Origin of the sequence: Pseudoalteromonas sp. Ld20 (genome assembly GCF_045064175.1) — a bacterium.
Taxonomy (GTDB): domain Bacteria; phylum Pseudomonadota; class Gammaproteobacteria; order Enterobacterales; family Alteromonadaceae; genus Pseudoalteromonas; species Pseudoalteromonas neustonica.
Genome location: NZ_JBISHB010000041.1, coordinates 172,044 through 229,714, shown reverse-complemented (window position 1 = coordinate 229,714; position 57,671 = coordinate 172,044). Strand labels below are relative to the sequence as shown.

Annotated in this window: 49 protein-coding genes, 1 other RNA gene and 2 pseudogenes (2 of these 52 cut by a window edge); 34 read left to right on the top strand and 18 right to left on the bottom strand. The window is 39.1% G+C overall.

The annotated features are described in order from the left end of the window. Positions 1 to 292 carry the final stretch of a DUF3014 domain-containing protein gene (locus tag ACJJVX_RS16685; protein ID WP_054205983.1) on the top strand. It extends 581 nt beyond the left edge of the window, so 292 of the gene's 873 nt are visible here — the last part of the coding sequence; the start codon falls outside the window, past its left edge; its stop codon occupies positions 290 to 292. A gap of 140 nt (positions 293 to 432) precedes the next feature. Then, positions 433 to 529, top strand: an RNA gene (gene ffs / locus ACJJVX_RS16680) — signal recognition particle sRNA small type. Between the two features lie 185 nt (positions 530 to 714). On the opposite strand, the gene ACJJVX_RS16675 is transcribed toward ffs, so the two are convergent. After that, on the bottom strand, positions 715 to 1,686 hold the full coding sequence (locus ACJJVX_RS16675) for an integron integrase (protein ID WP_405632501.1): 972 nt from the start codon (positions 1,684 to 1,686) through the stop codon (positions 715 to 717). Positions 1,687 to 1,993: 307 nt separating this feature from the next. Between ACJJVX_RS16675 and ACJJVX_RS16670 the strand changes: the two genes are divergently transcribed. The 5 genes from ACJJVX_RS16670 (at position 1,994) to ACJJVX_RS16650 (ending at position 4,479) form a co-directional block, all read left to right on the top strand. After that, positions 1,994 to 2,881: a tyrosine-type recombinase/integrase gene (locus ACJJVX_RS16670; protein WP_405632499.1), complete on the top strand. Its 888-nt coding sequence runs from the start codon at positions 1,994 to 1,996 to the stop codon at positions 2,879 to 2,881. Then, positions 2,838 to 2,990: a hypothetical protein gene (locus ACJJVX_RS16665; RefSeq protein WP_405632496.1), complete on the top strand. Its 153-nt coding sequence runs from the start codon at positions 2,838 to 2,840 to the stop codon at positions 2,988 to 2,990. Before ACJJVX_RS16670 ends, ACJJVX_RS16665 begins: the two co-directional genes overlap by 44 nt. 58 nt (positions 2,991 to 3,048) lie before the next feature. Next, complete coding sequence (locus ACJJVX_RS16660) at positions 3,049 to 3,150, top strand: transposase (RefSeq protein WP_152960639.1); 102 nt, start codon at positions 3,049 to 3,051, stop codon at positions 3,148 to 3,150. Positions 3,151 to 3,517: 367 nt separating this feature from the next. Then, positions 3,518 to 4,135 carry a DUF998 domain-containing protein gene (locus tag ACJJVX_RS16655; RefSeq protein ID WP_405632493.1) on the top strand — a complete coding sequence of 206 codons (618 nt, stop codon included), beginning with the start codon at positions 3,518 to 3,520 and terminating at the stop codon, positions 4,133 to 4,135. Positions 4,136 to 4,152: 17 nt separating this feature from the next. Next, entirely contained in the window at positions 4,153 to 4,479 is a 327-nt protein-coding gene (locus ACJJVX_RS16650) for a hypothetical protein (protein ID WP_135476872.1), read from the top strand. Between the two features lie 68 nt (positions 4,480 to 4,547). Here ACJJVX_RS16650 and ACJJVX_RS16645 read toward each other — a convergent pair. After that, positions 4,548 to 4,868: pseudogene (locus ACJJVX_RS16645) on the bottom strand (group II intron maturase-specific domain-containing protein); the annotation flags it as partial. Positions 4,869 to 4,956: 88 nt separating this feature from the next. Between ACJJVX_RS16645 and ACJJVX_RS16640 the strand changes: the two are divergent. After that, on the top strand, positions 4,957 to 5,961 hold the full coding sequence (locus ACJJVX_RS16640) for a transposase (protein ID WP_244507114.1): 1,005 nt from the start codon (positions 4,957 to 4,959) through the stop codon (positions 5,959 to 5,961). Between the two features lie 250 nt (positions 5,962 to 6,211). Continuing rightward, positions 6,212 to 6,829: a transposase gene (locus ACJJVX_RS16635; RefSeq protein ID WP_244507113.1), complete on the top strand. Its 618-nt coding sequence runs from the start codon at positions 6,212 to 6,214 to the stop codon at positions 6,827 to 6,829. A gap of 1,195 nt (positions 6,830 to 8,024) precedes the next feature. Here the strand turns inward: ACJJVX_RS16635 and ACJJVX_RS16630 are convergent. Then, a pseudogene (locus ACJJVX_RS16630) lies at positions 8,025 to 8,612 on the bottom strand (transposase); the annotation flags it as partial. 265 nt (positions 8,613 to 8,877) lie between these two features. On the opposite strand from ACJJVX_RS16630, the gene ACJJVX_RS16625 reads away from it, so the two are divergent. The 4 genes from ACJJVX_RS16625 (at position 8,878) to ACJJVX_RS16610 (ending at position 12,193) form a co-directional block, all read left to right on the top strand. Continuing rightward, positions 8,878 to 9,372, top strand: coding sequence for a hypothetical protein (locus ACJJVX_RS16625; RefSeq protein ID WP_054206938.1), 495 nt, complete (start codon positions 8,878 to 8,880; stop codon positions 9,370 to 9,372). Positions 9,373 to 9,712: 340 nt separating this feature from the next. Beyond that, on the top strand, positions 9,713 to 10,747 hold the full coding sequence (locus ACJJVX_RS16620) for a GGDEF domain-containing protein (protein ID WP_405632489.1): 1,035 nt from the start codon (positions 9,713 to 9,715) through the stop codon (positions 10,745 to 10,747). A 286-nt stretch (positions 10,748 to 11,033) separates the two neighbouring features. Then, on the top strand, positions 11,034 to 11,444 hold the full coding sequence (locus tag ACJJVX_RS16615) for a DUF6559 family protein (protein WP_054454125.1): 411 nt from the start codon (positions 11,034 to 11,036) through the stop codon (positions 11,442 to 11,444). A 425-nt stretch (positions 11,445 to 11,869) separates the two neighbouring features. After that, a complete protein-coding gene (locus tag ACJJVX_RS16610; protein ID WP_054205522.1) occupies positions 11,870 to 12,193 on the top strand; it encodes a DUF2834 domain-containing protein in 324 nt (107 codons plus the stop codon). A 101-nt stretch (positions 12,194 to 12,294) separates the two neighbouring features. Here ACJJVX_RS16610 and ACJJVX_RS16605 read toward each other — a convergent pair whose 3' ends face one another. From ACJJVX_RS16605 to ACJJVX_RS16595, 3 genes are all read right to left on the bottom strand, one after another. Then, positions 12,295 to 13,032 carry a DUF3726 domain-containing protein gene (locus tag ACJJVX_RS16605; RefSeq protein ID WP_405632485.1) on the bottom strand — a complete coding sequence of 246 codons (738 nt, stop codon included), beginning with the start codon at positions 13,030 to 13,032 and terminating at the stop codon, positions 12,295 to 12,297. 10 nt (positions 13,033 to 13,042) lie between these two features. Next, the gene (locus tag ACJJVX_RS16600; protein ID WP_405632482.1) at positions 13,043 to 14,752 is read right to left on the bottom strand and encodes a hypothetical protein; all 1,710 of its coding nucleotides are present in this window, start codon (positions 14,750 to 14,752) and stop codon (positions 13,043 to 13,045) included. Between the two features lie 547 nt (positions 14,753 to 15,299). Beyond that, a complete protein-coding gene (locus tag ACJJVX_RS16595; protein ID WP_054205519.1) occupies positions 15,300 to 16,199 on the bottom strand; it encodes a LysR family transcriptional regulator in 900 nt (299 codons plus the stop codon). Between the two features lie 93 nt (positions 16,200 to 16,292). On the opposite strand from ACJJVX_RS16595, the gene ACJJVX_RS16590 reads away from it, so the two are divergent. The 7 genes from ACJJVX_RS16590 (at position 16,293) to ACJJVX_RS16560 (ending at position 23,693) form a co-directional block, all read left to right on the top strand. Further along, positions 16,293 to 17,738 (top strand): aldehyde dehydrogenase family protein, encoded by a 1,446-nt coding sequence (locus ACJJVX_RS16590; RefSeq protein ID WP_054454132.1) that lies wholly within the window; start codon positions 16,293 to 16,295, stop codon positions 17,736 to 17,738. 14 nt (positions 17,739 to 17,752) lie between these two features. Continuing rightward, positions 17,753 to 18,745: a dipeptidase gene (locus tag ACJJVX_RS16585; protein ID WP_099296473.1), complete on the top strand. Its 993-nt coding sequence runs from the start codon at positions 17,753 to 17,755 to the stop codon at positions 18,743 to 18,745. 87 nt (positions 18,746 to 18,832) lie between these two features. Next, positions 18,833 to 20,392, top strand: coding sequence for a BCCT family transporter (locus tag ACJJVX_RS16580; RefSeq protein ID WP_054205516.1), 1,560 nt, complete (start codon positions 18,833 to 18,835; stop codon positions 20,390 to 20,392). 148 nt (positions 20,393 to 20,540) lie between these two features. After that, the gene (locus ACJJVX_RS16575) at positions 20,541 to 20,915 is read left to right on the top strand and encodes a RidA family protein (RefSeq protein ID WP_054205515.1); all 375 of its coding nucleotides are present in this window, start codon (positions 20,541 to 20,543) and stop codon (positions 20,913 to 20,915) included. A gap of 104 nt (positions 20,916 to 21,019) precedes the next feature. Further along, entirely contained in the window at positions 21,020 to 21,337 is a 318-nt protein-coding gene (locus tag ACJJVX_RS16570; RefSeq protein WP_405632477.1) for a hypothetical protein, read from the top strand. Between the two features lie 318 nt (positions 21,338 to 21,655). Then, complete coding sequence (locus ACJJVX_RS16565) at positions 21,656 to 22,723, top strand: porin (protein WP_064436011.1); 1,068 nt, start codon at positions 21,656 to 21,658, stop codon at positions 22,721 to 22,723. A gap of 229 nt (positions 22,724 to 22,952) precedes the next feature. Continuing rightward, positions 22,953 to 23,693: a hypothetical protein gene (locus ACJJVX_RS16560; protein WP_064436010.1), complete on the top strand. Its 741-nt coding sequence runs from the start codon at positions 22,953 to 22,955 to the stop codon at positions 23,691 to 23,693. 344 nt (positions 23,694 to 24,037) lie between these two features. On the opposite strand, the gene ACJJVX_RS16555 is transcribed toward ACJJVX_RS16560, so the two are convergent. Next, a complete protein-coding gene (locus ACJJVX_RS16555; RefSeq protein ID WP_405632475.1) occupies positions 24,038 to 26,299 on the bottom strand; it encodes a response regulator in 2,262 nt (753 codons plus the stop codon). A gap of 9 nt (positions 26,300 to 26,308) precedes the next feature. After that, entirely contained in the window at positions 26,309 to 27,580 is a 1,272-nt protein-coding gene (locus tag ACJJVX_RS16550) for a PotD/PotF family extracellular solute-binding protein (RefSeq protein WP_054454142.1), read from the bottom strand. Between the two features lie 388 nt (positions 27,581 to 27,968). On the opposite strand from ACJJVX_RS16550, the gene ACJJVX_RS16545 reads away from it, so the two are divergent. Beyond that, the gene (locus ACJJVX_RS16545) at positions 27,969 to 28,727 is read left to right on the top strand and encodes an EAL domain-containing protein (RefSeq protein WP_064436008.1); all 759 of its coding nucleotides are present in this window, start codon (positions 27,969 to 27,971) and stop codon (positions 28,725 to 28,727) included. A 118-nt stretch (positions 28,728 to 28,845) separates the two neighbouring features. On the opposite strand, the gene ACJJVX_RS16540 is transcribed toward ACJJVX_RS16545, so the two are convergent. Further along, positions 28,846 to 29,247, bottom strand: a complete 402-nt coding sequence (locus tag ACJJVX_RS16540; protein ID WP_170173491.1) for a YkgJ family cysteine cluster protein — start codon at positions 29,245 to 29,247, stop codon at positions 28,846 to 28,848. Between the two features lie 206 nt (positions 29,248 to 29,453). On the opposite strand from ACJJVX_RS16540, the gene ACJJVX_RS16535 reads away from it, so the two are divergent. After that, positions 29,454 to 30,683: an ABC transporter substrate-binding protein gene (locus tag ACJJVX_RS16535; RefSeq protein ID WP_405632472.1), complete on the top strand. Its 1,230-nt coding sequence runs from the start codon at positions 29,454 to 29,456 to the stop codon at positions 30,681 to 30,683. Between the two features lie 9 nt (positions 30,684 to 30,692). Beyond that, a complete protein-coding gene (locus tag ACJJVX_RS16530) occupies positions 30,693 to 33,992 on the top strand; it encodes a response regulator (RefSeq protein WP_405632469.1) in 3,300 nt (1,099 codons plus the stop codon). A gap of 134 nt (positions 33,993 to 34,126) precedes the next feature. Here ACJJVX_RS16530 and ACJJVX_RS16525 read toward each other — a convergent pair whose 3' ends face one another. From ACJJVX_RS16525 to ACJJVX_RS16515, 3 genes are all read right to left on the bottom strand, one after another. Next, a complete protein-coding gene (locus tag ACJJVX_RS16525; RefSeq protein WP_054205503.1) occupies positions 34,127 to 34,606 on the bottom strand; it encodes a YchJ family protein in 480 nt (159 codons plus the stop codon). Between the two features lie 39 nt (positions 34,607 to 34,645). Next, positions 34,646 to 35,080 carry a SulA-like leucine-rich domain-containing protein gene (locus ACJJVX_RS16520; RefSeq protein ID WP_405632466.1) on the bottom strand — a complete coding sequence of 145 codons (435 nt, stop codon included), beginning with the start codon at positions 35,078 to 35,080 and terminating at the stop codon, positions 34,646 to 34,648. A 204-nt stretch (positions 35,081 to 35,284) separates the two neighbouring features. After that, positions 35,285 to 35,740, bottom strand: a complete 456-nt coding sequence (locus tag ACJJVX_RS16515) for a tetratricopeptide repeat protein (RefSeq protein ID WP_054205530.1) — start codon at positions 35,738 to 35,740, stop codon at positions 35,285 to 35,287. Between the two features lie 128 nt (positions 35,741 to 35,868). On the opposite strand from ACJJVX_RS16515, the gene ACJJVX_RS16510 reads away from it, so the two are divergent. Continuing rightward, complete coding sequence (locus ACJJVX_RS16510) at positions 35,869 to 37,161, top strand: NCS2 family permease (protein ID WP_054205501.1); 1,293 nt, start codon at positions 35,869 to 35,871, stop codon at positions 37,159 to 37,161. A 24-nt stretch (positions 37,162 to 37,185) separates the two neighbouring features. On the opposite strand, the gene ACJJVX_RS16505 is transcribed toward ACJJVX_RS16510, so the two are convergent. Then, positions 37,186 to 37,944, bottom strand: coding sequence for a hypothetical protein (locus ACJJVX_RS16505; protein ID WP_054205500.1), 759 nt, complete (start codon positions 37,942 to 37,944; stop codon positions 37,186 to 37,188). 322 nt (positions 37,945 to 38,266) lie between these two features. Here ACJJVX_RS16505 and cysB point away from each other — a divergent pair, with 322 nt between their 5' ends. Next, positions 38,267 to 39,244: an HTH-type transcriptional regulator CysB gene (gene cysB, locus ACJJVX_RS16500; RefSeq protein WP_054205499.1), complete on the top strand. Its 978-nt coding sequence runs from the start codon at positions 38,267 to 38,269 to the stop codon at positions 39,242 to 39,244. Positions 39,245 to 39,291: 47 nt separating this feature from the next. On the opposite strand, the gene ACJJVX_RS16495 is transcribed toward cysB, so the two are convergent. The 3 genes from ACJJVX_RS16495 to pabB all read right to left on the bottom strand — a co-directional run bounded on the left by ACJJVX_RS16495 (position 39,292) and on the right by pabB (position 42,711). Continuing rightward, entirely contained in the window at positions 39,292 to 40,668 is a 1,377-nt protein-coding gene (locus ACJJVX_RS16495; protein WP_054205498.1) for an L-serine ammonia-lyase, read from the bottom strand. Between the two features lie 100 nt (positions 40,669 to 40,768). After that, positions 40,769 to 41,359, bottom strand: coding sequence for an NUDIX hydrolase (locus ACJJVX_RS16490; protein WP_405632461.1), 591 nt, complete (start codon positions 41,357 to 41,359; stop codon positions 40,769 to 40,771). Between the two features lie 5 nt (positions 41,360 to 41,364). Next, positions 41,365 to 42,711 carry an aminodeoxychorismate synthase component I gene (gene pabB, locus ACJJVX_RS16485; protein WP_405632460.1) on the bottom strand — a complete coding sequence of 449 codons (1,347 nt, stop codon included), beginning with the start codon at positions 42,709 to 42,711 and terminating at the stop codon, positions 41,365 to 41,367. A 164-nt stretch (positions 42,712 to 42,875) separates the two neighbouring features. On the opposite strand from pabB, the gene ACJJVX_RS16480 reads away from it, so the two are divergent. The 7 genes from ACJJVX_RS16480 to ACJJVX_RS16450 all read left to right on the top strand — a co-directional run bounded on the left by ACJJVX_RS16480 (position 42,876) and on the right by ACJJVX_RS16450 (position 55,314). Then, on the top strand, positions 42,876 to 44,402 hold the full coding sequence (locus ACJJVX_RS16480; protein ID WP_054205495.1) for a fumarate hydratase: 1,527 nt from the start codon (positions 42,876 to 42,878) through the stop codon (positions 44,400 to 44,402). 400 nt (positions 44,403 to 44,802) lie between these two features. Continuing rightward, positions 44,803 to 45,843 (top strand): Glu/Leu/Phe/Val dehydrogenase, encoded by a 1,041-nt coding sequence (locus ACJJVX_RS16475; RefSeq protein ID WP_054205494.1) that lies wholly within the window; start codon positions 44,803 to 44,805, stop codon positions 45,841 to 45,843. A 92-nt stretch (positions 45,844 to 45,935) separates the two neighbouring features. Then, the gene (locus ACJJVX_RS16470) at positions 45,936 to 46,577 is read left to right on the top strand and encodes a CatA-like O-acetyltransferase (RefSeq protein ID WP_054454151.1); all 642 of its coding nucleotides are present in this window, start codon (positions 45,936 to 45,938) and stop codon (positions 46,575 to 46,577) included. A 162-nt stretch (positions 46,578 to 46,739) separates the two neighbouring features. Next, positions 46,740 to 49,631 carry a ligand-binding sensor domain-containing diguanylate cyclase gene (locus ACJJVX_RS16465; RefSeq protein WP_082916350.1) on the top strand — a complete coding sequence of 964 codons (2,892 nt, stop codon included), beginning with the start codon at positions 46,740 to 46,742 and terminating at the stop codon, positions 49,629 to 49,631. A 223-nt stretch (positions 49,632 to 49,854) separates the two neighbouring features. Then, positions 49,855 to 51,072 carry a M23 family metallopeptidase gene (locus ACJJVX_RS16460; RefSeq protein WP_405632457.1) on the top strand — a complete coding sequence of 406 codons (1,218 nt, stop codon included), beginning with the start codon at positions 49,855 to 49,857 and terminating at the stop codon, positions 51,070 to 51,072. 134 nt (positions 51,073 to 51,206) lie between these two features. Beyond that, a complete protein-coding gene (locus ACJJVX_RS16455) occupies positions 51,207 to 52,031 on the top strand; it encodes a M90 family metallopeptidase (protein WP_054205490.1) in 825 nt (274 codons plus the stop codon). Positions 52,032 to 52,128: 97 nt separating this feature from the next. Further along, positions 52,129 to 55,314 (top strand): amidohydrolase family protein, encoded by a 3,186-nt coding sequence (locus tag ACJJVX_RS16450; protein ID WP_405632454.1) that lies wholly within the window; start codon positions 52,129 to 52,131, stop codon positions 55,312 to 55,314. An 84-nt stretch (positions 55,315 to 55,398) separates the two neighbouring features. On the opposite strand, the gene ACJJVX_RS16445 is transcribed toward ACJJVX_RS16450, so the two are convergent. Continuing rightward, on the bottom strand, positions 55,399 to 56,016 hold the full coding sequence (locus ACJJVX_RS16445; protein ID WP_405632452.1) for a TetR/AcrR family transcriptional regulator: 618 nt from the start codon (positions 56,014 to 56,016) through the stop codon (positions 55,399 to 55,401). Positions 56,017 to 56,116: 100 nt separating this feature from the next. Here ACJJVX_RS16445 and ACJJVX_RS16440 point away from each other — a divergent pair, with 100 nt between their 5' ends. Then, complete coding sequence (locus ACJJVX_RS16440) at positions 56,117 to 56,593, top strand: HPP family protein (protein ID WP_405632450.1); 477 nt, start codon at positions 56,117 to 56,119, stop codon at positions 56,591 to 56,593. Positions 56,594 to 56,623: 30 nt separating this feature from the next. Here ACJJVX_RS16440 and ACJJVX_RS16435 read toward each other — a convergent pair whose 3' ends face one another. After that, the gene (locus tag ACJJVX_RS16435) at positions 56,624 to 56,986 is read right to left on the bottom strand and encodes a hypothetical protein (protein WP_064436001.1); all 363 of its coding nucleotides are present in this window, start codon (positions 56,984 to 56,986) and stop codon (positions 56,624 to 56,626) included. Between the two features lie 149 nt (positions 56,987 to 57,135). On the opposite strand from ACJJVX_RS16435, the gene ACJJVX_RS16430 reads away from it, so the two are divergent. Then, a protein-coding gene (locus ACJJVX_RS16430; protein ID WP_054205485.1) for a Nif3-like dinuclear metal center hexameric protein crosses the window boundary here: on the top strand, positions 57,136 to 57,671 show its 5' portion. It continues 217 nt past the right edge of the window; 536 of the gene's 753 nt are visible here — the first part of the coding sequence; the start codon lies at positions 57,136 to 57,138; its stop codon lies beyond the right edge, outside the window.

The following is a 57,671-nucleotide window of genomic DNA, read 5'->3' as shown; positions in this document are numbered from 1 at the left end:
GCGTTTGTATGATGAATATAAACCACTCATTAATGACGCGTACACCGAAATTGGCTATTCAGGTGATGCATTTAATCAAACACTTCAAGAAGCCATTGATTTATTACTAGATACACCAGAGCCAAAAGGTGACATGCCGTTACTGAGAAATTCAGTAACGTACCAGTACGCTTACTCTGAATGGGAACGTTTACCCGCAGCGCAAAAGCAATTATTGCGCATGGGCCCTGAAAACATGAAAAAGGTAAAAGCAGTATTACGTAACGTTCAAAAAGAGCTAGATAACCAGTAAGCTTGATAAAGTAGCTTAAAAAACAGTGCGATTGTATGTTTAACACGCAATCGCACTTTCTTTTTGTGTTTACCCTTGAATAACACAGCAAAAGTAGCGATAATCTCTCCCGCGCCAACCAAGGCCCTCAATGGTAGTCTTATTGGTCCTCTCGCAACACTAGCAGGCGAACCTGGTCAGGCCCGGAAGGGAGCAGCCACAGTTTGTGACGTGTGTGCCGAGATGTGGCTGGTAAGACTGCCACCCAAATTCCTCATTTGGGTGTTGTAAATTTCCTTTTTCATACTATCTAAAATTACCAATACTATTTTCTCATATTGCGCTTTTGGTAAATCCTCGTCAAAATTGTAATGGCATCATTTTTAATCAAATAGGCGTGCTTTTTCATCATACCTTTGCCGTGAAGTGAACATTGATAAAGTTTAAAATATTTTACTTAATGGACTAATTACACCGTTCGCTCCTTGCTGTAAAACATGGGTATATATTTGCGTTGTTTTGACATCTGAATAGCCAAGCTGAGCTTGAACTGTTCTGATATCGGCACCACTTTGCAATAGATGCGTTGCAAATGAATGGCGTAAGGTATGCGGTGTTATTATTTTTGTTAATCCCGATTTTTGAACGGCTTTTTTTATTTCTTTTCTTATACACGAATGATGAAAATGATGTCGTCTTATTTCACCACTTTGAGGATCTGTGCTTAATATATGTGAGGGAAATAAATACTGCCACGCAAGTGATTTTGAGGCAGAAGGATATTTTTTTGTTAAGGCATAAGGCATCCATACGCCAGTATATTCCGTATTATTTAAATCAAGTTTTAGATAGTCATCAACCTGCAGAATTTGATTTCTCAGCATAGGAATTAGCTCGGTGGCCAATGTTACAATACGGTGTTTATTACCTTTGCCATTCCATACTTGAATACACTTGTAATCAAAATCAATATCTTTCACTCTTAATTGTACCGCTTCCATTACTCTTAAACCACTCCCGTACATAAGGCTTGCAATAAGGTAATAACGCTTATTTAAATGAGTCATAAGCAGCTTAACTTCTTCTGGCGTCATAACTACAGGTAGTTTTGCTTGTTTTTTACTGCGAGCAAAATTTAAGTTTAACGACAGCTCTTTTTTTATTATGTGCTTGTATAGAAATGACAATGAATTGAGTGCCGTGGCTTGCGTTCGTGGTGCAACGTTTTGTTTTAACACTAAGTACTCTAGATAGCGCTCGACTTCATTGTCTCCCATTGAGGCGGGGTGGCGCTTATCATGAAAATGGATATAAGATGCAATCCATCTCAGGTACGTGTCCACGGTACGTAATGAATACTGACGTACCAACATATAATCAGCGATATAATTTAAAAATGGAGAGCGCGTTTTCATGTCATCACCACTAGTTGTTCTGTATATATATATACAGTGCAGTTGTTTGACTCCCATATTCAAGAAAAAGAGCGTCGAGCGTATTTTCTTTTTCTGATTATATTTAGTACCAAGAAATAATTATAGCTAGCAATGGGTTAAGTTATTTGTTAAAAAAGACTTATTAAATACATGAGCGTGACTTCGGCAGAAATATGCGCGACGCGCGCACTATAAAATTGTTGAACTAAGCCGCTACGCGGAGATCCTATTCTTATCATTTGAGCCACACTTACCTTGGGGTTATCCCATAACTTGGAGGTAAGTCATGAATACACTCATTGAACAAGTCAAAACTGAAATAGCCTACCGTGGTTATTCACAAAGTACCTGTAAAAGTTACTGCGAGCATTTACTTAAACTCAGCCATTATTTTAATAAACCACTCGATTTAATTACTGATGATGAGCTGAATATCTTTTTTAAAGATCCCGCCATTCGCAAGCTCTCCAGAGCGAGTCAAAAAATACAAATAAACAGCATTTGGTTCTTGTTTAAGAATATTTTACATCGCCCACTGAACTTAGACATAGCCTTGCCTAAAGCGAAACCTCGGGCACCTACTTATTTATCGCGTGATGATATTCGTCGACTTATAGAAAGTTGCACGGATATGCGTTTAAAAACATTGATAGTGGTGTGTTATGGATGTGGTTTGCGTATTGGCGAACTGCTGCGCATCAAAGTGCAAGACATCGATGGACAGCGTAAAACCATTTTAATTGAACATGGTAAAGGAGATAAGTCACGCTATGTTGTTGTATCAGATAGCGTGCTAAATCAATTACGTTGTTATTTGAAAATGTATCACCCAACGGGCTGGATGTTTTATTCACGATGGTTAATGGATAAACCCATGTCACCCTCAAGCTTCAGAAAGGCATTGAAAAAAAATGCACAAATGTGTGGTTTAAAGCACTGTAATCCACATGTATTACGCCATGCTTATGCAACACATCAACTTGAATCAGGTATGCCACTTCATCAACTGCAACACCAGCTTGGTCACAGTGACATTAGAACCACGCAAAGTTACTTACACTGGTTACCTGAATTAGGGCTTCTGCGGTTACTTAAAAGATTGCAAAGTATGCCCACTGCAACAGCAATGCATGCGAAAGTCACCAATAAAAACAGGGCGGCAAGTACAGTTTAAAAATGATGAATCACGTAAAAAGCTAAGCTATATCGACAAAATGAAAGTTAAAATAGACAGTCCAATGGGGCGACGGCAGCTTTTTATTGAAGGAATGGCAAACGACTAGGCTGTATAGAGCCTGCTTTCCTCTAAATAAACAGCGGAATATTACAGTCAGTAAAGGCATGAACAAATTGACCTTACGCGGACAAACGAAAGTGAATGCGCAATGGCAACTGTATTGCCTTGTTCATAATCTAGAAAAGCTGAGAAACACGATACATTAATAAGGGGAAACTCCTTATCACCTTAAATAAGCCACTTAAACACCTGCAATCCCTTCCAAAACGCCCATTAAAACAACACCAAATCCTCTTTTTATATTTTCACGTGAAAGTCAGTTGTCGATTGAATCAAAATAGGAACTCAGCTATGGTTGAAGCATCAATAAAAATAAATTAAAAACGAGTTATTCTACAGGCTCGTTGTGACTGTAGAATTACTCTTTTTTAAGAAAAACAGCCTGTTTTATGGGTTCCAAATGCATTACCTAATGCTTTAAAAGCGCTTAGAGTTAATTACAGGAGCTCGTTTTTTAATTGAATTTGGCTGTTAGAGTTATTCTACAGCCTCGTTAACTGAAAAGGAAAGTTAGTGCGAAATTTAAATTACTGGATGATTAAGCAAGCACATATAGTTTGGCTGGCTTCAATAATTAATATTGGGTTGGGTATTATCATTCCTGACTTCGATTTTTTTTCAAAAAGCATTAGCCATGTTGCGCTGGAGGCTCCAGTATTCGCTTATATTCATCGGGCAGCAGACGTCATTATTGGCTTGTCAATGTGTGGGTTTGCTTTTGGTATACATCAAACTTCTCAAAGTCGTTTTTCTGCGGCCACCTTGTCGGTTTTTTTACTTGGTATAAGTATGATAAGTGCGGGTATTTGGACACTAGAAACTCCACTTCATCTTCTTTACAACTTATCGATTTTCATGATAATTGTTCCAATAGCCTTTGCCTTAGATTTTAAGAATGTTGTGAAATCCAGCTCGTTTGAAAGCTTTTCTGTAGCGGTAACAGTGTTACACGTTTTTATGTTTTGGCTTATTTACGCAGGGTTTGTACCGCAGGAGTTTAACGGTTTAATTCAACGCTTATGGGCAGTCCCGACAATGGGTTGGTTTGGTGTTGCAGCTCACATGCTAATTTTACATCAATTTTCAGTTAACAAGTCAATCCAACCGACCGCTAACGCGTCGGCTGATTGAGGCGTTAGCAGTACAAGATGAATTTTCTCTGGAATCTGATATTTAAACGAAAAATTAGACGAGATGCTAGGGTTCCATTAACTCAAATATTGGAACAAATTTTATCGTACCTCGCAAAGTCAGAAGACTCTATATGGTCAGATATGGAAGTCGAAGAAACAGTACAAATAATAAATAAGCAATTACATTTGCTAAAGAGTTCAGGCAAAGTGAATGTGAGTAAACTCAATTACTTGTTCTTACCAACAGCACCATTACAAGAAATAGCAATGGAAAATGGCTGGGTTGATGAGTATTTAAAACTAGCAGAGCAATTTGATAGTCATATGGCAAAGTACTGCTAATCGGGTAGCCGGAGGTCTCTAACCTCCAGCCCCCACACCACCCATCATGCGGGTCCGCAATGGGCGGTTCATCTCCCGTAATGAATATTGATCCAAATATCTCTCAATGACACTAACCCTTGTGACGCTAAGTAGTTATTGCCTAGCGCAATGTTAATTCCTTTTGTTTTTGAGCTTCTACAAGGGCCTTTACTGGTGATACCACAGGCTATGGCGAGTCGCTCGCTAACACCCAATTTCATTAAACTGCGTACTTTGGTGCGAGGTTTACGCCATTGCCGCCAGTAGCACATTCTTATCCTACGACGGATCCAATGATCTAAATCCACTGTTAGTTGATAAGCGTTGGCTATTAGGTAATAGTGTCCCCAGCTGCGTAAATACTGCGTGCAATAAATAGGACAGGCACAATTTTTTTGCAAAAATCATAGTATCAACTACTGTTATTACATACAGTTCAACTAAGGTTGATATTTTATGACTCGCGCAAGAAAAAAGCTGATTGATTTAGCATCGACATCTTATTATCACTTAATCTCACGATGCGTGAGACGTGCATTCTTGTGTGGTGATGATAAATACACAGGTAAAAACTTTGATCACCGTAGGGCGTGGTTGGTAGAGCGAATTAAGTTATTAAGTAGCGTGTTCGCTATTGAAATTGCCGCCTACGCGATTATGAGCAATCACTACCACCTTGTTGTGAACGTTAATAGACGTCAAGCACTTGATTGGTCAGATGATGAAGTAATTGAACGCTGGTATCTACTTTATAATGGCCATGTTTTAGTCGACCGCCACTTAAAAGGTGAGCAGTTAGATAAGCCAAGTTTGCTCTTTTTCAATGAGATCATCGCTAAATGGCGAGAAAGATTGTATGACATCAGTTGGTATATGAAAAACCTCAATGAGTACATTGCCCGCGAAGCCAATAAAGAAGATAACTGCACGGGCAAGTACTGGGAAGGGCGCTATAAGTCACAGGCATTATTAGATCAAACCGCAGTACTCAGTTGCATGGCCTACGTTGATTTGAACCCCATAAGAGCAAATATAGCCGATACGCTTGAAGACAGTGATTTTACCTCAATTCAAGAGCGTATAGCGCATTTTAAAGCCTTTACCATAGACACGGTTAAAGCGAATAAGCCTCTCAAACAAAAAGATACTGTTCAACATGAAAGTCAACCAGCACAGCTAAAGCTATTTGGTGGTAATCATATTAAAGGCACGATCCCCTTTGCATTACTGGATTACATTGAATTAGTCGACTGGAGTGGCCGCCACATAGCTCCAAAGAAAAAAGGGCATATCAACAACGCAGTGCCAAAAGTGCTCCTGACGTTGAATATAGAAGAAGCGCAATGGCTTGAATCAATTCAACGTTTCAGGCAGCAGTACTCAAATTTTGCAGGCAGCAAACAACGGTTAAAGCGGCAAGCCGCCAGCAACGATGTAAAATGGTACAAAGGCGCAGGTTGAACAGTTGCATCTTCATTGGTTTGTTTAAAAAACACGTTATTAAACAAAGTATCGACCTCGATTTGCCTTTTATACCTAAAATTCCTGCCAAGCAACTGAATTCTAAGTGCTGTAACTAACACTAACAGTGCGCAAGAAATAATGATACGGTTACCTACGATGGTAGAGGTGCAAAATTTTCTGGCAAAATATATGCCTGTCCTTTTTTATTCTTTTTTTTTATTCTTTTTTACTTTCTCTTTTTTACTCTTTGATACCCGCAGGGGCGCTTAATAAAGCGCACTGGCATGAAATAGAAAAAGGCTATTTATACCCAGTTAAAGCGTTATCAACAGTCTTTAGAGGTAAAATGCTGGCGGCGCTCAATGAATGCGATAGTTCATTCGCGAAGATAAACACGCCAACAAAATGGTGCGTGTATAGCAAAGCCTGTTTAACATACAGTGAAAAGCTAGTTAGCTACCTTGCGCGTTATACCCGAAAAGGCGTGATGTCAGAATCGCGATTAGTGTCAGCGAATGAGCAGTCAGTGAGCTTTAAATATCGCGATTATGCAGATAACAACTGCGATAAAGTCATGACACTGAGTTGTGATGAATTTTTACGGCGTTATTTACAACATGTATTGCCGAAAGGGTTTATGCGCATTCGCCACTATGGCTTTTTAGCTAATGCGTGTCGCAAGCGAAAGTTAGGGTTAATAAAGGCTCAAGCATCAATAACCCCATTCAAAGCGGTGAAGCCGAAGGCAGAGCAAGAACGATTAATACCGCATTGGCCTTGCCAGTCATGCAAGGCGGGTATCTTACGATTTATTGGTGTGATGAATTTAGATATGGCGACAAATAAAATAGCGCGAACGAGTTAGCAGCCTTGCTTGCTGCATCAAATCAATGAGTTAACCTGCTTAACTGTTCAGGCTAGTCGCGGCTGTGCGTGAGAAAAATATCCTTGCTTAACGGTTAAACATTAGGTTTAATGAATAGATAATAAACGCTGAGCAATGCAGGGATAGCTTAGATACGATAGACACGCCAATGAAATTGGTTTGATATCGCTTAGGCCATAAAAAACCTTTCTTTATAAGTTAAGTCCATAGCATAAACAACACCAACTCTATACACCGAGCAGGTAGCGCCTCAGTCCAACAAGCGATTATGCAACACAAACTGCGTGTTGCATAAATACTAAAATGTTATATGCAACATGGAGAGTTTTGTATTGAATCATCTACCTTTAAAAGAAAAGCTAGCATTCATTTTATGTATTAGTTTTGCTACTTTAATCCTAATTACTGGTATTTACGATTTTTTGATTGTCGAATTCATAGCTAGGGATCTAGTAATGACTATTGGCGTATTTCTTATGCTGTTAAGCGCAGGCTTAATGCCGAAATTATTCTTCTCGCCATTAACTAATATTTTAAAATCAGAAAGCATCCCAACGATAGGGAATCCAAGAGTCCAACAGTGGCTTTCATTGTCAGGAGTATTTATCTGTTCACTCGGTTTGGTTTGGCGATTGTTGCTATAACACATATGAGCCTTAACTCTGTCAATAGGCAATAGTGTTCTTTTTGACCGTTTTTATAAATTGACGGTCAATTCAAAATCAATAAACAAATTCGTTTACTTCGTCTGTCGATGCGGCTGTTAAGCAAGTTGCTTACGGCAAACACATATAGAGGCTCTCTTATTGCGATCTCATCGCAGCCTACTTTTTTCCATATCCTTGTGGATTCGTAGGGGCACTACGACTAAATGGATTTAGAAGGTAGAGCGAAGCAGGATGCCAGAGCCGAGACATTCATCGGTTAACCTAATCATGGCACTATTCAAGGCGGCTGGTTTCATCATTATGATCCAGTTAGTTTCAGGCTCAAGTCCAGGTGTAAGCGACTTTGTTTATTGTATTAATGCACGCATACTGAGCGTCTAATCAAGACAAGTGGCTTAGGTCTGTAGGTATATAATCAGGTTAAACCTTGTTGGTTATTAACTCACCCAATTGATTGATGCTCAGCCTTATATCCAGTTAGATGTTCAGCTCACTCAGTACCGTGACTAACCCTTTAATAATTTTGTTTCATCGAATACCGTCTCTTTTTTAAGCATATAATAAACACAGCGACCAAGCTTATGCGCAAGCGCTGACAGTGCTTTGGCTTTACTCATTCGTTTTTGTAGTTTTTCAAGGTATTTATTGGCGTTGTGATTGTGACGCAGCAGTAATACGGCAGCTTCCGAGAAAGCCCATTTGAGATGTGCATTGCCAATTTTATTACCTTGGGTGCCGTAGGTTTTGCCGGCAGACTCTGCTTTGCATTTGACCAACCGACTATATGAAGCGAACTTTTGTACGCTTGAAAAGCGATTGATGTCACCAATTTCGTAAATAATGGTGATTGCAAGAATGCGGCCTATACCATTAATTGTTTGCAAAATATTAAGGTGAACAGGGTTGTGCTGTTTGGCCATTTGTTCAATATAATGCTCTAAAGGCTTAAGTTCCTTGTGATAGCAATCGTGTATGGCCATGTTTAAATTAATAGAGCGTTGTACAACGGGGTCAGGAAAGTAGTAGCGCATCTTTTCTCTGTCGCAGACGTTCTTTAAATTGACATTGTGGGCAGGTAAATTGTGCTGGCTGTCTAGTTTATTGTCTGTTTATTTCAATTATGAGTTTCGTACGGCTATTTACTACTAACACCTAAAAACCCAGCTCTGAGAATTATTTACACTGTTATTCGTAAAAGTTGCAATTAATTGATTTTTCTGTGCAGTTTTACATACTGATATATTAGTTTATATTTTTAAGTTGTTGATTTTATAATGTTAGTTCTGTTTTTTCATTTCTGGTTCAACATTTGCTTCTAATAAGTTCATACACAATGTTTAAACTTAAAAAGGAGTTATTATGAGTAATGTTATAACGGGTTTATTTGAGAATGCTTCAAAAGCAACATTAGCAATCTATAGATTAGAGGCGCTAGGTGTTTTAAATTCAGAAATTAGCATTGTTGCCAACGATTCTTACACAAAAGATGATTTTGCTGTTGATGAAGGCACAAAAGCTGCTGAAGGCGGCATAATTGGAGCTGCATCAGGCGGCGTATTAGCGGCAATTGTTGGTGGTTTGACTGCTGTTGGTGTTGTGGCTAGTGGCGGAACTGGATTGATCGTTACTGGTCCTGTAGTGGCGGCTCTTGCCGCTGGCGGTGCTGGTGCCGCTGCCGGTGGTACAGTAGGTGCTATCATTGGTGCTTTTATACCTGAGCATGAAATCAAATATTATGAAGATGCCATTGCCAAGGGATCAGTTCTATTAGGTGTTAAATATACCAGTGAGAACAAGAGTGATATTGAGGACGCGCTTAAAAATGCAGGTGCTGAAAACGTATCTACAGCATAAGGTAAGTACATTTTTTGCGTGCGAATAGCGTGCATATTACCTAAGGATGCGGAGGAGCTAGTTATAGCTCCTCCGCTTTTTTTATTGTTTATAAAAAATAGAGTAACGATATAAAAAGAGCATGTTGACTCTCCCATCTAATGTTACCTCACCATTGGATGATATTTACGCTTATTATTTGATTGCAAAAAAAAATTTACATAAGTTAATCTGTTAGGGTGGTTTATTTTAGATTGATTTATTTAATGCAATTATCTATATTGGTCCGGTAAGTGTTACATAAAATAATAAAAGTAAGCTAAAGCAATTTGGCATATCTAATCAATGAGTAACAAAGCCCATGGATACTAATACTTCACTTTCGCAGTCCGCCAAGCATTTGAAAAAAGTTATTCCTATGATGTCGAGCTTTAAAATACCGTTTACCCCAGTCAATTATGCGATTTGGTATTGTTATGTATTAGGCCGTAACTTAGAGTTTAACTTACGCCTTGATAATATATTAAAAAGCTACAAAACCTGCCCAGCAGATAAAGCTCGCGCATTATTTGATGAGTTTTTATCAGATAAAGATCTCGCTTTGTTTTATGAGATCTCTACGAGCTTTCAAGACACTATTGAAGATGTAAAAGAAGACATTGATAAAACACTTGCAACTTCTCAAGGGTTTTCGGCATTTCTATACCAGTGTAATTCGGGACTGCAGGGCATTAAGAATAATAGTGTTGAGTCATATGATGAAGTGCTTGGTATTGTCGATCAACTCACGGAAGAATCAGTGCTTATGCAACAAAATGCGTATTCATTTCAGAAAAAGTTAGAAAGTGCCTACGCAGAGATATCAAATTTAAAACAAACACTTTTAAGTACTCAAGAGGCTGCTAATACTGACTCGTTAACGGGGTTGTATAACCGAGGTCGATTTGACCTTGATATCGCTCATTTTTGTAATGAGGAAGCGCCATTAGGAATGAACCATGCATTGATATTTATAGATATTGATCACTTTAAAAAATTTAATGATGATTTTGGACATCAAAAAGGTGACGATGTACTCAAAGTCGTTGCTAATAAAGTACTTAATGCATGCGGTGATTCGTTTAAAGGATATCGCTATGGCGGTGAGGAATTTTGCATTTTAGGTGATTTTTCAGGTATTTCAAATGCATTAAACTTTGCGGAAAGACTTCGTAAATCAATTGCAAAGCTCTGCGTTAAAAGTAAGAAAAGTGATAAAAAACAGCGAGCTATATCAGCCAGTTTTGGCATTGCATTGTTCGAAGAAGGTAATACTACACCGGCTTTTGTTGAGCGTGCGGATAAAGCATTATATTTAGCCAAAGCATACGGAAGAAACCGTGTAGAAATAGCATAAAATAGTTGTTGCCTTAACTCAATGTGAGTCAAATACTATTACACAAGCAAGATTTTGATTACTTTGGCAAGTATTCAAAATGGCGGAGTACTGTCTTGTTAGAGTAAATAAAAGCATTAACTCAACGTCACATCTGATTATTAATTTATTACAGTGATTTCCAATTAATGGCTTCATTAAGAGATTGAGTCAAAATTGGTGATCAGTTATGGTTGATACATCAATAAAAATAAATTTTAAATGAGTAACTCTGTAGGCTCGTTAAATAACTCAAGGAAGGTTGACTATGTTTCAAGGTTTTTTCAAAAGACGTAAAATCAAAAAATACGCTAGAAGCCTGCCTTTAGTCTTGAAGGCACAATACGGATATAAAAAATATTATACTCAAGCGCAGGTAGATAGTGTTATCAAACGAAAGAGAATTGGTAATCACAGTAGTACGGATGTGATCGATAACTGCTATGCATATGCAATGTATTGTTCCCCAGCAGAATTTAAAAATATTTATGATAGTGCTGGCGAGTCTTGCGATTATATTGCTATGCGTAGTGATGTATCTGATACTTTATTTAACGGAGTATCTGATTTTTCATTCGCCACACTTTTAGCCGAATCATCAAATTCAGCGTTAAATTCTTCGGGGAGTTTTGGAGGCGGAGATGGCGGTACAGATGGCGGCGGGGGAGGTGGTGATTAGTCGTCACTCAGTAATATACCCAAGCCACCTCAAGATGCAGTTTCAGTTGGAGTTAAAAGCGATTTAGGCAAGGCATTGATTGCAAATAATGGTTGTTCCCTTGTTAAAATCAATAACGCTGTATAAATCGCTTTTAAACCAACCCGTTGGGCGTTTCACAGGCGCTTACTCTCAGCGTTGTTACTTTTTAAAAGGGATGACCATTGTTGCAAAGTAACGCCTTGATATTAAACACCTGTGAAACGCTGAAGTCTGTATCTTGAGGCGGCTTGGGTATATGATACTCCTTGTTTTTTAAGGAGTTGGTACTTCGGGCTTTCGGGTTCGTAAGCCCAAATCTCATGCTACTTTTTATAGCGACAAAAAATGGCTCTGCGTAGTCTAAGTCAATAGTAATTATTAGACTCCATAGGTAGGAGCAAGTTTTGTCTAAATTATATTTATTTTTAACGGTGCTTGGCATTGCTATTCCTTTTGGTGCATTTATTCCTTGGTTGGTAAATAATGGGTTAGATTTTACGGCTTTATTTTATGCTGCAGTCATTAACCCAATTAGCATTTTTGCTTGGTTAGATGTGTTAGTTGCTGCTTTGGTATTATTAATATTTATCGCTGTAGATGGTAAAAGAAACAAAGTTAAATACCGCTGGTTGGCAATTCTTGGAACGTTATCTATTGGCGTGTCTTTTGGCTTTCCTTTGTATTTATATTTAAAAGAAAAGCAGTATTTAGATTTAAAAAAGGCCTAAGTAGGTGTGGGGGGGGTAGTTGGGTGAGTTTTTATATTTTTACTCCACAGGTAAGCAAACCTCTTAACCTGAAATTAGGCTGAGAGGTTTGTATTATTAAATTAGCGCCCGCCGGCATCTAACCTTGAGCGTTCGGTATTTTCTACTAAAACACCAGCCCCTAGTTTATTTATTTTTTGCCATGTACTTTCATCTATCTCAATACCAAAATCGACTGATTTTTCTTTGTTTTTTTCAATTTGCTTAGGTGTAATAATCAAGCTATCACTGCTTTGCAACGACGAGGTTAGGTCAACACGTGAGCTGCATATAATGGTGAGTGCTTGCTTATCTTCACCATTGGTTATGAGATTAGTAACTGCTTGACTATAATTTGGGTAGCGTTTGCCTGAGCAAATAGCTGCGGTGTGCTCGGTGACGGTATCGCTGCCATTTTTCCAATAAGCGGCTGCGCTGATCCCTCTACGACCTCGGTCTGTTAGTGCTTTGAGAACAAACATCCGGTTATGGCAGTTATGTACTGTGACTGTTGCAATTCCTACCTCAAGTGCTTTTGCATGAGCAAGATCAACGGCGGCGGCAATGCAATTGAGTGCACTGCGGTGATGAGCATCGATGATGGCTGAGGTACTATCTTCGTAAATTACATTGCTTAATGGTTTGTCAAAATCATTACAAATGTAGGGGAGCGCATGTTTAAGTTCAGTTAAACCATTTAAACCATGTTTTTCTAGCCATAGCACCATGTTTGCAGCGTCTTCGTAATTGCCAACAAAGTAGCCGCTTGCTTCAAAGCACCTGCGTAAGGAGGCTTTAAATTCATTCATTGAAATATTCACAGTATTTTCCTCATTGCTTTGGGATCAATGGCATAAACCAATCATCACTAAATGGTTTACCGATGTCTTCAAGTAATGGTGCACCTTGAAACATAGTGTTTCTAACCCATAATCGTGAACGAGGGTCAAACTTACTTACACCAAAAAAAGCGAGTTTGCAGCGCAGTAAATGCATTGGCAGTACGTTTTTATCAAGTAAATTTGCCTGGATATCACCATACACACAACGGTCCATACCTTGAATGCGTCTAACAATTCCGCGTAATTTTGGGTGAGCAACCATGAAGCGGGCGGTTATCTGACTTGGGTTTGCTGTAATGTAGTCAACCAAGATGTTATAGCATTTTCGTACAGCGTAACCGACGGCTAATGCCATGGCTTTCTTTTTACCTTCTACGTCAGCAATACTGCCTAGGCGCGGCTCCATTTTTTCTTCTGATCGATACCAGTAGGTTTCGCGCGCGCCTTCTGCGTCAAAGTCAATCGCCAACGCCCAGTCATAACGGCGTTCAATTACCGCTTTTAATTGGTGTAGTGGCATCAGTGGATCTAAATCAAGGTTTTCATCAGCGCAGTGAAAATCTTCTAGATCATCAACCAGTTCAGGGTAAAGTTCGAGCATAACTGAGACAAGGATTTCTTGGCTTTGCAGCGAGCAGTGCTGCTCACTAAAGGCAATTAATTCATTCCAGCTAGTAAAATTAGTGACTACCTGCTCAGTTAGCTTATTCATTTCTTGGGCGAGTATGATGTTGTGTTGAGTTTGCTGCTTATCTTCGGTGATTGTTTCATGTGTATGTTGCGCACAACGTTTTAGTAGTTCAAGCAGTGTTGTTTTGATTTGTGATGTAATAGCACCGAGTGAGCGAATACGGGCGAGTGCTAATTCGCGCATTTCAATCCATTGGTTAATTAACACAGGATGATTAACTAAGTAGGGTGCCATGCCAAGGCCAGTTGAGTTACCTATGCCAAAGTAACGTTTAATATCGGCGCGCATTGGTGTGAATGTTTGTTCGTTACGGTGACGTGCAATATGCTCCACTTGTAGCAAACTAAAGTTACGTAGCATAAAGCAAACAAACATTTCACTGGCAAATGGACGTGCAAAATCGCGATGTTTTTGTTGTACTTTTTCCCAATCAGCCATACCTAGCTTACCACTACCGTATACGGCTGTAGTACGATAGAGATAACCCACTTCGGCAATTTTACTTACATCGGGTTGTTGTCCTGTAGCCAATTGATTTACTACGTAATCAAAATTGCGAGCGCTGCGGTTTGCACGTGATAATACAAATACACGGGAGTCTACGCGTCCAGCCTCTTGTTTTGGTACATTTTCTTTTAACTTTGCAATGTACTCAGGATTAACACGGCCTTCAACTAACGCCATGGTTAAATCCCACTTTGTTGCAATTACGCGGTCGTTGCGCTCTTCAGGTAATAATAAGTCTGAGAATAATACAAAACTAAACAGCCCATCAGGCGCGTTCACTTCATAAACAACAGTACCAAACCCGTCGTTGTTAAGCTCAAAAGTGACCAATTCAATCTTCCACCGTTCACGAAAAATTCTACGTACTAAAGTACGCATAAAACTTAACCGGCTTTGGTGCAAAGAACCCAATCGTTCAAGGTTCATTACTTGGCTTGGGGGGCGAAGTGGTAGTGCGTTATCACCCCAAAGTGAGGCGCGGATATCTGCATGTTTAGTCATGTTAATGATCTCTTTTATACAGTTTTAATACCTAAAATCTTTTTATAATAGCAACTCAGTTATGGCTGTTAACCACCTTCGTTTTTATTTATTCAAATGTTTAGGCAATGTGTGTTCAAAACTGGTTTTTATATAAATGGTTCTTCATTTTTGAACCAAAATTTACATTGTTACAAGTCAAAAAAGTCTATCTGTTGATAAGTAAAACTTATTGCTTGAATTCAAGCCTTGCTAAAACACATTAGGGCGTGTTGATCTTTCGTGATTGATTTTGCAGCCGTATGTTTGATATTTAGGCAAGGTATAGCCTGTGTAGTGTGGTTGTTCCCCATAAATAGGCGATAACGCAGTATAAATGCCAAACATGCGCTGCCCAAAGGGTTCTTCCTAGGGGCGATTGACTATTTGTTGATCGATTTTTACTTAGCCCGCTAGGTTACAAACCTCGCGCCGCGATTAAATCGCCCCTAGATTGAACAAACTTCAATCCACAAAGGTCAACACGTCCTAGCATATAGCCTATAAAATGGAATTTGATAGGCCTGCTTTATTGTTGCGCCGCCCCCTGTTTTAAAATGAAATCAGCGAATGCTTGAGCAGCTGGTGAAAGTGATGAGTTTTTAAGTTGCACGATACCAATTTGACGTATCACATGAGGTGTTTTTAAGGGAATAAAACACAGTGTTTTATTGTGCTCTGGAAACGCAAAGCGTGGCAATGTTGTAATACCAATACCTGCTTCGAGCATGGCGATTAACGAGAGCATATTGGAAATATAAAATTGTGAACCGTCAAGTAAAGGAGCTGCTTCGGTTTCTTCTAACAAGCGCGATGTGCCATTACTAATTAAGCGTTGATCATGTAAATCCTGCCAGTGCAGCTCGCTATTATTCGCAAGTGGGTTTTCGTTGTGGCATACCACGCCAATCTCGTCCTGCCAAATTGGGGTAAATAAAATATTATTATGTTCGTGACCATGAGGGAGGCTGGCAATACCAATATCCACTTGTTGCTTTTCAATTTTTCTTAGTACTGCTTCTGAGTTGTCATCGTAAAAACTGATATGAAGATCCGGTGAATCAGCAACAAATTTAGACAATAAATTAGGTAATAGCCGACATGCAATAGAAGGTACAGAGGCGAGCCGTAAATGCCCTGATTTATTGTTTCGCATTAACATCATGTCTTGCGAAATGCTGTCGTGATGAGCAATTAGCTCCTTTGCTTTAGGTAAAAAATGTTTACCAAAAGGGGTTAACTCCGTCATCGTACTTTTAGTGCTACGCTTTTCAAAAACGTCGGCGCCTAATTTATTTTCAAGGTCGCGTATTGATAAGGAGATAGCAGGCTGCGTACGACACGCCTTTTGCGCAGCATAATGAAACCCTTTTAATTCAGCAACCCAGACGAAGTGACGAAGTTGAGCAATCTTAAATTCAGGTAACACGATAAGTTTTCCTTATCAAAAGATATTAATTATTAATTTTAGTTATTAAAGCATGCTTCTTATACTGAATCCAATTAATTAATGGAGGTATTTATGTCATCAGTTTCAGTTTTTTGTAATTACATCGCAGGTCAATGGGTTGAAGGTGCAAGCTCTATTGCTAATGTTAGCCCAGCAGATTTAAGCGACACGATTGGACATTATGCCCAAGCCGATAAAGCCCAAACCGAGGCTGCCCTTGATGCCGCAGTCGCTGCTCAGCCTAAATGGCAAGAAAGTGGCCTTGAAGAACGCTACCGCGTATTAATGGCAATTGGTGATGAGTTAATCGCTCGTAAAGATGAATTAGGTAAGTTACTAGCACGAGAAGAAGGTAAAACATTGGCTGAAGGTGTTGGTGAAACCTATCGTTCAGGGCAGTTTTTTCATTACTATGCAGCAGAAGTGTTGCGTCAAATGGGCGAAACTGCTGACTCGGTTCGCCCTGGTGTTGAAATTCAAACGCACCGTGAACCCGTGGGCGTTGTGGGTATTATTACACCATGGAACTTTCCAACGGCAACCGGAGCATGGAAAATTGCGCCTGCATTAGCATTTGGTAATGCGATTATATTTAAACCTGCAAATCAAGTGCCTGCAAGTGCCTGGGCGCTAACTGAGATTATTTCTCGCCAAGGTTTACCATCAGGTACATTTAATTTAGTAATGGGCCCAGGTGCTGAGGTGGGTGATTTACTTATTCATTCCAAAAAAATTAATGCTTTAACATTTACCGGCTCTTTGGAAACTGGCCGAAAAGTAGCAGCGGCAACCGCAGTCAACTTAGTCAAGTGTCAGCTCGAAATGGGCAGTAAAAATGCATTAGTAATATTGGATGATGCAGATTTAGACAATGCTGTGGAATGTGCAGTTGGCGGCGCTTTCTTTGGTACAGGGCAAAAGTGCACCGCGTCTTCACGATTAATTGTAACTGAAGGGATCCATGACCGCTTTGTAGCGGCTGTTATCAAAAGAATGGAACAGTTGGTTGTTGGCCACCCACTTAAAGAGGGCGTGCATATTGGCGCGGTAGCCGATGCCCGCCAAATGGAGCAGAACCTTCGCTATTTAGACATTGCTAAAAATGAAGGTGCTACCTTGGCTATTGGCGGTGAAGTTGTGACAGAGGATACCGAAGGTTACTACCTAAAACCGGCATTATTTATTAATACTACAAATGATATGACCATCAACCGTGAAGAAGCATTTGCGCCTATTGCTTGTGTGATCAAGGTTAAAGACTATGAAGAAGCGCTTGCGACCTTAAACGATACAAACTACGGCTTAACCGGTGGAATTTGCACTCAGTCTCTTAAATATGCGACCGATTTTAAGCGTCGCGCACAAACAGGATGTGTAATGATCAATTTACCCACTGCGGGTACTGATTACCATGTGCCCTTTGGTGGCCGTAAAGAATCTAGCTTTGGGGCACGCGAGCAAGGCACGTACGCTAAAGAATTTTACACTGTGGTTAAAACCACTTATATCCGTTCATAACCAAGGAAAGTGCTATGCATGACAACCTAATAGTTATTGATGGCTTGCAATATTCTAATTGGAATAGGGCTATCTTTGAACAGTTAAAAAGTGGCGGTGTAACAATGGTCCACGTGACCATTGTTTACCACGAGCAAATTCGCGAAACATTGCTTCGAATAGGGCAGTGGAACCGTCTTTTTGAGCTGCACCACGATTTAATTATGCCGGTTAAAAGCACGGCTGATATCTACTTAGCAAAAAAGCTAGGCAAAGTAGGCATTATGTTTGGTGCACAAAACTGCTCTGCGATTGAAGACGATATTGCAATGATTGAGATCATGCGTGAGCTAAACTTGATGATTATGCAGTTAACTTACAACAATCAAAGTTTATTAGCTTGTGGTTGTTACGAAGCCGTTGATAGTGGTGTTACGCGCTTTGGCCGGCAGGTTATTAAAGAGATGAACCGCGTAGGGATGATTGTTGATATGAGCCACAGCGGTGAGCGTAGTACGCTTGATGCGATTGAAATATCGCAGCGACCAATTGTTATTTCGCATGCAAACCCCAGTAGTTTTCATGCTGCAAAGCGTAATAAATCAGACGAGGTATTAAAAGCATTGGGAGAGTCTGGTGGGTTACTGGGCTTTAGTTTGTATCCGTTTCATTTAAAAAATGGCCCAGATTGCACTCTCGATGAGTTTTGCGACATGGTGGCTAATACCGCTGATCTAATGGGGATTGATCATATTGGAATTGGCACCGATTTATGCCAAGAACAACCGATCTCGATTTTGCAGTGGATGCGCAACGGTCGCTGGTCAAAAGAAATGGATTATGGGGAAGGGTCTAAATCAGATGCTGATTGGCCAAAACCTTTGTCTTGGTTTAAAGATAGTCGCGACTTTCCTAATATCACTCAAGGTTTACTGGCGCGTGGCTTTCATGATGAAGAAGTAGCAAAAATAATGGGCTTGAATTGGTTGAATTTCCTTGACCAAGGGCTACAGGCACAAAAGGTATAAAACGGATTTGGTGTAAGGAGCAATAGCATAGTATCAACGTAACATCTTGATAAATTATAACTAAAAGAGATCCATCAGGAGACGATAATGAATACCTCTAAAACAGCAATAGAACAGAGTGAGGAAGATAAAACCAAAATTAAGTTTTTGGCGGGTGTCGATATGCCCGTGTTTTTAATTAGCGGCGGGGTGTTGGTGCTGTTTGCAGCGTTAGCACTTTACGATATTCAGCTTATGTCGGGTTGGATCAACGCGGCTTTTACTTTTTCTACTCAGACCTTTGGTGCTTTTTGGCAAGTACTTTTACTTTTAACTTTTGTGATTGGTATTTTCTTAGCCGTAGGTCGAACGGGATCAGTTGTTTTAGGGGGATTAAAAGCGCCTGAAATTTCTACTTTTAAATGGATTTGCATCATTATGTGCACACTTTTGGCTGGTGGCGGTGTATTTTGGGCTGCCGCCGAACCCATGGCACATTTTACTTCGCCGCCACCACATTTTGGCGGTGAAACAGGCACCAAAGAAGCTGCTTATAATGCGTTAGCGCAAAGCTTTATGCATTGGGGGTTTTTAGCGTGGGCAATTCTAGGGAGTTTGACTGGTATAGTTTATATGCATTTACATTATGAGAAAGGCTTACCGCTAAAGCCACGCACTTTATTATACCCGGTGTTTGGTGATCGCGTAATGACAGGTCCTTTTGGCGCTATTGTTGATTCGTGCTGTGTGTTAGCGGTTGTTGCGGGCACTGTTGGGCCGATTGGCTTTCTTGGTCTACAGGTGAGCTTTGGTTTAGAAAAGTTATTTGGAATACCTAACACTTATACAACGCAAGTTGCTATTTTATTTAGCTTAATCGGTATTTACACTTTATCGGCAGTCAGTGGTGTTACTAAAGGTATTCAATTATTGAGCCGTTTTAATGTGATTCTAGCTGTGGCGCTAATGGTGTTTATTCTTGTGATGGGACCAACCGCTTTTATTGTTGATAGTTACTTGCATTCTTTTGGTCTGTATCTAAATGAATTTATCCCTATGGCGACCTTTCGTGCTGATAAAGGCTGGTTAGACTGGTGGACAGTGTTCTTTTGGGGTTGGTTTTTAGGGTATGGCCCTTTAATGGCGATGTTTGTTGCACGGATCTCTCGTGGCCGAACGATTCGTGAAATGATCTTATTGATTTCTGTTGTAGCCCCTGTGATCACGTGTTTTTGGTTTACTATAGTGGGTGGTTCAGGCTTGTTTTTTGAGCTGACTAACCCTGGTGTTATTTCTGTGCCGTTTACTGGTTTTAATCTACCTGCCGCCTTATTAGCAATCACAGAGCAGCTACCCATGGGCTTTGTTATCTCGGTATTATTTTTAATACTCACCACTATCTTTGTTGCCACAACGGGCGATTCGATGACGTATTCGGTGTCAATGGTTATGACAGGCACAGATCACCCGCAAACCTCAATTCGCGTATTTTGGGGAATTATGATGGGGGTAATGGCAGCCTTATTAATTTCAATTGGCTCAGGCGGTATTTCTGCATTGCAGTCTTTTATTGTGGTCACGGCGGTGCCAGTGTCGTTTGTACTATTACCGTCACTTTGGACAGCGCCACAAATTGCTAAAAAAATGGCGGATGAACAAGGCTTATAAACTCAAATAAAAGAGGCAAATATAACGGCCTCTTTTATTAATTAAATAATTACAAAGTCCTATGTTGTCCCAACAGCATGGGCAAATAACCAACCACAACCAACTGTAATGTTAATTACTTACTTAAATAACCAGAGCAGAAATTAAAATGAAAACACCTGTTAAAACTAATTTATTTGCATCAAAGGCGCCGTTAGAGTGGGCTATTATTGCAAATGGCACATTATCGACGGCGCAAATCCCGATTGATTCACAAGGCAACGTTGTCGATGGCGGTATTACAGCTCAAGCCCGCCAAACAATGGAGAACTTTAAGCATACAATTGAAGCCGCAGAGTTGACGATGAATGATGTAACGCAAGTACTTATTTATGTTACTGACCGTTCACAACTGCCAGCGTTTAATGCGGTTTACGCTGAGTATTTCCAAGCGCCATACCCAAACCGCGCCGCAATGATTGTGGCAGGTTTAGCGCGTGAAGAAATGTTATGTGAAATTGTTGCCTACGCAGCTGTTCCTTAAAACGCATAATTAGGCCTGCCCATACAGGCCTAATACCTACAGAACGTCAAAGTACAGTATTCCCCCGTCTTACTTGCTCAATCAGCAACTTTTTTAAAAGGATAATGCATGCGAACCACGTTTATATCTTTCTCGCTTTGTTTACTAGCTGCTTTATCTTGTTATTAGGGAATGGTTTGATCAATGTGCTATTGCCTGTTCGAATGGGGCTTGATGGTGTTGATTTAGACACAATTGGTATGGTGCTGTCGCTTTATTTTGTTGGGTTGTTAGTGGTCGCTATTTACAGCACTAATTTAATTCGCCGTGTGGGACACATTCGTATGTTTGCCGGATGTGTTGCATTAGGGGCTGTGAGTATTCTTATTTGCAGTATTTACCCAAGGCAGCGCCTATGGTGTGCGGTTGCTCCCCATAAATAGGCGATAACGCAGTATAAATTCCAAACATGTGCTGCTATTTAAACCATTTTTGACTTTGATCTTCTGATTAACTATGTAGAGGAAAAATAAAATAAAAATAATGATTCTTATTTAAATATAAATTATTTAATTAAATCTAATATATTATATTTATGGTGTTATTAATAAGAATTACTTATTAATTTATTAAACTTATTGATTTCACTATTTGTCTTGTTGTTCTTATTATAATCAATGTAATTAATAATAAAAATGAATGGTTGAAACCAGCTTGACTAAGTCTTGTTTGGAAAATAATTCTAACACTGGGGAAATATTATGAAATTAGTAACACAACTTCTATTAGTAGCAACACTTGTAACACCCGCAGTAGCAAAGGCAAATAGTGACCTATTTAATTGGTACGGTAGTATTCGTGTACAAATACAAGACACTAATAAAGGCAATGTAGAATATAAAGACAATTATTCTCGTTTAGGTGCGTTTGGTAGCGCTGAAATTATGGATGGTATAAAGGCTACGTACAACTTTGAATTTAGGCTGTTTACAGATGATGGTTCATTTGCTGGAAATGATACACGGGCTCGTCTTGCTAACGTGGGTTTAGAAGGTAAGTTTGGTTCTATTTTAATAGGTAAGCAATATTCACCGCATTGGAATTTTACAGATAATGCCATTGATGTTTTTGCAGATATTGACGAATCAGCAGGATGCACAAACGAATCAACAGGCGTTATTTGTCATACTCATCGCTATGGTTTGTGGGCCGTAGATGCCGCTGGAAATGGGCATTATATCGAATATTTGCGCCCTGATCGTGCTGTTACGTACATGACACCTGATATGAATGGCTTTCAAGCAGCACTCATGGTGGTTACTAATAATGGTGACGTAAAGGCAAACCTTGCAGGTGATAAAGATGAAAGTATCGTTGGTTACAATTTAGCAGCTAAATATATTATAGGCGATTTCACTGTTTCAGCATCGCGTTATGACCTAACAGGTATGGTAGGAGATAATAAAGTAGATGCAGTTCAAGTTGCTTACAACCGTGGGTCGTTGAGCCTAGCTGCCCGCTATCAGGACTCCAGTGATGTTCGTTTTTACGCTGGTTTAAAAGCAACGGGTGAAATTGTTAACGAAAAAGTGATAGAAGTATATTCGGGTTATAAATTAGGGGATTTTCAGCTTCAAGCAACGTATGCCGATGTAGCAATGGACTCTGTTAGTGGTTTAACAGTCGATACAAATCAAGCCATCTTTGATGTGATATATAATCATAAAGCGGGGAGTTTTTATATTGAATATAGTATATGGGGAGATGAAGCTGAAAAGGTCTATGAAGCTGAAGATAAAATTTTAATAGGTTATAGGTTTGACTTTTAATATTCTTAATAATTTAAAATGGCAAGTCACCGCTTAAATAAGTGGTGATTTTTGTTCATAAAATTAATAAAAACGATAAAGCTCACGGGTTTTTTTAATCCTTTTTTATTGGTTTAATTATGAAAATTGATCTTAAACATAATTGTTACACTTTTTTACTTTTTTGTTCTTGTTAAAGGTAAGTTTAAATGTAAACTCTGCAAAAATGTTAACTGTTGGTATATTTATAATGATGAAATTTAATGTAAGTTTAATTTTTTTAGGGTTGTTAGTAAGTGGTTGTACAAGCGAAACTGAATCTGATCTTTTAAAAACAAAGGCAATTCAGGCTGAGTATCGAATTAGCTCTGATGGTGAGCGCACTAAAATAAACGCGGAGCTAAATACAGGTAACTCATTTGGGTCTAATATCCGCTTGTCAAATGGTGATAAGTTATATGCTGAAGCCGCAGGTAAACGCATTACGCTTACAGAAGACACCGACTTATTAGATATTGATTACGAAGGGAAGTTTGATATAACGCAAGGGAATACAAAATTTAGTATCGATTTGGTTAGAAAAGATGAGAAAAATGCGGAGTCTGAGGTTGAGTTACCACTTAATTTTATCATCCTAGCACCGAGTAATGGTATATCAATTAAGTACAATCAACGTGTAACTGTTCAATTAGATGGCTTAGATCCGGCCAGTAAAACAGAGCTTGTTTTAAACTACGGGTGTGATGATTCAAATGGCGGCACGTTTACAGGATCTGCAAGTACCACAATTGCAAATGTTGCCAGCTTTGACTTTAATTTAAGTGAAAAAGACATTTTAGATGCGAATGCGCAAAACAGTTACAAAAACTGTGAGGTAGATGTTGTCGTAAATAGATACAGAGAAGGCACAATATCAAAAGAACTTGCAGACTCAAGTTTTATTAGCGCCTATCAAGTAAGAGAAATAAAGGATATTAAATTCACCTTTTAATTCATTATTAGGGCGTGTTGACCTTTTGTGATTGATTTTACAGCAGTCTATTTGGTATTTAAGCAAGGCAGCGCCTATGGTGTGTGGTTGTTCCCCATAAATAGGCGATAACGCAGTATAAATGCCAAACATGGGCTGCCCTTTTAGTTCTGCCTCGAGGATACCTACATGAATGTAGGCAAGGGGCGTGATCAGGACACACAAGCTTTGCCTCGTTTTTACTTATTCTCACATGGATGTGAGCCAGTAGAATAACGCAGGACTAGTTATCGAGCCCACTCGGTTACAAACCTCGTGCCGCGATTAAACCGCCCCTAGATTGAATAAGTTTCAATCCACAAAGGTCAACACGCCCTGTGATACTTGTTTAATATACTCACTAAATTTTTGAATATAATAGGCTTACTTAAGAAGTCGTTCATGCCTGCATCAAAGCAACGTTGACGATCTTCTTCCATAACATTGGCTGTGATAGCTATTATAGGGGTGTGTGTGTATGCAGCAAGTAAGCGAATAAGATGTGTAGCTGTGATGCCATCCATTACGGGCATTTGCATATCCATCAAGACTATATCGTAGTGGTTAGTTTTACAGTTGTTGAGTGCTATTTCACCATTCTCAGCGGTTTCTATATTTTTAATGTTTAACTCAGCCAGCAAGCCCTTTAGTACAATTTGATTTATAGGACTATCTTCAACAATCAGAATCGTAATATTATCTGGATCAAAATTTAGCTTAATATTAGTGTCACTTTTCTTAAAAGGCTCTACTTTTGATGCGAGGTCACACGTAATATTAAAATAAAAAGTAGACCCTTTATTGATTTCACTATTGACCTCTAAAGTGCTGCCCATCAAGCTCAGAAGCTTGTTTGAGATTGTCAGGCCAAGCCCGGTTCCACCAAAGCGACGGGTTATGGAAGAGTCAGCTTGTGAAAAAGCATCAAATAATGAACTGATATTGTCAGGCGCAATACCTATACCGGTATCAGAAATGCTAAAAATGAGGTTAACACTTGATGTGCTTTTGCTTTTTAGTTCAATTGCTAAGCTAACATATCCAGATTCAGTAAATTTAACGGCATTACTAAGTAAATTGATTAAAACTTGTTTTAAGCGCGTTTCATCGCCATTAAGAAAGTCGAAGGAGTTATCAATAGATTTTGGTATAAGCAGCTTAATTTGCTTTGAATGTACAAGCGGATTAAACATTTGCTCTAGTTCATTTAATATTGAACTTAATTGAAAAGTGCTTTTTTCTAGCTTGATATTACCAGAATCAATTTTACTCAGATCAAGTATGTCATTTAAAATAACGAGTAAACTTTTACTGGAGGAGTTGACTAAATTAAGCATTTTTTGTTGTTCAGGCATTAATTCTGTGTTTTCAAGTAACCGTACCATGCCCAATATGCCATTCATTGGGGTGCGTATTTCATGACTCATGTTTGCTAAAAACTCAGACTTTATGCGTGATGTTTCTTCGGCTTCTTTTTTTGCTAACAGCAAGTTTTCGTTTAATACCCTAAATTGGTTGGCCGCTTCAGCTAATACGCCAATTTCATCATTACGGTGTGTTTCTGATATATTGATCGATAAGTCGCCCTGAAGTAAGCTTTTAAAATCGTTTGTTAGTCCTTTTATTGCTCTTATGATGTGTAAGTGAAAAAATAGAGCAAAAATAAGAAACAGTACAATAGACAAAAACAATGATCCTTTAATTATACTCTCAGCTTGAGTGATACTTGATTCGCTGGTATTTTTAATCTCCCTTAATAGATTTATTGACTCTTTCCTTAATTGCGCAGCTAAAGCGCTAAACTCCATGGTGTCTCCAGCAATTACAACATTTACTAATGTGAGATAGTTACGGTTTGCTTGAATACTTTTAGTAAAAGTTTTACTAAATTGTACTTTAAGTTCGCTGATCTGCGTTAATGCTGGCTGGTTTTGCAATGTGGTTGTCTTTAATTGCACTAATAAGAGATCAATATTTTTGAGGTTTTTTACAACTTCTTGGCGTTTCTGATATTCCCTATTATTCAAAAAAAGAAATGCGTTTCTATTAAGTGTATGCCAGACGTTGGTTAAATTAGCGACGAGTAATTTGCTTTGTGTTGTTGTACTCTCAGCCATAACTTGAGTTAGTGTATTGATTGCTAATTCATAAATCGCTGGTAGGTCTTGATCGATCAACGTTGCTTTTTCATTGTAGCGCAGATTAACAACATCTAAACTTTTTCCAAAGTGTACGACTAATGCCTGCATTGATGATAGCAAAGAGGTGATTTTTTCATTTTCGACTTGTAGCTGTGTACTTGCAAGTCGTTGTTTAATGATGGCGTAATTTTTTTCGATTTTATCGAAGATAACTTGGTTACCAGAACTACCAAAAACGGATGTATCGCGTTGTATTTCTAAAATGTCTTTGTTGATCTCAAAAACGTTGATTGAAAGGTTGGTAAGATTAAATATTTCGTCAACAGACTTATCGACAATTGCGATACGTTTTGTGATAACAATATATACAACTAACTGAATTATAATAAATAAAGCTAAAACTGAAAGTACTTTAGCCGCGATAGAGTTAGTCAATTTTGATAGCATGAATATCCCTTATGCATTAAGTAGTTCATACCATTTATCAAGGCTATAGTCATAGTTATCCATAACGGTATTCCATACTGCAATATTCGAGAAACGTTTTTCGTAACTGCCGCCATCACGCAATTGACCTTGTTTAACTGAGACTTTACCATCAGTGCCTAATAAGTCTGATGTAGCTTCTTTTCCTTGGTACCAGTAATCCCATTCAGGCTTACTCATTAACTCTTTACTTCGTTCAGGGTTAGAGATGTAATAACCTTGCCTAGCTATAAACGCACCAGGCCAGCCTGAAAGCCACCAATTCATATAATCGTAAGCGGCATCTTTAACGTGCCCTGTTGTATTTGCTGATAGGCACATAACGCCGTGCCATGCCCTATACCCCTCTTTAGGAGATGCATACACAATTGGTAGCCCTTTGCTTCTACAAGCACTTACACCGGGCGAAAACATGCTTTGAAGGTGCACTCGTTTATCTACCATATAATCAACAGATTGTGGTACTGAGGTCCAAAACCCTGCGAAATGTCCGGACTGTTTTTTGCTGATAAGTATTTTAAACAGGGTATCTATTTCGGCTATTGTCATATTGCCTATATTTTTGAAGGTCATTAAGCCTTGTGCTTGTGCGGCTAGCGCGGCATCAAAAAGACCTATAGTTGGTGCATTAACAAGTGCAACACGCCCTTTATTTTTATCATCTAATAACCACCCCCATGATTCAGTTTGATAGGGGACTCCTTGGGCTATAAAGTTAGTGTTATAACCAAAAGAATCTACATTATGCACATAAGGCATAAAACTGATTTGTGATGTGGGCGTTGTGCCTAGGCTGCCATCACTTTGGACAAAGAGAATTTTATTAGGTGCATCACCTGCGCCTATGTTTGCGTCAGGGGTTAATTTCCCTGTTTTAGTCAAAGAATTAATTTCATTCCAGTACTTTAATCTATCAATCTCTAAAGGCTGTATTGCCCCAGCTTGCCATAAAATATTGATAGAGTCTGACCACTGCTCATATAAATCGAAAGAAGATGGATCCGCGGCAGCTTTTTGTAAAACCGCAGCACTGCCTTTTGGTGTAAATTCAAGATTTATCCCCAGTTCCTGCATGGCTTTTAGGCGTAACTCCTCTTGCAAGGTGACATGTGTGCCCATTACGCGCAGAGTTATAGGCTTTTTAGCAAAAACATAAGGGGCTTTAAAAGCAAGTGCGGTTGTTGCTGCACCAACGGTCAGCGTGTTAAGAAAGTGCCGGCGAGTAATTTTTTGTTTAGTCATGTTTTCGCTCAGTAGTTATGTTTTTTTTAAGTATAGTTAACATTAGATATTAATGAGATAATTTAATAGTAATAACCATATGAAATGAGGTTGTTTTATATGGACTTTGAGAGTTATTGACTAAACAAACAATGCAGTGGACTTTAATTGCATGACGTTTACGTATATACCCAAGTGACCTCAAGATGCAGGATTCAGCGTTTTACAGGGGCTTAATATCAAGGCGTTACTTCGCAATAATGGCGATCCCTTTTAATTCCAACTGAAGCTCACATCTTGAGGTGACTTGGGTATATTTAGTTAATTTATATACAATTCATTGCATAGACTCATTATGACAGCTAATCTTCTAGGTATCCAAGCAAGACAGATATAATAGGGCTTATAGATGAGTGAATCAATAGATTGCAATAGGGAATGTTGCAATAATTGTAGTGATATTAACGATTTAGACTTTGATTTTACAATGGCTTTTCAGCCTATTGTTAACTGTAAAACTAAGCGAATTTTTGGTTATGAAGCGCTTGCTCGTGGTTTAAATAATGAGTCAGCTTATTCTATTATTTCTAAAGTTAATGACGATAACCGTTATTTATTTGATCAGCTTTGTAGAGTGAAAGCAATCGCACTTGCCGCTAAACTTAAACTTGATGGCATGTTGAGCATCAATTTTTTACCAAATGCAATTTACAAACCTGAGCGTTGTATAAGAACGACCCTTGAAGCCGCTAAAAAACATAATTTCCCTACTCAGAACATCATGTTCGAATTTACGGAAGTTGAAAAAATTGAAGATACTAATCATGTAAAACGTGTGGTTGAATACTATCAATCACTTGGGTTTAAAACAGCAACCGATGATTTTGGTGCTGGGTATTCGGGTATTAATTTATTAGCAGATTTTCAAACTGATATTGTTAAGTTAGACATGGGGTTGATCAGGGGTATAGATAAAGACCACAAGCGGCAAATTGTTGTTAGGCATTGCTTAAATATGTTAACTGAATTGAATATTTTAGTTTTGGCGGAGGGGATCGAAACGATTGAGGAGTATCAATGGCTAAGTAATGCTGGGGTGGAATTAATGCAAGGGTATTTCTTTGCAAAACCCGGCTTTGAAAGTTTACCTTCAGTGAGTTTTAGTTAAGTTTTAGATCGAATCAATTTTTTTATACCAAGGTTTAATGACTGTGCAGGCAGCTCCTGATGTTATAGTTTATTACAAGGGCATGCCATTATTGGTACAATGAATTAACATCATTCACTTACGAGTAGCCAGCAGGGCGGCTATCTTGCATTAATAGGTCTAGTTTTCTTTGCGCTTTTTTATAGTTTTCTAAATCGACAATTTCAATCATTTCACATTCATCTCTTACCATTTCAGCAATGAGGCTAGGGTAATGGCGGCAATCTTCAGGCCTATCTAAATAAATGCTGCAGGTGTACTTGTTAGGTGCAGTTGCATTTTTTTTTGGTTCAACCTCAAGGAAAGGGCATTTTGATAATTTTTCGCCTGATTTAGGATCAAACCATATTTCGTCACCTTTGACGAACTCAAAAATATCAGGATTAAATATTTCCCAAAGATCGATTTCTTCTTTTGTCGCACACAAATCCCCACCGCCGTATTTTATACAACATTTACCGCATTGGTTACAGTCTTTCATAGTTCACTGATTATCAGGCTATACAAATACACATATTAGCATTGATAGTCTTTATTTAGCATTACTGAATCACTTGACTAGCTCCAGCTTAGGTTGTAGCAAAGACTGGCGATTTTGATACTTTGGTATATTGTTAATGCAGGGTTTGGTTATATTAACCTAAAGTATCAATTTCATTCTCGATAAATGGAAATTAAAGGTCACTTATGAGGCTTGTTTTTTGGTTGTTTTTTGTTTTTAATTGTAGTGCTTTTGCGCAAGATCATATTGAAAAACTTGGCGTGTTTAATATCTATCATGATTCAGACTATTCCACCCACAACCCATCCGCAGTTGCTATGCAGATGGGTTTTATGACAGCACTTAATGAAGTTGGCAATACAGTTAACGGCTATCAAATTAATTTTTTAGAAAAAGATAATCGTGGGAATAGTAACCGTAGCTTTTTGACGATGAAACGTTTTTTAAACGACCCCAAAGGTCTTGCTATTCTTGGAGGCTTACATTCCCCACCATATATAAAATATAGAGATTTTATTAATGAAAATGGGTTGTTGCTACTTGTACCGTGGGCTGCGGGAGGGCCAATTACTCGCTATCCAGACGTTAAAAATTGGGTATTTAGATTATCACTAGATGACACTAAAGCTGGCATGAAAATGGTAGAGTACGCAACGCAAATATTAAAGTGTAACTCAGTTGATTTACTTTTAGAAAATACACCATGGGGGATATCTAATCATAAAACCATGACGAATGCCTTGGGCAGTGCGATACCTAATAACGTTTATTGGTTTAATTGGAATGTAAAATTATCTCAGGCCAGCATTTTACTAAAAGAAATTGAGCAATCAAAAAGCGACTGTGTGCTGTTCGTTGGCAATGCTGTTGAAGGAAAGTATTTCGTTAAGGCAATGGCAAATCTACCAAAAGAAAAACAAAAGCCGATAGTAAGCCACTGGGGTATCACAGGCGGTGATTTTTTTAACTCAGTCAGTGGTGAATTAAATAATGGGTTACCGTTATATTTTTTACAAAGTTGCTTTGATTTAAATCGACCCGATTTGGACCTACATACACAGCAGGTGTTAGACATAGCTGCAAAGTTATTCCCTGATGAATTTAAACAAAAAAAGCATTTATTAGCGCCCGCAGGCTTTGTACATGGCTACGATATAGGCAAAATATTGATAGCAGCGATGAATGATATTGATTTGGTTGCACAGGTAAATACCGTAAGAGATAGAGTTAGAAAGAAGCTGGAAGAGTTAGATAAACCCATTACAGGATTAATGAAAGTTTATCAGAGGCCTTATTCAATATGGAGCGAGGACAATCCTGATGCGCACGAAGCACTCGGTGCAGAAGATATCTGTATGGCGCAATTTAATAACACCGGACAAATACACATCATTACCCCACAGCGTGAACTATAAAGTATGCTGGTGGCTATAAAAAAAATAATGACTATGTCATCAAATAAATCATTTTATGCTTTTTTAATTACTAGTTTATTACTGTCTATTTTAGTTAGTACTTACTTAGTTGGAAGCAGAGCTGAAGATTCAGTCAATAAGCTGTATAGCAAAGCCAATCAAGTTGAGTCAGAGTTAGCAGTTAGTTATCTACGGCAGTTTTTAGATACCCGCCAGCAAATACTACAGGATTTATCTCGCCATCCGATTTTATCAAACAGTGTAATGGGGACAGATCTATCTCAAGCATCCGTGGCTGATTTTTTGAATGACTACAAAATATTGGGCAATACAGAATCAATAAAGCTTATTAATATATTAAGAGTGCCTATTTATGAAAACTTTCCCGCGATAGATATAACGGAAACTGAGGACGAAAATAGCTGGGTTCAAAAAATACTCGATGAAAAAGCAGATCAAGCGATTATATTGTCAACGCGCAACAACGAAAATTTCTTTAAAATTGCAGTGTCAGTTAAATACAGTGACTTTACTGAAGGGGTCTTATTGGTCGAGTTTAGCACAAGCTTAGAGGAGCTTTTATCTTCAGCAATTGAGAGTAATGCTTATGGTTTAACCTTGCAGGGACCATTGGTTTTATACTCGAACTTAGATGCTAATAAAGAATATTTGAGCATTAATAAGCAATACATAGGTGACACCGGGATTCAATTAGAATATTTAATCAGCACAAGCGTTTTAGAAGAAAAAGTATCAGGCTTTACGCGAGATATTTTTTTAGCTGTGATTGTTAGCCTCATATTATCCTTTGCAATTTTATTGATATTTGGTAAGCAACTTTTACTTAATCCATTTAAACGCTTGGAGCGATCGCAGCAAGTCTTAGCCGAAAGTGAAGAGCGGTATAAGCTATCAATCAGTGGCACTACAGACGGAATTTGGGATTGGGATATAGCCAATAAAACGGTTTATTACTCCCCCCGCTTTCGAGAACTATTAGGCTATCAACATCATGATATCGAAGGGTTTCCAAATAAACTAAAAAGTTTTAAACAAAAAATACATGAATTAGATAAGAGCAGGGTGTTAGATGTTTTTACTTTGCATTTAGAGAATAATCAACCATGTGACATTGAGTTGAAATTGTACACAAAAACACGTGAAATAAGACACTTTAGGCTTAAAGGCATTGCGTTAAAGAACGATAAAAACAACGCTATTCGTATGGCGGGTTCACTTACTGACATAACAGAACAAAAGACTGGGCAAGAGGCATTAAAGGCTGCAAAAGAGCAAAATGATTTATTAGCGAATGCGATCGAATCATGCAATGTGGGAATTTGCATAGCCGATGCAACTTTAGAGGGCTCACCGCTTGTATTCATTAACAGTGCGTTTTCTCGGATCACGGGCTATGGTGATGAAATTTTAGGACAAAGTTGTCGATTTCTCCAAGGAGTCGACACTTGTGCTGAAACGATTAAAGAAATCAAAGAGGCGCTGCAAGCTAAAAAAATTCATCGTGTAGAGATTTTAAATTATACAAAAGAAAATAAACCATTTTGGAATGACTTACAAATATCTCCCGTATTTAGCAATGAAGGTGTACTTAGTGCATTTGTTGGAATACAGCAAGACATTACTGAAAAAGTAGAAGCTGAAAAAGAACTTGTTGAAGCTAAAGGGCAGGCTGAGTTGGCTAATGTGACAAAGAGTGAGTTTTTAGCAGCAATGAGTCATGAAATACGAACACCGATGAATGGTGTACTCGGCATGTTAAACTTATTGAAACACTCAAAGCTGAATGAAGATCAATATTATAAAGTAAAGGTTGCTTCCAGTAGCGCGAATTCTTTACTGACTTTGATAAATGATATTTTAGACTTTTCTAAGGTTGATGCAGGAAAACTTGAACTAGAGATATTAGAGTTTGATATTCGAGATATGTTAGGTGAGTTTGCTCAGTCTGCGGCGGTGCCCGCACATGATAAAGGTCTTGAATTTATTTTAGATATGACTCAGGTAAATGTTTCGTGTGTTCAAGGTGATCCAGGGCGGTTACGACAAATATTAACTAACTTAGTCAGTAATGCAGTTAAATTTACTGCTTCAGGGGAGGTATTAGTTGAGGTCATACTAAGTGAAGTGGATATAGAAAACTGGCAACTCAGATGCAATATTAAAGATACTGGCATAGGCATAACGCAGGATCAGCAAAGTAAGTTATTCAAATCATTTTCACAGGTTGATGCATCAACGACGCGAAAATTTGGTGGTACAGGGCTCGGCTTAGCGATCGTTAAAAAATTATGTGTGCTTATGAATGGGGATGTGAGTGTTGAAAGCGATGATGGAAAAGGTAGTTGTTTTAGTTTTTATGTACAACTTTCAAAATCTGATAAGGCACAGCCCATAATACCTAATGTGGATATCAGCAAATTAAATATACTGGTAGTTGATGATAATTGCACGCACCTTAATGTATTAAGCTCACAGCTTAAACATTGGGGGGCGAATGTTAAGGTGGCGATGTCTTCAGCTGATGCATTCACGGTCGCAAATACCTTCTATGAAAAAAATAAGCGTACTTTTGATATTGGTTTTCTAGATATGGATATGCCGGGTATGAATGGTATTGAATTAGCAAAAGGGTTGCTTGCTAATGAGAGTCACAAAAGTATTCAATTGATTGTTATGACGACAATAAATGATAAGGGCGATGATGCATACTTTGAAAAAATGGGTTTTTCAGGTAGCTTTAAAAAGCCAGCAATAACATCTGATTTATTTGCGGTATTTGTGAGCACGGTAGGCAGCGGAGCTTACTCTGATAGAGCGAGCCAGTTGTCACAACAATTCACAAAAACACTGCGCAGCAATGGCGCTGTGGAAAATATAATATGGGAACCTTCAATTCGAATTTTACTTGCTGAAGATAATCAAGTTAATCAGATTGTTGCAATAAGTATGTTGAACAAACTAGGATTACATCAAATAGATGTAGCAGCAAATGGCGAAGAAGTGATTAGTTATCTAAAAAACGCCCCGCAATTTGAACAATATACCGCAGTGATTATGGATTGTCAGATGCCAGTAATGGATGGTTACGAGGCTACGCGGCAAATTAGAGAACTAAAGTGTGGAGAAATATACGCAAAAGTTCCAATAATCGCGATGACAGCAAATGCCATGGCAGGTGATAAAAGAAAGTGCATTGAAGCTGGGATGGATGATTATGTGCCCAAACCCATTATGCAAGATAACTTACTCGAAAAACTGCTTTTATGGTTACCCCATTCCTTAAAATGAAAATAAGGTAAGCTAACATACAAGCAGTGCTTGAGCTGATTTTTGAACGCCCTCGTTTAGAATGCATTCTGTATTTAAGTGTTGATTTATTTATATGCAATTTAGTTATTTAGCGCTAAGTTTATAGAGTCAGATCACACGCTATGGCACTTTTTATATTTTTTATTGCTACCACATGGACACTCATCATTACGATTTACTTTTATATCAGTAACAGGGAAAATTTCGCCATCTAAATAGCGCCACAGCTTATTTTCTTTGATAAATTGTGATTTTTCATGTAACTGACAATACAAATTTTGATAAAAATAACTAGCGCAAAATTCAACATAGCCTGTTTCTTCGTTGTGGTCAGTACTAATGACGCTTAATGATATAAAGCGACAACTATTAGCAAAGTCAGCAATTTCTATAACAGGGTTTTCGGCTTGTTTTTCTTGTGCATAAGTTTGGTAAACATATTTTGCGTTTTTTAGGGCATATGCAACAAAGCGAGAGCGCATTAGCTGTTCTGGGCTAGTTGCTTGTATTGTTCCTAAGTGTAATTTTTCACAGCAGTCTTGGTAGCTTTGAAGGCTCCCACACAAGCAAGTTTTGTCAGTATGTGTAGTCATAGTTCAAATATGTTTATTCAAAAACGGCATTTTAGCAGTTTATTGAGCTAATGCTATCTCTGTGATGTTTTGTGTCTTAGTAAAGCAATATAGCTTTGCGCTAGCTTGGTCTAATTTTAGTGAGAGATTACTAATTTGATTATCTTTTACGATATCAGTCCATGTTATCACCGCTGCAAAATTACCATTATGTAATGCAGAATTTAAAACATATTCTAAATTCACAAGATGCTTTTGTCTTATTACTAAGAGCTTACTTGTATCAATTGAGCATGAATCCAGCAGGGCTTTACTTGGTACATGATCTGGTGCTATTAATAATGTCCATGCATTTTTATTATTATAATGATGTAGAACCTTTAGTAGTTCAAAAGTAGCTGATATCTCATCCTCAATTTGAATTAAATTTACTGACGAGCTTAGGTTATCTTGTTGATAGCTTTTAACGGTTCTAACAGTAATTGGCTGTAACATAGGTTCTACTCACTGGTTGTTTATACAGTATTTGTATACAGTAGTTTATACAGTGTTTGTGTGCAAGCGTTTTTTGCCAATTTTTTATACGATTACTGCCTTTAATTTTTTTTAATAGATCAAATGCGGAAGTGAAAAGTTTAAATCTTTTAAATTTCAAATATTTATTTTTTAGTGAATTAAAAAATCGTTTAATTCCTTTGGCTAGGATTGTGATGGGATTAGGTGAGAAAACTGTTGTTGATGAATTTGTTCATACAATGATGCTGCATAACATTGTGCATCTTTAAAGCGACGTGTTGTTATGTGTTTACGTAAATCTGCTAATGTGATCGTTGCAGGTTCATAGCCTTGGCTGCTGGCTAAAGTTAACCATACCGCACCATGAAAAATGCTACTGGGTACGCCTTGGCCTTTAATAAAAAATAAGCCCAGATAAAACTGTGCCTTGTGATTGCCTGCCATCGCAGCTAGGCGCATCCATTTAGCGGCCAGAGGGACTTGTTCATTTTTTAAATAGTAAAGTGCTTTCGTTACTGTTTTGTCCGATGTTTCAGGTGTGGGGTCTTTATTCTCAACTGTTGTTGGTTGAGTTATAAATGACAACACGTTTTCAAGTTGTTGTTCAAGATCAAGGCCAATTGGAGATGTATCAGTCATAATGCCACGCATGTTATTTTTTTTATACACTACGTAAGTTTAGTCTAAGACCGGGTGATTTGTCCTATTATTCTTTTAATCTGTGATAAAATTACGAAATTATTCCCCTGTGAAAATGAATTATCATTATGCTTGATGCGTTATTTAAAATTAGCGCGCACAATTCGACTGTGCGCCGTGAATGTATTGCTGGTTTAACGACCTTTATCACCATGGTTTATATTGTTTTTGTTAATCCGGCCATGTTAGCTGAGGCCGGTATGGATCAAGGTGCGGCTTTTGTTGCTACTTGTATCGCAGCTGCAATTGGTTGCTTTATTATGGGCTTTTGGGCTAATTATCCATTAGCGTTAGCGCCAGGTATGGGATTGAATGCGTTTTTTACGTATGGTGTGGTGCTTGGTATGGGCCATACTTGGCAGGCTGCGTTAGGTGCCGTGTTTATATCGGGCTGCATTTTTTTGCTTTTAAGTTTATTTAAAGTGAGGGAGTGGATAATTAACGCGATTCCGCTTGTTCTTAAACAAGCTATAGCGACAGGCATTGGTGCTTTTTTAGCGCTTATTGCGTTAAAGAATGCTGGAATTATTGTCGCGAGTCCAGCCACGTTAGTTCAGCTTGGAGATATAACTTCTGCGGGTCCATTACTTGCAATTTTAAGCTTTTTTGTCATCGCGGCGTTATTATTTCGTGATTTCAAAAGTGGTGTATTGATCAGTATTTTATTAGTGACATTGATTTCTCTGAGTTTAGGCTTAGTGCAATACCAAGGCGTAATTTCTATGCCGCCTTCACTTGCTCCTACATTTATGCAATTGGATTTTGCTGCTGCGTTTGAGCTTTCTATGCTCAGTGTTATTTTTGCTTTTTTGTTTGTTGATTTATTTGATACCTCAGGCACTTTAGTTGCTGTAACTCAAAAAGCAGGTTTAGCCGATGAAAAAGGCAATATGCCTCGCTTAGGACGAGCATTAAGTGCTGATAGTACGGCAACAATTGCAGGCTCAGTACTTGGCACATCTACGACAACGTCATATATAGAATCGGTGGCGGGTGTGTCTGTTGGAGGGCGTACTGGTTTAACCGCTGTTGTGGTCGGGCTGTGTTTTTTATTGATGATGTTTTTTGCACCGCTTGCGAAAATGGTCCCTGCTTATGCTACCGCTGGTGCAATTTTATATGTTGCAGTTTTAATGCTGCAAAATTTAAAGTTTGTAAATTGGGATGATATGACAGATGCCATTCCGGTCAGTGTAGTGCTGTTAATGACACCTTTAACGTTTTCAATCGCGCATGGGATTGCACTTGGTTTTATTTCTTATACGGCTGTTAAAGTATTATGTGGTAAACGTGATGAAGTTAGTATCAGTGTATGGATACTTACAGCGATGTTTGTTATTAAATTTGCATTTTTGTCCTAATAAGATAAAACGAAGAAAAAGTGATCACCACTTTTTCTTCGGTGCAAATAAAATATCTAAGTCGTCTTGTTCTTCTTCGTTTTTCTTTTTTAATGCCGTTGCATTTGAAGCTTTAAGTTCAGTACTAATTGTTTCCAGGTAACCTTCCAGCTCAGCCCGTTTGGTTGTTACATACTCATCGGTGTAGGAAATTGCAGAAATAGTCGCATAAGCTTTTTCAAAGTATTGCCTAGCTGAGCCGACCATATTAGCTGAACGTGCTGATAAACCTCGCTTTATTTGACTTTCTATATTTATTTTTAGTTGGAGTTTTTCTAGGCGTTTGTCTTCGGCAACGAATACTTGGCTATCTACTTTCCCTTTTCCATGTTCAGAACGTAGTATCACTCTTAATTTTTTTATACCTTGGATCAATGCAATGAGTTGCTTGTCGTTATCCGGTAACGCTAAGTTCTCACCGTTTGTCCCTTCAGGCTTGTTTGCTAGACGTTCTTTTGATTCTTTTAGGCGGTTTTTTAGTTCTTTTGAAGTGGGGGATAATTGTACCATTGAAGATAGCGCGTCATAAATACGACGCTGAATAACATATAAAATGTGATCTGACATGGGGATATTGGCGCTATTAAGAAGCACATCTTCAGACTCTTCGATGATCTTTTTTTGTTTTGTAAGGTCTTTACGACGCTCAGTCTCTTGTTTCTCTTTATGTTGTTGTACAGCACTAACCCAAAGGGCAATGACGATCAGCGCAACAATTAACATAATAATAATAGAAACGATCATGGTTTTGGTCTCTGGTTTCTCAAACTAATAATTTTTATCTTACATTAAATATATGCTAACTGGGTAGTTTTGCGCAGCTTATACAAAATAAAATTAGCATTGTGGTTATTTATTACTATTAATTGCACGTTCATAATATTTTCCAATTTGAATACCAGTCAAATGATGGCTACCTCAAGGCGTAGGATTATGCTAGCCTTGATGCATTAGTCTTATAAATGTACCTGTGGCTGTATTTATTTTCTTTAAGAAGAAATAAAGCTTGGCTTGAAGCGGTGTAACATTTATAAATAAGCAGTATAACAACACTAAAAATGCAGCCATGAAATTACAACAACTCAGATACATCGTCGAAGTTCAAAACCATAAGCTTAATGTATCAGCAACAGCTGAAAGTTTATTTACCTCACAACCAGGCATCTCTAAACAAGTTCGTATGTTGGAGGATGAACTCGGCGTGCAAATTTTTGGACGAAGTGGCAAACATTTAACTCATGTGACCAGTGCTGGGACTGAAATTATTAATATTTCACGCGAGATTCTTTCTAAAGTCGAAGGAATTAAAGCGGTCGCAAATGAGCACACATTGCCAGATCAAGGTAAGCTGAATATTGCTACAACGCATACGCAAGCACGTTATGCGCTGCCTAGTGTTATTCAAGGCTTTATGAAGAAGTACCCTGCAGTATCGTTGCATATGCATCAAGGAACGCCGCAGCAGATTTCTGACGCTGCAGCTAGAGGGGATGCGGATTTTGCAATCGCAACTGAAGCATTGCATTTATATTCAGATTTAGTGATGTTACCGTGTTACCACTGGAATCGCAGTATTGTAGTTGCAAAAGATCACCCGCTAGCTAAAAAAGCAGATTCACTTACCGTAGCTGATATTGCAAAGTACCCATTAATTACGTATGTATTTGGTTTTACTGGGCGTTCAGAGCTTGATAAAGCATTTAATGCGCAAGGGCTTGACCCTCATATTGTTTTTACAGCAACGGATGCCGATGTGATTAAAACTTATGTGCGCCTTGGGCTAGGGGTCGGTGTAGTTGCATCAATGGCAATAGATCAAGTCTCAGATACTGATTTGGTGTGTATTGATGCGAGTCATTTATTTGAAGCCAGTACGACTAAAATAGGCTTCAGAAAAGGCAGTTTTTTACGCAGTTATATGTATGATTTTATAGAGCGCTTTGCACCTCACTTAACAAAAGAGCGTGTTGAACGGGCGAGCTTATTACGAAATCAAGATGATGTAGACAAATTGTTTGAAGGTATAGATTTACCTGTTAAGTGATGAAGTATTAAAAAAGCCGCAAAAGCGGCTTTTTTAATACGTAAAACTTAACACTCGATAATATTGACAGCTAAGCCACCACGTGCAGTTTCTTTGTATTTTGTTTTCATGTCGTTACCAGTATCAAGCATCGTTTTAATAACCTTATCCAATGATACTTTTTGTTCGCCACTGCCGCGGATTGCTAAACGGGAGGCATTAATCGCTTTAATTGCGCCCATTGCATTACGTTCAATACATGGCACTTGAACAAGCCCACCTACAGGATCGCAGGTTAAACCTAAGTTATGTTCCATGCCAATTTCAGCCGCATTTTCAACTTGTAATACATTACCACCAACAATTTCAGTAAGTGCACCTGCGGCCATTGAACAGGCAACGCCTACTTCGCCCTGACAGCCAACTTCAGCACCTGAAATTGATGCATTCTTTTTATAAAGTATGCCAATAGCAGCAGCAGTCAACAAGTAGCGAGTCGCGATATCGCGATCCACCTCTTTAATAAATGTATGGTAGTACATTAATACCGCAGGTAATATACCCGCTGCCCCGTTAGTAGGAGCGGTTACTACACGACCACCTGCGGCGTTTTCTTCATTGACGGCTAAGGCAAATAAATCAACCCAATCCATCGCGCGAAGTGGATCATTACTGACTTCAATATTGAGTTTTAAATACAGACTAGGTGCGCGGCGCTTTACTTTTAAACCACCCGGTAATATACCTTCAGTACGCATGCCGCGTTCAATACACGCTTTCATTACTTGCCAAATATTGAATAATTCATCTTTTATGGCATCTTCAGTGCGAAGTGTTTTTTCATTTTTCATCATTAAGCTTGATACGCTATACCCGGAGTCTTTACACATTTCGAGTAATTCTTTAGCGCTGCCAAATGGAAAAGGTGCAGGATTTTCTTCGCGAATATCAAGTGCAGCTTGTTTTTCGTTATCAAACTCTTCATCGGTGACAATAAAGCCACCGCCGATTGAATAATAAACTTTACTGTGGAGTTTATCGCTTCCTTTAAATGCAATAATTTCCATTGCATTTGAATGCTTTGGTAAGGTTTTACGACGATGAAATACGATTGCACCTTGTTTCGGGAATTTGGCTTGATGTACTTGATTTAAGTGGATGACTTGTTCATTTTCGATTTTAGTGAGAATATCATCGACTAAATCGGCATCGATCGTTTCTGGGTCATAACCCGCAAGACCTAGAATAACGGCTTTACCTGAACCATGACCAATACCTGTTTGTCCTAATGAGCCATACAGCTCGACTTTAACGCTGGTGACATCGGTTAATAAGTTTTGTTCTTGTAGTTCGTTAACAAATAAACGCGATGCGCGCATTGGGCCGACGGTGTGAGATGATGACGGGCCGATGCCAATACTAAACATATCAAATGCACTGATCATAATTACTTTACTCTACTTTTTACTCAGCACGATTGCTGCCTTTGAACGGTCGCACATAATAACGCGTAATTATACCCTTGTAACCATTTGCAACAGAGTTTTAAACTGGTATGGCGAGCTGTTTTGTAAAGTTTTTTATAATGCTTGCAGTTGCGCCCCATAGTAATCCATAAGGGGTTGAAAATCCTTGTAAAGTGATTATCTTACCAAAACGCTCAAAATTTATAGGATGCCAATTATTTACATTAGCGAGTGCACTAACTTGCAGCAAAAAACTTGCAGCGACTTCATTTTTATCAGCTTGCCAAAATGTATTGGGTGCTAACAGGCCTACATAGGGCGTAATCGTGAAACCTGTGAGGGTGGAGTAATCTGCTAATTGACCAACGATAGTCACATTCGATGGGGCAATATTAAGCTCTTCATTTAGCTCCCGCAGTGCGGTATGGCGTAAGTTTGTATCGGTTAATTCATGTTTACCGCCAGGTAAGCAAATTTCACCCGGGTGATGATTTAAAAAAGTAGGGCGCTTGCATAATAATATATGTGCGCTGTTGTCTATATCAATTAATGGCAACATGACTGCACTGGCCCGTTGTGGACGTTTAGAGCGTATAATCTGAATTTGCTGCGCATGCTCATTAATAGGCGCGCTTAGCTGAAAACGCGCCATAAGCTGTTGACTATTCACACAGGTTACTTCAATAAAGGTAGAATTTTATTTACTTTATCGTAAGTTTCTTGGTATTCCAAATCAACGTGAGAATCAGCGACAATTCCGCCGCCAGCCCAACAATAAATATGTTGTTTATGACATACTAAAGTACGAATAGTGATACTGGTATCCATATTGCCACAGGCGCTTAAATAACCAATTGAACCACAGTAAATACTGCGACGATGTGGTTCTAGTTCTTCAATAATTTCCATCGCTCGAATTTTGGGAGCCCCAGTGATTGAACCTCCGGGAAATGCCGCATGAAGTTGATCAACGGCTGTTTTATCATCAGCTAATTGCGCAGTGACTGTACTGACTAAGTGATGCACTGCGGGGAAACTTTCAATAGCAAATAGAGAGGGGACCTGCACTGTGCCAGGCTTTGCAACTTTGCCTAAATCGTTGCGCAGCAAGTCAACTATCATGACATTTTCAGCGCGGTCTTTGGATGATTTTTGTAAGCGCGTTGCTTGTTGAACATCTGTTACTTCATCAAGGCAGCGTGGTAGCGTGCCCTTGATTGGTTTGGTTTCTATGTGCCCGTCAGTGATGGCAATAAAACGTTCTGGGGAAATAGATAAAATAGCGCCATCAGGGTGATTGATAAAACTTGAAAACGGCGCTTTATTGGCTTCTCTTAATAGGCAGTAAGCTTCCCATGGTGATCCTTGGTATTGCGCTTCGAAACGTTGAGCAAGATTTATTTGATAGCAATCGCCACTTTTTAAATAAGCTTGAATTTTTGAAAATTTAGCGCCGTATTGATCTCGGCTCATATTAGATAACCAGTCACGGGTTATTTTAAATGCTTGCTGTTGTGTTGGTACATCATTTAAAGGCGTTAAATACAGAGCAAGCCTGTCGGTATCAGGCTGGGCGACATAAAACCAGCTGTTGCGTTGTTTGTCGTAAATAAGCGCATCTGGGTAGAGTCCAAGGCTAAGCTGTGGCATATGAATATCGTTAATGGCTTGCTCAGGAACTTGTTCAATAACTCGGCCAAAGTCATAACCAAAATAGCCAAGCCAACCACCGCTAAAAGGTAAGGCGGGTTGAATTTTGCTGCTATCTAATTTATTAAGCTCTTGCTGCATAATAGCAAAGCTGTCTTGAGACGTTACTTGGCCATCAATATAAGTGAGGTTATTTTTAACCTCTAAGCGTATTTTTGGTACGATAGCTATAATATCATAGCGACTGTTCACATGATGGCTATTGGCCGAATCTAATAGTATTGCGTAGGGTAAATGAGCAAAATAGGTGAAAAGCTCTATGCAGTTGAGCGAAATGTCTAATTGAATGCAGGTTTTTTGTTGGTTTATCATCTATTTTTTACCCTGTAAAACTGGCTCGAAACGGGCTGGGAGGGTATCATAAGTTATAATTTTTTGGCAGCGTTTCGTGACGTCGCCTATGCGCTATACAAACCACCGTCACCGGTTTGACCAAGGTTGCGTGTTTACACGTAACGGTAATTTAAGGAACCCCTATGAGTACTATTCGTCAGCAAGATTTTATTGATAGCATTGAAGATGCTTTGCAATATATTTCGTTTTATCATCCACTTGACTTTGTTCAAGCGCTTGAAAAAGCTTATCACAAAGAGCAAAGTAAAGCGGCTAAAGATGCGATTGCACAAATACTTATTAATTCGCGTATGTCGGCAGAAGGTAAGCGTCCACTGTGTCAAGACACCGGCATTATTACGTGTTTTGTAAAAGTAGGTATGGATGTTAAATGGGATAAAACAGATTTGACTGTACAGCAAATGGTTGACGAAGGGACGCGTCGTGCTTATTTGAATCCAGATAACCCGTTACGCGCATCGATTGTTGCAGATCCTGCTGGTAGCCGTAAAAACACAAAAGATAATACGCCATCAGTTGTGCACATTGATCTAGTGGCAGGCGGTAATATTGAAGTGATGGTTGCAGCAAAAGGCGGCGGCTCTGAAAATAAAACCAAAATGGTGATGTTAAACCCATCTGATGATGTGGCTGAATGGGTTGAAAAAACCTTACCAACCATGGGCGCGGGTTGGTGCCCACCAGGCATGCTAGGTATAGGTATTGGCGGTACAGCCGAAAAAGCAGCCGTACTGGCAAAAGAATCGTTAATGGATCCGGTTGATATTCATGAACTTATAGAGCGTGGTGCTGAAACGACCGAAGAGAAAATGCGTTTAGATATTTTTGAACGTGCCAATAAACTAGGTATCGGTGCACAAGGTTTGGGTGGTTTAACAACCGTTGTTGATGTGAAAATTAAAACAGCACCAACCCATGCAGCTTCTAAGCCTGTGGTTATGATCCCAAATTGTGCTGCAACTCGCCATGTACATTTTACTCTTGATGGCTCAGGCCCAGCTAACCTAAAAGCGCCGAAGCTTGAAGATTGGCCTGAAGTAACATTTGAAGTAGGTGAAGGCACACGCCGTGTTGATTTAAATACGTTGACTAAAGAAGACACGCGCGAGTGGAAAATGGGTGAAACAGTATTGCTATCAGGTACTATTTTGACTGGCCGTGATGCTGCGCATAAGCGCCTGCAGGATATGATCAATTCAGGTGAAGGTTTACCTGCAGGTGTTGATTTTGATAATAAATTTATTTATTACGTTGGCCCTGTTGATGCAGTACGCGATGAAGCGGTAGGCCCAGCAGGCCCAACAACAGCAACACGCATGGATAAATTTACTGACATGATGTTAGAGAAAACTGGCATTATTGGCATGATTGGTAAAGCGGAACGTGGCCCTGCTACCGTAGAGTCTATTAAAAATAATAAATCGGTTTATTTAATGGCTGTAGGTGGCGCTGCTTACTTAGTGTCTAAAGCAATCAAAAAAGCCCGTGTTGTGGCATTTGAAGATTTAGGTATGGAAGCTATCTATGAGTTTGAAGTTGAAGATATGCCAGTAACAGTGGCAGTCGACAGTGAAGGCGCTAATGCGCATACGCAAGGTCCAGCAATATGGAAAGCTAAAATAGAAGAGCTGAACTCTAAACTACAGTAATATTTGAGTTATATTTGGCGGTATTTAAATACTTTTGAATACCGCTTTCACATCTGACCAGTTGGATGTAAGCTTTCGAACTTCTCGCAACTATTTAAAATCCCTCGATTATTCCAGATCTGACCTTGTAATTTTTACTTTACAATAATATTTAAGTTGACGTTCACGTCAACAGTTTCATGCTTCAACATTAAATAAGTTAATTAATTATTCCATATACTGTTAATTTTTGAATTTAATATGCTATTTGTGAGGTGTATTTAATGTTTTTATTGTATTGGTATATCTAGATTGGGTTTATCATCTCATATAGTGGCAAGCACTAATATGAAGTGATAGAGTCTCGACAATTTCAGCGCGCATACCCTCTCACGGGTTACAAATTTCGGAGTAAGATAAAGTGGCTGTGTTTAATCAAGTTGATTTTGATAACCACGAGCAAGTGGTTTTTTGTTCGGATAAAGAATCAGGCCTTCGTGCAATTATTGCCGTTCATAATACTAATTTAGGCCCTGCTGTAGGTGGTTGCAGAATGTGGGATTACGCAAGTGACGATGACGCTGTCGTTGATGCACTGCGCTTATCAAAAGGTATGACCTACAAAAATGCAGTAGCACGCTTACCGTTTGGTGGTGGAAAGTCTGTAATTATTGGCAACGCGAAAGAAATAAAATCAGAACAATTATTTCGTGCTTTTGGTCGCCAATTAGAGCGCTTAAATGGTAGTTATTATTCTGCAGAAGATGTAAACATTACCTGCGGTGATGTGGCTATTATGAATAAAGAAACTAACTATGTATTAGGCCTAGAAGGTAAAAGCGGTAACCCATCACCGTTCACTGCGTATGGTACATTTTTAGGTATTAAAGCGGCTTTACAGCATCAACGTGGTCATCAAGATTTAACGGGCATTAAAGTGGCGGTACAAGGTTTAGGTGCTGTGGCTTATAGTTTATGTAAATATTTACATGAAGCCGGTGCAACATTGTTTGTAACTGATATAAACCAAGTCGCCATTGACCGTGTAGTCAATGATTTTGCTGCAACAGCAGTGAGCATTGATGAGATATATGATCTTGATGTGGATGTATACGCACCGTGTGCACTTGGTGCAACAGTTAATGATGCGACAATTGCACGCATTAAAGCGACAATTATTGCTGGTTGTGCAAATAATCAATTAGCTGAATCTCGCCATGGTGAGATCATCCGTAAAAAAGGTATTTTATACGCGCCAGATTACGTGATAAATGCTGGTGGTATTATCAATGTTTATTATGAAACAGCACCTGAAGGTTACAGCGCAGAAGCGTCAAATAAACATGTTGAGGGAATTTTTAATACCTTGACTGAAATTTTTGCGCGCAGTGAAAAAGAGCAAAAATCAACGCATTTAATTGCGGATGAATTAGCGCAAGAAATTATTAAAAACGGTTTATAACAAATCGAGCTTTGGGCGTGCTCTGCACGCCTTTACTTTATTAAACAAATCCCTCACGATACAATTATCTCTGACTTGTATAGTAATTTGTAATGACACCTATCGACTTAACCACTTGGCCGCGGCAACAGCACTTTTCACTGTTTAAAGACTTTACTCAACCGTATTTTAATGTCTGTGTGCAACTAGATATGCAGCCACTTTATAACTACTGCAAAGCACAGCAAATTTCTTTTTTTCAATCTTATATTTATTTAACACTACAAGCTTGTCATAGATATCAACCTATGTTGCAGCGAGTTATTAATGATGCACCTTGGCAACTAAACACGGCGCGTGCAAGCGTAGTCGAACTGGCGCAAGACGACACATTTAGATTTAGTTATTTTACACAACAAGATAGTTTTTTTGCTTTTCAAACCCATGCAACACACGTAAGTACAGCGGCAAAATTGCAGCCGTTATTTTCACATGCTTTTTCACAGACTGAAGGGCAAGCTGATTTAATTCATATCTCAGTATTGCCATGGCTCGATTTTATGAGCTTTTCTCATGCTTTTACGCAAGGGACGAATTTAGGTATTCCAAAATTGGTATTTGGAAAGTTAAATAAATTAACGGGGAAAATGCCGTTATCAATTGATGTGCACCATGCACTAATGGATGGTTTACACGTTGCAAAGTTTATTAATGAACTGCAAGTTGCGATTACACAGTTTATAAACACGAATTAGTAAATAAAGTTATTAATTAAATTAATGAAAGTAAAATAAGTGGTATGTTAATATAATTCTTATACAGAAAAATAATGATCCATAAGCGTTTACAAATCATTATCAATAACTTTACGGCTGCAAACAAAGTAGTCATTCATGGATTCGAAGGCGTTGAGTAAAATGATACGAGTGTGTTTATTCTTATTGATGTTGATAACGCCCCAATGCGCAGCTGCGCAAGCAACTCGTTTGCCTCTTAATGACTATTTTGCTGAAACGTGGAATACACGATCAGGATTACCCCACAACAGTATCAACAGTATTGTACAGACAAAAGATGGTTATATATGGATAGCAACGTGGGAAGGGCTTGCTCGCTTCAATGGCCGAGAGTTTAAACTATTCACCCGTTCAGAAATTACAGGATTACCAGACTCAGGGCTTCGAAGTTTAGTTCCTCAAGCTGATGGTAGCCTCTACATTAGCGGCGCACGTGGTGGCATTAGCCATCTACGAAAAGGGCATTGGTCTGCACAGAAAAATGCCTCAGCAATGGTTAATCATGTCTTAAAAACAAGTGATAACAAAATATGGTTAGCCTTAGAGGGCGATGGGGTGGCTTATCGTGATGAGAATGAAGAAGATAAAAGTGTATTAATTAATTTAAGTGCTTATCGATTGGTTGAAGATGGCGAGGGCGCTATTTGGGCTGGAACCAGTGATGGTTTATATCAAATAAAAAATAAAGTAGCCAAATTAATTACCCCTAAGAGTGGTTTACCTACAGGGCCAATATATACATTATTTATGTCTCAAGAAGGGCAATTAATCGTCGCTGGAGAAAAGGGGGCATGGCGATATGTGAGTAACCGGTTTGTTAGTATTGATGAACAGCTGGATGGCATTGCTATTTCAAGTGTATTGCAAGATAACCACAATGCTCTGTGGTTTGGGACTATTAATAAAGGTGTATTTCGACTCAGTGAACTGGGATTAGAACGACTTGATTCAGACGCAGGTTTGCCCGCCAACCGTATTTTATCGTTACTTCAAGATCGTGAAAACAGTATTTGGATCGGGACTAATGGTGGTGTACACCGTTTACGTGAAGCGCCATTTTCAGCATGGACAAAAAAGCGTGGGCTAAGTGGTGATTATGTCAGAACGGTACTGCCTCACTCAGATGGCAGTGTTTGGATTGGCAGTAGCACAGGATTAAACCGAATCCTGGGTGATAAGGTTGAATCAATTTCACTTGCGAATAAGGGCGATCCTTTATCTATTTTAAGTTTGGCTGAAGATCAACACGGACATGTTTGGATAGGCACTTATACTAGCGGCTTAATGCGGGTAATTGATGGCAAGATTTACCCGGTTAAAAGTCGTGATAATGGCTTATCAAGTAACGAAGTTAGGGCTTTATTATTTGATAAGCAACAGCGCCTGTGGGTGGGGACTGCGACAGGGCTTAGCCGGATTGATCCCGATGGAACAACACTGCAATATACCACTAAGCAAGGTTTGCCCGGTGAGTTTATAATTGCTTTAGCTTTGGATGGGCTTGGGAATGTTTGGGCCGGAACGGGTGTGGGCGCTGCTATGTTTAATAACGTATTAGGTCAGTTTAAAGAGCAAGCATTTCCTAAGCAATTTAACGCTCAATATGCATTCGGGTTTTATGCCCAGAACGATTTAATGTGGATGGCCACTGATCGGGGGTTAGTACGGTTTAATATTGTTACTGGCGATATCGCTATTCTAGGACGCGAACAAGGTCTACCGGTTGATAAACTTTTCCAGTTAGTTGCGCAAGGGGATTCGTTTTGGTTATCGAGTAATCGCGGTATTCTTGAGGTTAAACAACAACAAGTTAACGAGTTACTTGATAACCCCCAAAAAAGTAAAAATAAACGACTTCAGTATCAACTATATGATGAAGGTGATGGCATGCTCAGCGCCCAAGCTAATGGGGGATCAAACCCGGCAGCTGCATTTCACCAAGATGGCAGTATTTGGTTTGCAACCGCGCATGGTGTAAGCACTGTTATGCCTGAACGGTTAAAAAAAGCAGCGCAAATATCATTACCAACAGTCATAGAAAGCTTGTATGTTGATGGTAAAAGTACACCATTGGCTTTTGATGGTAAGGACATAATACTACCGCCAGGGGCTTCAAGGTTATCATTTAATTATGCTGGTTTGAGCTTTATTATGCCGCAGCGGTTAAACTTTCAGACTAAACTACTCGGCTACAATGACACATGGGTAAACCGCCAGCAGTTAACAATTACCGAATACACCAATTTAGCACCGGGCAAATATACTTTTATTGTCCGTGCAGGTTACCCTAATGGGCAGTGGCAAAATAATTCTAAGAGTATTACATTTGTAATTCAGTCCTATTTTTGGCAAAAGTTAAGCTTTAAAGTTATGCTTTTTTTAGCGCTGGTTATTTTGTCTTTTGCATTATACAAATACCGCCTATATCACTTTAAAAAAATTGAAAAAGAACTTACCCTGCGAGTAATACAGCAAACTAAAGATCTACAGCAGCAAGCTGATGCGTTTGCACATCAGGCCACACATGATCAGTTAACGGACTTACCAAATCGTCGCGCATTTGATACTTGGTTGGCAGATAATTTTTCGGATTTCAAGCAGCAATCTTTACCTTTGGCTATTGCGATAATGGATATTGATCATTTTAAACGCATAAATGATGGCTGGTCACATATTATTGGTGATCGTGTAATTTGCGTCGTTGCTCATCTGTTGAGTGAATGTAGTGAGGTTGATACGAGCCAGATAGCTCGATGGGGAGGTGAAGAGTTTACATTATTCTTCCCTAATAAAACTGCACAGCAAGCTGCTCTAGTTTGTGAAGAGCTACGGATGAAAATTGCAAACTACGACCTTTCAAATATTGCCAGTGATTTAACAGTCACAGTGAGTTTTGGTGTTGCAGATTCATTAACTGTTAATGATTATGACCGCTTGCTTGCGCAGGCAGATCAGGCGCTTTATCAAGCAAAAAATCACGGCCGTAACCGTGTCGAAGTTAATAATAGTTAACGCTCAAAACTCATTGGTTTTTACATTTTATCAATAATTTAATTTTAGTTTATTTTTTGTACAAATTATTGGAGTGAAAAACAACCTACACACGAGGTTATATAAGGGACATAAATTTTATTAATACAAACATAAAAACATATAATTAACTACTTATTAACATTGGTGCTATATCTTTTGTTCCCTCTTTGGGATCTTTTTACTATATAAAAGGAAATGAAAGATGAAAAATCAAATAATGAATATCGCATTAGTGAGTGTTTTAGGTATCTCGTCTGTAGTATCAGCAAAAGGCCACGGACATGCAGATTTTAGCTTTTCAGAACAATCAATTAAATCGCTAAAGTTAAACTCTTTGGTGGCTGTCGACGATACTCAATTTGTATTTAATAACACCCTATTAAATGAAGATTGGGATAGTTTCTTTACCCTGTATGCGCCAGCGCTTAACGAAAAAAAAGAGCTCATATTGCATTGGGCTGGTTATGCGAGCATTAATCCTAAAATTATTTTAGCCTTGATTGAGCAGCAAAGTGGCTTACTTTCTAACCTAGATGCAGATATCAATAAGCCATTAAGAGGCTTATCAGATAAACAAGGGTTTGATGCACAAATAGAAGACGTGGTAACTAAATTAGCTCAACGTTTCTACGCGTATAAACAATGGCAAGATGTGCAATCTACAGGTATTGAAATCACTCGCAACGCGAGCATAAGTAGCAGTACTGCTGCCACAGCAGCGTTAGTGAGTGTGTTAGCAAAACGTTCAAAATTGACGTTGGATAAAGATGAAGTAAGCAATTCGAAAAGTGCAATCACGGCATTTTTAACTACTTTTGATAGTTTATTTCCAGATAGTTACGCGCAATTACAAACCCCTTCAATACACGCAATACAAAATAATGATACACGGTTAGCAGCAGCGAGTTTTTCAATGAGCCTCCCTTGGCCATCTGGTTATTGGTACAGTGGTGGTGCACATTCAAATACCGGTTCTGGGTATCCATACTCGTCCCTTGATTTTAATAATGGCTCAGGTGGTTGGGGTAGCAATACACCATATGTGCAGGCGGCTCATGGTGGTACCGTTACGCGTTTTTCCTCTTGTAATATCCGTGTGACGCATTCAAGTGGCTATTCAACTAGTTATTATCATATGTCGAATTTGCAATACAACAGCGGCGATTATGTTCAGCCAGGCGCATGGCTTGGCCGTTATGCTAATAGTAAGGGGCAGGCATTGTGCGAAGGAGGACAGTCATCCGGCCCTCATGTGCACTTCACTTTATTATACAATGGCCAGCAAGTATCATTGCATAATCAATATATAAGTGGTCATCGTATTGATGTTGGTAACAGCAATTATGATAGCAATTGCAACAATTTCTATTTTGAGCGCTATGGTTATCGCACGTGTGCATGGCAACCGTTATATCGTTAAGTTTATGGGTTTAGCGCAATAATCGACAGACCGCTTATAGTTCTTGGGCGGTTTTTATGTAACTGCTATGAAATGATTGAATTTTGCCCTAAGCGGACATATTAATAGTTTATCTCTGTTAATAGGACCCTTTAATGGTAAACGGATTGTTAGTACTCGCACTGGTAGCGTTTGTGGTTATTTATTGGCGTTGGCCAGTAATTCAAAATCGCTTGTGGCAAAAAAAATATCAAGATTATCATTTAGATGAAAAACAAAAAGCGCTGTTGTTACGCTGTATGCCTATTTATCAAAAGATGACAGATGCTGACCGTGAGAAACTAGAGCGCCATATTGTTTGGTTTTTGAATGAAAAACGTTTCATAGGTTGTGATGGTTTAAAACTCAATGAGGGTATGAAATTAATTGTTGCTGCTGATGCATGTTTATTAGTATTAAATAAACCGTGGCCACTTTATCAAAACGTTAAAGAAATTTTGCTTTATCCCAGCGCTTATTATGCACCACAAACATCCCGGGATAGCGCAGGCTTAGTCAGCTACCATAATACTATTCGTCAGGGAGAGTCTTGGCCTGGTGGCACGTTAGTGCTTAGTTGGCACGACGTACTTGAGGGTAATAGATTACCAAACGATGGGCATAATCTTGTGTTTCATGAGTTTGCTCATCAGCTTGATCAAGAAACAGGTAAAACCACCGGCACTCCGTTACTCACTAAAGAGTCAGACTATCAAGAGTGGGGGCGCATTTTTAGCCGTGCTTTTAATCAATTAAAAACACACGTTGCCTATAGTATGCCTCATGTTATCCATAGTTATGGTGCAACAAATGAAGCGGAGTTTTTTGCTGTGATCACTGAAACCTTTTTAGAAAAGCCAAGTGAACTTCGACACTACGATCCAGAAATTTACAGCTTATTAGTTGGCTACTATCAATTTGACCCAATTAAATGGCATTAACCGCCAAATTAAGACGCTTTATCAGATATCGCTGGTAAGTTGCTATCGTTTTTGTTGCAATCAATATTAATAAACAACAAGAACAAGCGAGATAGCAATGAAAGCAATGCTCCATACAACAATGGCTGTAGCAATGTCATTGGCCCTTTATGGTCAAGCACAGGCACAAGAAAGTACTGATGATAAAAAGTGGCAAGTTGATGCACCACAAGGGCAATTTGTCGATGCGACTATCAGTGTGTCACAAGGCACATGGATGAATATTGATGTGAGCCCAGATGGTAAAACCATTGTGTTTGATTTGCTCGGTGATATTTATACTATGGCGATGTCGGGCGGTAAGGCGACTCAATTAACAACTGATATTGCATGGCAAATGCAGCCACGCTTTAGCCCTGATGGTAAACATATTGCGTTTACCTCGGATCAAGGTGGCGGCGATAACATTTGGCTAATGGATTTAAACGGTGAAAACCAAACAGCAGTAACGAACGAAACTTTTCGTCTTCTTAATAGTCCTGCTTGGAGCCCTGATGGCGACTATTTAGTTGCACGTAAGCATTTTACGGCAAGTCGTTCATTAGGTGCGGGTGAAGTATGGCTTTATCACAAAGCAGGTGGTAAAGGTGTACAGTTAACTAAGCGTGCTGACGATCAAAAAGATTTAGGTGAGCCGATGTTTTCGCCTGATGGCCGTTACGTTTATTTCTCGCATGATTCGACTCCAGGTAAAACGTTTCATTATTCAAAAGACTCGGTTGCGGGTATCTACAAAATTAAACGTTATGATCGTCAAACTGGTGAGATCGAAACAATTATAAGTGGTATGGGTGGGGCGATTCGTCCAACACCGTCACCTGATGGTAAAAAACTTGCCTATATTAAGCGAGATGATTTTCAAACGAGCCTTTACATATATGATTTAACGTCGGGTCAGCACACAAAGTTGTACGATAAACTTGAGCGTGACATGCAAGAAACATGGGCTATCCATGGCGTTTATCCAACAATTGCTTGGACACCAGATAATGAAGAGCTGGTATTTTGGGCGGGTGGTACAATCCATAAGCTTGATGTGAAAGATGGCGATGTTGAGACGGTACCATTTGAAGTACAAACAAGTAAAAAAATTCAAAAAGCGGTGCGTTTTACACAAAATATTGATGCCGATGAATTTGATGTAAAAATGCTGCGCAATGTACAGGTATCTCCAGATGGCGAAACCGCTATTTTTGAAGCGCTTGGGCATATTTATAAACGTGATTTAGCGTCAGGTAAAATAAAGCGTTTAACGAAACAAGATGATCATTTTGAGTTATTTGCGCAGTTTTCTCGCGATGGTAAAAAAATAGTTTATGTAACATGGGACGATAATGAGCAGGGTGCTGTTCGTGTTGTATCTGCTCGCAGCGGGCGTGGCGATGACATAACCACTGAACCGGGCAAATATGTAGAGCCAACATTTAGCCCAGATGGCAAAACAGTTGTGTATAGAAAAGCATCGGGTGGCGGCATATTAAACCCTGATTGGTCGTTACACACAGGCATTTACGCGGTGAGCACAAAAGGCGGCAAAGCTGAGCTAATTACAAAAAGTGGCTATCAACCACAATTTGGTGCGCAAAACGACCGTGTATTCATTATGAGTCCATGGCCAAAGCCAACATTAAGTGTTGTTGAACTTGATTCTAAGAAAGTCAGTAAACTGTATGAATCTGAGCATGCAACTGAATTTAGAGTATCGCCTGATGGAAAATACCTTGCGTTTGCTGAGCGTTTTAAAGTATTTGTTACGCCGCTAGTTGAAAGCGGTAAAACCATTAATATAGGCCCTAAAGATAGTCAATTTCCGATTGAACAGCTCTCAGTACGTGCGGGTGAAAGCATCAGTTGGAGTGCAAATAGCAATAAACTATATTGGACACTCGGCCCTGAGCTTTACCACGCAAGCTTAGCTGGGTTGTTTGATATTAATAAAGCTGATGACGCTGATTTTAAAGTTGAAAGCGGCGATAACATCAGTTTTACTCGCAAAATAGCTGAACCGAAAGGCATGATAGCCTTAACTGGTGCGCGTATTATCACCATGAAAGGTGAGCAAGTTATCGAAAATGGTGTGTTGCTAACTGATGGTAAGCATATTAAAGCACTGGGCAGTGTAGCAGATGTGAGCATTCCAAAAGGTGCAAAAATCATTGATGTAACTGGTAAAACAATTATGCCAGGGCTTGTTGATGCGCATGCTCACGGCTCGCAAGCGAGTAATGAAATTATTCCAGAGCAAAACTGGAAGAACCTAGCTGGTTTATCATTAGGTGTAACAACCATTCATGATCCTTCTAATGATACCACTGAAATTTTTGCTGCAAGTGAAATGCAAAAATCAGGGGCTATTGTGGGCCCGCGTATTTTCTCTACCGGGACTATTTTATATGGCGCCAATATGCCAGGGTATACGTCGCATATTGATTCGTTAGATGATGCTAAATTTCATTTAGAGCGTTTAAAGAAAGTGGGGGCGTTTAGTGTTAAATCATATAACCAACCCCGTCGTGAGCAACGCCAGCAAGTGATAGAAGCTGGTCGAGAGCTGGAAATGATGGTTGTGCCAGAAGGCGGATCGTTATTACAACATAACTTAACCATGGTGGTTGATGGCCATACAGGTATTGAGCACTCACTTCCTGTTGCAAACATTTATGACGATATTAAGCAGCTTTGGTCACAAAGTGATGTAGGTTATACGCCTACTCTTGGTGTTGCGTATGGTGGTATTTGGGGTGAAAACTACTGGTACGATAAAACGGACGTATGGAATCATCCACGCTTAAGTAAATTCGTACCTAAAAATCAATTGTTACCGCGTTCAATGCGTCGAGTTAAAGCGCCCGATCATCACTACAATCACTTTAATAATGCCCGTGTAGCAAAAGAGCTACAAGATTTAGGTGTACTAGTTAATTTAGGTGCGCATGGGCAACGTGAAGGGTTGGCTGCACATTGGGAGATTTGGATGTTTGCCCAAGGTGGAATGACCCCACTGCAAGCAATTCGCGCCGCGACGCTTGATCCGGCCAAATACATAGGCCTTGATCAAAATATTGGTTCGTTAGAAGTAGGCAAATTAGCCGATTTAATGATCATCGACGGTAATCCGCTGACGAATATTCGTGATACAGATAAAGTTGATTACACCATGATCAACGGTCGTTTATTTGATGCGGCAACAATGAATGAAGTTGGTAAAAAAGAACGCGATAAACTTTACTTTGAAGATAAGTAATTATTAGCGTTATAGACTAATTAAAAGCGGCTAAATAGCCGCTTTATTTTTTTAACAACAAAGTAACGCCTTGATATTAAGTCCCTATGAAACGCTGAAGTCTGCATCTTGAAGCGGTTTGGGTATATAGCTTTGCACAAGTTGTCGTAGTAATAATGGGTCTTGCAATAGTTGGTTGCTAGAATGCATGACTCTTGCTTGGCAGATCATACCTTCTTTTAATGTCATTAATAATTGTGCTAACTGCTTGGCTTTTTCTGACTTGCTTTTAAGTTGTGTTGTTTGCGATAGCTTGTCGAACAGCAATTGTAAAACAGCTTTTTTGTGTGCACTGCAAAGTATTGCAATAGGGTGGTCGCTGTGTGGAAATTCAGCCGCAGTATTAATAAAAAAACAACCATTAAAGTCGCCAAGCTCTATGGCCTTATTATCTATCCAAATTGAGAGTGAACCAAACAGCGCTGATGCGATTTCAAAAGGAGTATCACAGTTTTTTAACCGATCGTTGAGCCAATGATTAAAGCGTTTATTCCTGGCTTCAAGGCAGGCGCAAATCAACTCATCTTTACTGACAAAGTGGTTATAAAGAGTTTTTTTTGCAACGCCAGACTCTTTTAGTATTTCATTAATACCTACCGCATGAATCCCTTTTTGATAGAAGGCTGTCAGTGCAGTATTAATAATATGGGTGCGCTTATCCATGATGGCTCCTTGTAAAAAAGTAAGCTTGACATGAGTAGACCGACTTGTCTATCATTTGCGTGTAGACAAGTCGGTCTACTTTTGGTTGGGAGTTATATTTATGAATGATGGATCGTATCAAGCTGTCATTGCAGGGGTGTTTTCAACGCTTACATTGTTGGTTTTAGCGTATTTAGAAAGTGTAAATAATTATGGGGTCTGGCTTATGGCACCTTTTGGCGCCACGGCAGTATTAGTTTTTGGAATACCAGATAGCCCTTTGGCAAAAGCTAAAAATGTGATTGCAGGTCATTTGATCACTGCTTTTATCGCGGTCGTGTTTGTCACTTATATAGGCTCAGATCCTATTAGTATTGCCACAGCGACGGGTCTTGCAATAACGGTGATGATGCTAACTAAAACAGTTCACCCAGCAGCAGGGGCCAATCCTATTTTAATTATAAGCAGCGGGCAAAGTTGGGACTTTTTAATTATGCCAGTATTGATTGGCACCGTATTTATTGTCGTGTGTGGCTATTTGAGTACGTGGTTGATAGTTAAAGTGACTCTTTATTGTGAGCACAAAAAAACCGCTTAAGAGCGGTTTTTTTGTTTGCTTAGCTGTAAATTACACAACACCGCGTGGAAGGCGGCAGTCATGTTCTTTTCTCGCTAAGTACACAATCCAAAACTCTTCAGCTGTGTAGCCATCTTCATTTTCTGTAGTAACAGTAAATGCTGCTTTTTTAACGGCTGGAACAGTCGTTTTTGTTTTGGTTTTTTTAGCAGGCGCTTTTTTTACTGTTTTCTCAGACGAACCGCCTGAAGTTAACTGCTCAGTTAATTCAGCAACTTCTGCAAGGCGCAAATTTTTGCCGCCATCGATGCTGTACCAACCAGGTTTGGTGGTGATTTCAGGTTTATTACCATTGGCTGCTTCATATGCTGCTTCAAAGGCATTTAACACTTCTGTTTTGTCTAGTTTGCTCATCAGAGACCCTATACGTTGTAAACACAGATTAAGAATACCTATTTATACCTATTTTTGGGCTACTTTTCAATTTTTTGCGATTTCCCTTCCATTTTGAATAGATAACCGCCAAAATTTGCACAAAATCTAACGTTTATGTGGAATATGAAATGCAACGTCGAGAATTTAACCAGTTATTAAATGCGATCTTAAAGCCTGACTCAATTAAGGATTTTTGCCCAAATGGGTTACAAGTTGAGGGGCGAGAACGGATTCAAAAAATAGTAACAGGTGTAACCGCCAGCCAAGCGTTGATTGATGCTGCAATTGCCCTCGGTGCAGATACTATTTTAGTGCACCATGGCTATTTTTGGAAAGGCGAAGCACAGCCTATCACGGGTATTAAAAAGCGCCGTATTGGTGCGTTACTGAATCATGATATTAATTTATTTGCATATCATTTGCCATTAGATGTGCATCCTGAGATTGGCAATAACGCACAATTAGCTAAATTACTCGATTTAGAAATGACAGACGGCTTAGAGCCGATAGCAAATAGTGTTGCAGTAAAAGGGCGATTAAAAACGCCTATGACGGGTGAACAGTTCGCGCAAAAAATAGCTGAGGTACTCAATCGAGAACCCTTAGTGAGTTTAGTGCGTGATGAACCAATTGAAACCATAGGGTGGTGTACAGGTGGTGGGCA

What these genes read in the sequence shown, in the direction of transcription:
- ACJJVX_RS16510 (WP_054205501.1), top strand. Translation starts at nt 35,869, where the DNA reads ATGCTTGATGCGTTATTTAAAATTAGCGCGCACAATTCGACTGTGCGC.
- ACJJVX_RS16460 (WP_405632457.1), top strand. Translation starts at nt 49,855, where the DNA reads ATGAAAAATCAAATAATGAATATCGCATTAGTGAGTGTTTTAGGTATC.
- ACJJVX_RS16565 (WP_064436011.1), top strand. Translation starts at nt 21,656, where the DNA reads ATGAAATTAGTAACACAACTTCTATTAGTAGCAACACTTGTAACACCC.
- ACJJVX_RS16600 (WP_405632482.1), bottom strand. Translation starts at nt 14,752, where the DNA reads ATGACTAAACATGCAGATATCCGCGCCTCACTTTGGGGTGATAACGCA.
- ACJJVX_RS16540 (WP_170173491.1), bottom strand. Translation starts at nt 29,247, where the DNA reads ATGAAAGACTGTAACCAATGCGGTAAATGTTGTATAAAATACGGCGGT.
- ACJJVX_RS16480 (WP_054205495.1), top strand. Translation starts at nt 42,876, where the DNA reads ATGAGTACTATTCGTCAGCAAGATTTTATTGATAGCATTGAAGATGCT.
- ACJJVX_RS16625 (WP_054206938.1), top strand. Translation starts at nt 8,878, where the DNA reads ATGAGTAATGTTATAACGGGTTTATTTGAGAATGCTTCAAAAGCAACA.
- ACJJVX_RS16520 (WP_405632466.1), bottom strand. Translation starts at nt 35,080, where the DNA reads ATGTTACAGCCAATTACTGTTAGAACCGTTAAAAGCTATCAACAAGAT.
- cysB (WP_054205499.1), top strand. Translation starts at nt 38,267, where the DNA reads ATGAAATTACAACAACTCAGATACATCGTCGAAGTTCAAAACCATAAG.
- ACJJVX_RS16615 (WP_054454125.1), top strand. Translation starts at nt 11,034, where the DNA reads ATGTTTCAAGGTTTTTTCAAAAGACGTAAAATCAAAAAATACGCTAGA.
- ACJJVX_RS16555 (WP_405632475.1), bottom strand. Translation starts at nt 26,299, where the DNA reads ATGCTATCAAAATTGACTAACTCTATCGCGGCTAAAGTACTTTCAGTT.
- ACJJVX_RS16590 (WP_054454132.1), top strand. Translation starts at nt 16,293, where the DNA reads ATGTCATCAGTTTCAGTTTTTTGTAATTACATCGCAGGTCAATGGGTT.
- ACJJVX_RS16570 (WP_405632477.1), top strand. Translation starts at nt 21,020, where the DNA reads ATGCATGCGAACCACGTTTATATCTTTCTCGCTTTGTTTACTAGCTGC.
- ACJJVX_RS16455 (WP_054205490.1), top strand. Translation starts at nt 51,207, where the DNA reads ATGGTAAACGGATTGTTAGTACTCGCACTGGTAGCGTTTGTGGTTATT.
- ACJJVX_RS16505 (WP_054205500.1), bottom strand. Translation starts at nt 37,944, where the DNA reads ATGATCGTTTCTATTATTATTATGTTAATTGTTGCGCTGATCGTCATT.
- ACJJVX_RS16515 (WP_054205530.1), bottom strand. Translation starts at nt 35,740, where the DNA reads ATGACTGATACATCTCCAATTGGCCTTGATCTTGAACAACAACTTGAA.
- ACJJVX_RS16560 (WP_064436010.1), top strand. Translation starts at nt 22,953, where the DNA reads ATGATGAAATTTAATGTAAGTTTAATTTTTTTAGGGTTGTTAGTAAGT.
- ACJJVX_RS16670 (WP_405632499.1), top strand. Translation starts at nt 1,994, where the DNA reads ATGAATACACTCATTGAACAAGTCAAAACTGAAATAGCCTACCGTGGT.
- pabB (WP_405632460.1), bottom strand. Translation starts at nt 42,711, where the DNA reads ATGATAAACCAACAAAAAACCTGCATTCAATTAGACATTTCGCTCAAC.
- ACJJVX_RS16525 (WP_054205503.1), bottom strand. Translation starts at nt 34,606, where the DNA reads ATGACTACACATACTGACAAAACTTGCTTGTGTGGGAGCCTTCAAAGC.
- ACJJVX_RS16545 (WP_064436008.1), top strand. Translation starts at nt 27,969, where the DNA reads ATGAGTGAATCAATAGATTGCAATAGGGAATGTTGCAATAATTGTAGT.
- ACJJVX_RS16575 (WP_054205515.1), top strand. Translation starts at nt 20,541, where the DNA reads ATGAAAACACCTGTTAAAACTAATTTATTTGCATCAAAGGCGCCGTTA.
- ACJJVX_RS16495 (WP_054205498.1), bottom strand. Translation starts at nt 40,668, where the DNA reads ATGATCAGTGCATTTGATATGTTTAGTATTGGCATCGGCCCGTCATCA.
- ACJJVX_RS16435 (WP_064436001.1), bottom strand. Translation starts at nt 56,986, where the DNA reads ATGAGCAAACTAGACAAAACAGAAGTGTTAAATGCCTTTGAAGCAGCA.
- ACJJVX_RS16675 (WP_405632501.1), bottom strand. Translation starts at nt 1,686, where the DNA reads ATGAAAACGCGCTCTCCATTTTTAAATTATATCGCTGATTATATGTTG.
- ACJJVX_RS16620 (WP_405632489.1), top strand. Translation starts at nt 9,713, where the DNA reads ATGGATACTAATACTTCACTTTCGCAGTCCGCCAAGCATTTGAAAAAA.
- ACJJVX_RS16450 (WP_405632454.1), top strand. Translation starts at nt 52,129, where the DNA reads ATGAAAGCAATGCTCCATACAACAATGGCTGTAGCAATGTCATTGGCC.
- ACJJVX_RS16640 (WP_244507114.1), top strand. Translation starts at nt 4,957, where the DNA reads ATGACTCGCGCAAGAAAAAAGCTGATTGATTTAGCATCGACATCTTAT.
- ACJJVX_RS16445 (WP_405632452.1), bottom strand. Translation starts at nt 56,016, where the DNA reads ATGGATAAGCGCACCCATATTATTAATACTGCACTGACAGCCTTCTAT.
- ACJJVX_RS16665 (WP_405632496.1), top strand. Translation starts at nt 2,838, where the DNA reads ATGCGAAAGTCACCAATAAAAACAGGGCGGCAAGTACAGTTTAAAAAT.
- ACJJVX_RS16650 (WP_135476872.1), top strand. Translation starts at nt 4,153, where the DNA reads ATGAATTTTCTCTGGAATCTGATATTTAAACGAAAAATTAGACGAGAT.
- ACJJVX_RS16660 (WP_152960639.1), top strand. Translation starts at nt 3,049, where the DNA reads ATGAACAAATTGACCTTACGCGGACAAACGAAAGTGAATGCGCAATGG.
- ACJJVX_RS16580 (WP_054205516.1), top strand. Translation starts at nt 18,833, where the DNA reads ATGAATACCTCTAAAACAGCAATAGAACAGAGTGAGGAAGATAAAACC.
- ACJJVX_RS16440 (WP_405632450.1), top strand. Translation starts at nt 56,117, where the DNA reads ATGAATGATGGATCGTATCAAGCTGTCATTGCAGGGGTGTTTTCAACG.
- ACJJVX_RS16470 (WP_054454151.1), top strand. Translation starts at nt 45,936, where the DNA reads ATGACACCTATCGACTTAACCACTTGGCCGCGGCAACAGCACTTTTCA.
- ACJJVX_RS16550 (WP_054454142.1), bottom strand. Translation starts at nt 27,580, where the DNA reads ATGACTAAACAAAAAATTACTCGCCGGCACTTTCTTAACACGCTGACC.
- ACJJVX_RS16465 (WP_082916350.1), top strand. Translation starts at nt 46,740, where the DNA reads ATGATACGAGTGTGTTTATTCTTATTGATGTTGATAACGCCCCAATGC.
- ACJJVX_RS16585 (WP_099296473.1), top strand. Translation starts at nt 17,753, where the DNA reads ATGCATGACAACCTAATAGTTATTGATGGCTTGCAATATTCTAATTGG.
- ACJJVX_RS16535 (WP_405632472.1), top strand. Translation starts at nt 29,454, where the DNA reads ATGAGGCTTGTTTTTTGGTTGTTTTTTGTTTTTAATTGTAGTGCTTTT.